Origin of the sequence: Actinacidiphila rubida (genome assembly GCF_900110255.1) — a bacterium.
GTDB lineage: Bacteria > Actinomycetota > Actinomycetes > Streptomycetales > Streptomycetaceae > Actinacidiphila > Actinacidiphila rubida.
Map to the genome: position 1 here is coordinate 227,765 of NZ_FODD01000006.1, position 56,491 is coordinate 284,255.

The 56,491-nt window shown below is 73.6% G+C and carries 52 protein-coding genes and 1 pseudogene (2 of these 53 cut by a window edge); 19 read left to right on the forward strand and 34 right to left on the reverse strand.

The genetic code is table 11. The features are described from left to right. Together BMW99_RS08355 and BMW99_RS08360 are read left to right on the forward strand one after the other, a co-directional pair. Window positions 1-764, forward strand: the 3' portion of a protein-coding gene (locus tag BMW99_RS08355; protein ID WP_069463487.1) for an oxidoreductase. The gene continues 67 nt to the left of window position 1, outside the view; only the last 764 of its 831 coding nucleotides appear in the window; its start codon lies off the left edge, out of view; the stop codon is at window positions 762-764. A 100-nt stretch (window positions 765-864) separates the two neighbouring features. After that, window positions 865-1,725 (forward strand): alpha/beta fold hydrolase, encoded by an 861-nt coding sequence (locus BMW99_RS08360; RefSeq protein WP_075016518.1) that lies wholly within the window; start codon window positions 865-867, stop codon window positions 1,723-1,725. Between the two features lie 145 nt (window positions 1,726-1,870). Here the strand turns inward: BMW99_RS08360 and BMW99_RS08365 are convergent, their stop codons facing one another. Then, window positions 1,871-2,722 (reverse strand): LysR family substrate-binding domain-containing protein, encoded by an 852-nt coding sequence (locus tag BMW99_RS08365; protein ID WP_075016519.1) that lies wholly within the window; start codon window positions 2,720-2,722, stop codon window positions 1,871-1,873. Window positions 2,723-2,780: 58 nt separating this feature from the next. Between BMW99_RS08365 and BMW99_RS08370 the strand changes: the two genes are divergently transcribed. Then, complete coding sequence (locus BMW99_RS08370) at window positions 2,781-3,188, forward strand: DUF5997 family protein (protein WP_069464156.1); 408 nt, start codon at window positions 2,781-2,783, stop codon at window positions 3,186-3,188. 98 nt (window positions 3,189-3,286) lie between these two features. On the opposite strand, the gene BMW99_RS08375 is transcribed toward BMW99_RS08370, so the two are convergent. From BMW99_RS08375 to BMW99_RS08400, 6 genes and pseudogenes are all read right to left on the reverse strand, one after another. Next, on the reverse strand, window positions 3,287-6,040 hold the full coding sequence (locus BMW99_RS08375) for a bifunctional YncE family protein/alkaline phosphatase family protein (RefSeq protein WP_069464155.1): 2,754 nt from the start codon (window positions 6,038-6,040) through the stop codon (window positions 3,287-3,289). Between the two features lie 11 nt (window positions 6,041-6,051). After that, window positions 6,052-7,407 (reverse strand): ABC transporter permease, encoded by a 1,356-nt coding sequence (locus BMW99_RS08380; RefSeq protein ID WP_069464157.1) that lies wholly within the window; start codon window positions 7,405-7,407, stop codon window positions 6,052-6,054. Window positions 7,408-7,895: 488 nt separating this feature from the next. Further along, window positions 7,896-8,840 (reverse strand): annotated as a pseudogene (locus tag BMW99_RS08385) (ABC transporter ATP-binding protein); the annotation flags it as partial. Between the two features lie 393 nt (window positions 8,841-9,233). After that, window positions 9,234-10,175: a class I SAM-dependent methyltransferase gene (locus BMW99_RS08390; RefSeq protein ID WP_075016520.1), complete on the reverse strand. Its 942-nt coding sequence runs from the start codon at window positions 10,173-10,175 to the stop codon at window positions 9,234-9,236. Between the two features lie 80 nt (window positions 10,176-10,255). Beyond that, a complete protein-coding gene (locus BMW99_RS08395) occupies window positions 10,256-10,663 on the reverse strand; it encodes a DUF4259 domain-containing protein (protein ID WP_069462304.1) in 408 nt (135 codons plus the stop codon). An 86-nt stretch (window positions 10,664-10,749) separates the two neighbouring features. After that, on the reverse strand, window positions 10,750-11,655 hold the full coding sequence (locus tag BMW99_RS08400) for a bifunctional helix-turn-helix transcriptional regulator/GNAT family N-acetyltransferase (RefSeq protein ID WP_069462305.1): 906 nt from the start codon (window positions 11,653-11,655) through the stop codon (window positions 10,750-10,752). Window positions 11,656-11,737: 82 nt separating this feature from the next. On the opposite strand from BMW99_RS08400, the gene BMW99_RS08405 reads away from it, so the two are divergent. Continuing rightward, window positions 11,738-12,334 carry a hypothetical protein gene (locus tag BMW99_RS08405; RefSeq protein ID WP_143080521.1) on the forward strand — a complete coding sequence of 199 codons (597 nt, stop codon included), beginning with the start codon at window positions 11,738-11,740 and terminating at the stop codon, window positions 12,332-12,334. Between the two features lie 268 nt (window positions 12,335-12,602). Here BMW99_RS08405 and BMW99_RS08410 read toward each other — a convergent pair whose 3' ends face one another. From BMW99_RS08410 to ychF, 5 genes are all read right to left on the reverse strand, one after another. Then, the gene (locus tag BMW99_RS08410) at window positions 12,603-14,762 is read right to left on the reverse strand and encodes a DEAD/DEAH box helicase (protein ID WP_177226064.1); all 2,160 of its coding nucleotides are present in this window, start codon (window positions 14,760-14,762) and stop codon (window positions 12,603-12,605) included. Between the two features lie 126 nt (window positions 14,763-14,888). Continuing rightward, a complete protein-coding gene (locus tag BMW99_RS08415; RefSeq protein ID WP_069463543.1) occupies window positions 14,889-15,356 on the reverse strand; it encodes a hypothetical protein in 468 nt (155 codons plus the stop codon). Beyond that, on the reverse strand, window positions 15,353-15,943 hold the full coding sequence (locus tag BMW99_RS08420) for an ArsR family transcriptional regulator (RefSeq protein WP_069463544.1): 591 nt from the start codon (window positions 15,941-15,943) through the stop codon (window positions 15,353-15,355). The genes BMW99_RS08415 and BMW99_RS08420 overlap by 4 nt, the downstream gene beginning before the upstream one ends. Before the next feature lie 88 nt (window positions 15,944-16,031). Beyond that, window positions 16,032-17,450 (reverse strand): ATP-binding protein, encoded by a 1,419-nt coding sequence (locus BMW99_RS08425; RefSeq protein ID WP_075016522.1) that lies wholly within the window; start codon window positions 17,448-17,450, stop codon window positions 16,032-16,034. A gap of 351 nt (window positions 17,451-17,801) precedes the next feature. After that, the gene (gene ychF / locus BMW99_RS08430; RefSeq protein WP_069465274.1) at window positions 17,802-18,890 is read right to left on the reverse strand and encodes a redox-regulated ATPase YchF; all 1,089 of its coding nucleotides are present in this window, start codon (window positions 18,888-18,890) and stop codon (window positions 17,802-17,804) included. A 170-nt stretch (window positions 18,891-19,060) separates the two neighbouring features. On the opposite strand from ychF, the gene BMW99_RS08435 reads away from it, so the two are divergent. Beyond that, window positions 19,061-19,612 carry a DUF6542 domain-containing protein gene (locus BMW99_RS08435; protein ID WP_075016523.1) on the forward strand — a complete coding sequence of 184 codons (552 nt, stop codon included), beginning with the start codon at window positions 19,061-19,063 and terminating at the stop codon, window positions 19,610-19,612. On the opposite strand, the gene ppgK is transcribed toward BMW99_RS08435, so the two are convergent. Beyond that, window positions 19,533-20,270, reverse strand: a complete 738-nt coding sequence (ppgK, locus tag BMW99_RS08440; RefSeq protein ID WP_069467608.1) for a polyphosphate--glucose phosphotransferase — start codon at window positions 20,268-20,270, stop codon at window positions 19,533-19,535. The genes BMW99_RS08435 and ppgK overlap by 80 nt on opposite strands. 143 nt (window positions 20,271-20,413) lie before the next feature. Continuing rightward, window positions 20,414-21,406: a 4-hydroxy-3-methylbut-2-enyl diphosphate reductase gene (locus BMW99_RS08445; protein ID WP_075016524.1), complete on the reverse strand. Its 993-nt coding sequence runs from the start codon at window positions 21,404-21,406 to the stop codon at window positions 20,414-20,416. 67 nt (window positions 21,407-21,473) lie between these two features. On the opposite strand from BMW99_RS08445, the gene xseA reads away from it, so the two are divergent. From xseA to BMW99_RS08460, 3 genes are all read left to right on the forward strand, one after another. Next, window positions 21,474-22,709, forward strand: coding sequence for an exodeoxyribonuclease VII large subunit (gene xseA / locus BMW99_RS08450; protein WP_069465195.1), 1,236 nt, complete (start codon window positions 21,474-21,476; stop codon window positions 22,707-22,709). A 78-nt stretch (window positions 22,710-22,787) separates the two neighbouring features. Beyond that, entirely contained in the window at window positions 22,788-23,087 is a 300-nt protein-coding gene (locus BMW99_RS08455) for an exodeoxyribonuclease VII small subunit (RefSeq protein WP_069465196.1), read from the forward strand. Between the two features lie 154 nt (window positions 23,088-23,241). Then, complete coding sequence (locus tag BMW99_RS08460; protein ID WP_069465197.1) at window positions 23,242-23,835, forward strand: malonic semialdehyde reductase; 594 nt, start codon at window positions 23,242-23,244, stop codon at window positions 23,833-23,835. Window positions 23,836-23,865: 30 nt separating this feature from the next. Here the strand turns inward: BMW99_RS08460 and BMW99_RS08465 are convergent, their stop codons facing one another. Next, window positions 23,866-24,405 carry a DUF4245 domain-containing protein gene (locus BMW99_RS08465; protein ID WP_322899721.1) on the reverse strand — a complete coding sequence of 180 codons (540 nt, stop codon included), beginning with the start codon at window positions 24,403-24,405 and terminating at the stop codon, window positions 23,866-23,868. Window positions 24,406-24,576: 171 nt separating this feature from the next. Here BMW99_RS08465 and glpX point away from each other — a divergent pair, with 171 nt between their 5' ends. Continuing rightward, entirely contained in the window at window positions 24,577-25,611 is a 1,035-nt protein-coding gene (gene glpX, locus BMW99_RS08470) for a class II fructose-bisphosphatase (RefSeq protein WP_075016526.1), read from the forward strand. 96 nt (window positions 25,612-25,707) lie between these two features. Here the strand turns inward: glpX and BMW99_RS08475 are convergent, their stop codons facing one another. Both BMW99_RS08475 and BMW99_RS08480 read right to left on the reverse strand, forming a co-directional pair. Continuing rightward, window positions 25,708-26,037 carry a WhiB family transcriptional regulator gene (locus BMW99_RS08475; RefSeq protein WP_407640276.1) on the reverse strand — a complete coding sequence of 110 codons (330 nt, stop codon included), beginning with the start codon at window positions 26,035-26,037 and terminating at the stop codon, window positions 25,708-25,710. A 401-nt stretch (window positions 26,038-26,438) separates the two neighbouring features. Further along, window positions 26,439-27,146, reverse strand: coding sequence for a DUF1707 SHOCT-like domain-containing protein (locus BMW99_RS08480; RefSeq protein ID WP_069466908.1), 708 nt, complete (start codon window positions 27,144-27,146; stop codon window positions 26,439-26,441). A 355-nt stretch (window positions 27,147-27,501) separates the two neighbouring features. Here BMW99_RS08480 and BMW99_RS08485 point away from each other — a divergent pair, with 355 nt between their 5' ends. The 8 genes from BMW99_RS08485 to BMW99_RS08520 all read left to right on the forward strand — a co-directional run bounded on the left by BMW99_RS08485 (window position 27,502) and on the right by BMW99_RS08520 (window position 39,270). Then, window positions 27,502-29,010 carry an MFS transporter gene (locus BMW99_RS08485; RefSeq protein ID WP_075016528.1) on the forward strand — a complete coding sequence of 503 codons (1,509 nt, stop codon included), beginning with the start codon at window positions 27,502-27,504 and terminating at the stop codon, window positions 29,008-29,010. Window positions 29,011-29,106: 96 nt separating this feature from the next. Further along, window positions 29,107-30,762, forward strand: coding sequence for a fumarate hydratase (locus BMW99_RS08490; RefSeq protein ID WP_075016529.1), 1,656 nt, complete (start codon window positions 29,107-29,109; stop codon window positions 30,760-30,762). A 113-nt stretch (window positions 30,763-30,875) separates the two neighbouring features. Beyond that, a complete protein-coding gene (gene fomD, locus BMW99_RS08495) occupies window positions 30,876-31,553 on the forward strand; it encodes a cytidylyl-2-hydroxypropylphosphonate hydrolase (RefSeq protein ID WP_075016530.1) in 678 nt (225 codons plus the stop codon). A gap of 232 nt (window positions 31,554-31,785) precedes the next feature. Further along, window positions 31,786-32,451: a class I SAM-dependent DNA methyltransferase gene (locus BMW99_RS08500; RefSeq protein WP_069467114.1), complete on the forward strand. Its 666-nt coding sequence runs from the start codon at window positions 31,786-31,788 to the stop codon at window positions 32,449-32,451. Between the two features lie 475 nt (window positions 32,452-32,926). Then, window positions 32,927-35,143, forward strand: coding sequence for an ATP-binding SpoIIE family protein phosphatase (locus BMW99_RS08505; protein ID WP_245791288.1), 2,217 nt, complete (start codon window positions 32,927-32,929; stop codon window positions 35,141-35,143). A gap of 478 nt (window positions 35,144-35,621) precedes the next feature. After that, entirely contained in the window at window positions 35,622-36,146 is a 525-nt protein-coding gene (locus BMW99_RS08510; protein WP_069462922.1) for a PadR family transcriptional regulator, read from the forward strand. Further along, window positions 36,143-36,838, forward strand: coding sequence for an ABC transporter ATP-binding protein (locus BMW99_RS08515; RefSeq protein WP_069462920.1), 696 nt, complete (start codon window positions 36,143-36,145; stop codon window positions 36,836-36,838). Before BMW99_RS08510 ends, BMW99_RS08515 begins: the two co-directional genes overlap by 4 nt. Continuing rightward, a complete protein-coding gene (locus BMW99_RS08520; protein ID WP_079175981.1) occupies window positions 36,835-39,270 on the forward strand; it encodes an FtsX-like permease family protein in 2,436 nt (811 codons plus the stop codon). Before BMW99_RS08515 ends, BMW99_RS08520 begins: the two co-directional genes overlap by 4 nt. A 336-nt stretch (window positions 39,271-39,606) precedes the next feature. On the opposite strand, the gene BMW99_RS08525 is transcribed toward BMW99_RS08520, so the two are convergent. From BMW99_RS08525 to BMW99_RS08540, 4 genes are all read right to left on the reverse strand, one after another. Then, window positions 39,607-41,160, reverse strand: a complete 1,554-nt coding sequence (locus tag BMW99_RS08525) for an AI-2E family transporter (protein ID WP_075016531.1) — start codon at window positions 41,158-41,160, stop codon at window positions 39,607-39,609. 143 nt (window positions 41,161-41,303) lie between these two features. Continuing rightward, complete coding sequence (locus tag BMW99_RS08530) at window positions 41,304-41,975, reverse strand: aggregation-promoting factor C-terminal-like domain-containing protein (RefSeq protein ID WP_069464449.1); 672 nt, start codon at window positions 41,973-41,975, stop codon at window positions 41,304-41,306. Between the two features lie 415 nt (window positions 41,976-42,390). After that, window positions 42,391-43,710 carry a PhoH family protein gene (locus BMW99_RS08535; RefSeq protein WP_069464450.1) on the reverse strand — a complete coding sequence of 440 codons (1,320 nt, stop codon included), beginning with the start codon at window positions 43,708-43,710 and terminating at the stop codon, window positions 42,391-42,393. Window positions 43,711-44,011: 301 nt separating this feature from the next. Next, the gene (locus BMW99_RS08540; protein WP_069464451.1) at window positions 44,012-44,773 is read right to left on the reverse strand and encodes an isoprenyl transferase; all 762 of its coding nucleotides are present in this window, start codon (window positions 44,771-44,773) and stop codon (window positions 44,012-44,014) included. 133 nt (window positions 44,774-44,906) lie between these two features. On the opposite strand from BMW99_RS08540, the gene mgrA reads away from it, so the two are divergent. After that, the gene (gene mgrA, locus BMW99_RS08545; protein ID WP_075016532.1) at window positions 44,907-45,950 is read left to right on the forward strand and encodes an L-glyceraldehyde 3-phosphate reductase; all 1,044 of its coding nucleotides are present in this window, start codon (window positions 44,907-44,909) and stop codon (window positions 45,948-45,950) included. A 105-nt stretch (window positions 45,951-46,055) separates the two neighbouring features. On the opposite strand, the gene BMW99_RS08550 is transcribed toward mgrA, so the two are convergent. After that, the gene (locus BMW99_RS08550; protein WP_079138561.1) at window positions 46,056-46,769 is read right to left on the reverse strand and encodes a prepilin peptidase; all 714 of its coding nucleotides are present in this window, start codon (window positions 46,767-46,769) and stop codon (window positions 46,056-46,058) included. Between the two features lie 44 nt (window positions 46,770-46,813). Between BMW99_RS08550 and BMW99_RS08555 the strand changes: the two genes are divergently transcribed. Beyond that, entirely contained in the window at window positions 46,814-47,188 is a 375-nt protein-coding gene (locus BMW99_RS08555; protein WP_069464453.1) for a DUF192 domain-containing protein, read from the forward strand. A 56-nt stretch (window positions 47,189-47,244) separates the two neighbouring features. On the opposite strand, the gene BMW99_RS08560 is transcribed toward BMW99_RS08555, so the two are convergent. The 12 genes from BMW99_RS08560 to BMW99_RS08615 all read right to left on the reverse strand — a co-directional run. Next, entirely contained in the window at window positions 47,245-47,772 is a 528-nt protein-coding gene (locus BMW99_RS08560; RefSeq protein ID WP_143080522.1) for a valine--tRNA ligase, read from the reverse strand. A 166-nt stretch (window positions 47,773-47,938) separates the two neighbouring features. Then, the gene (locus tag BMW99_RS08565) at window positions 47,939-48,580 is read right to left on the reverse strand and encodes an OmpA family protein (protein WP_069464347.1); all 642 of its coding nucleotides are present in this window, start codon (window positions 48,578-48,580) and stop codon (window positions 47,939-47,941) included. A gap of 7 nt (window positions 48,581-48,587) precedes the next feature. Then, window positions 48,588-49,178 (reverse strand): hypothetical protein, encoded by a 591-nt coding sequence (locus tag BMW99_RS08570; RefSeq protein WP_322899694.1) that lies wholly within the window; start codon window positions 49,176-49,178, stop codon window positions 48,588-48,590. 66 nt (window positions 49,179-49,244) lie between these two features. Continuing rightward, on the reverse strand, window positions 49,245-49,823 hold the full coding sequence (locus BMW99_RS08575; protein ID WP_079138543.1) for a pilus assembly protein TadG-related protein: 579 nt from the start codon (window positions 49,821-49,823) through the stop codon (window positions 49,245-49,247). A gap of 8 nt (window positions 49,824-49,831) precedes the next feature. Next, complete coding sequence (locus tag BMW99_RS41240; protein ID WP_245791304.1) at window positions 49,832-49,999, reverse strand: hypothetical protein; 168 nt, start codon at window positions 49,997-49,999, stop codon at window positions 49,832-49,834. A 162-nt stretch (window positions 50,000-50,161) separates the two neighbouring features. After that, window positions 50,162-51,061, reverse strand: coding sequence for a DUF5936 domain-containing protein (locus BMW99_RS08585; RefSeq protein ID WP_069464349.1), 900 nt, complete (start codon window positions 51,059-51,061; stop codon window positions 50,162-50,164). 130 nt (window positions 51,062-51,191) lie between these two features. Continuing rightward, window positions 51,192-52,181: a type II secretion system F family protein gene (locus BMW99_RS08590; protein ID WP_079138544.1), complete on the reverse strand. Its 990-nt coding sequence runs from the start codon at window positions 52,179-52,181 to the stop codon at window positions 51,192-51,194. After that, window positions 52,178-53,512, reverse strand: a complete 1,335-nt coding sequence (locus BMW99_RS08595) for a CpaF family protein (RefSeq protein ID WP_069464350.1) — start codon at window positions 53,510-53,512, stop codon at window positions 52,178-52,180. Before BMW99_RS08595 ends, BMW99_RS08590 begins: the two co-directional genes overlap by 4 nt. Beyond that, the gene (locus BMW99_RS08600; RefSeq protein WP_245791290.1) at window positions 53,509-53,853 is read right to left on the reverse strand and encodes a TadE/TadG family type IV pilus assembly protein; all 345 of its coding nucleotides are present in this window, start codon (window positions 53,851-53,853) and stop codon (window positions 53,509-53,511) included. Before BMW99_RS08600 ends, BMW99_RS08595 begins: the two co-directional genes overlap by 4 nt. Window positions 53,854-53,972: 119 nt before the next feature. Beyond that, entirely contained in the window at window positions 53,973-55,538 is a 1,566-nt protein-coding gene (locus BMW99_RS08605; protein ID WP_075016535.1) for an AAA family ATPase, read from the reverse strand. Beyond that, on the reverse strand, window positions 55,535-56,251 hold the full coding sequence (gene cpaB, locus BMW99_RS08610) for a Flp pilus assembly protein CpaB (protein ID WP_069463044.1): 717 nt from the start codon (window positions 56,249-56,251) through the stop codon (window positions 55,535-55,537). The genes BMW99_RS08605 and cpaB overlap by 4 nt, the downstream gene beginning before the upstream one ends. Before the next feature lie 12 nt (window positions 56,252-56,263). Continuing rightward, window positions 56,264-56,491 carry the final stretch of a hypothetical protein gene (locus BMW99_RS08615; RefSeq protein ID WP_245791292.1) on the reverse strand. 672 nt of this gene lie beyond the right edge of the window, so 228 of the gene's 900 nt are visible here — the last part of the coding sequence; its start codon lies off the right edge, out of view — the gene reads right to left on this strand; it ends in the stop codon at window positions 56,264-56,266.

The following is a 56,491-nucleotide window of genomic DNA, read 5'->3' on the forward strand; positions in this document are numbered from 1 at the left end:
TGGCCGCGGGCGACATCGTGGTCGCGGCCGCCCGCCGGGCCGGCACGCTCGACGACCTGGTGGCCGCGCACCCCGACCAGGTGGAGGCACTGCGGCTGGACGTCACCGACGCGGCCCGCATCGACGAGGCGGTGAGCGACGTCGTCGCCCGCCACGGGCGGATCGACGTGCTGGTCAACAACGCGGGCCGCAGCCACGTCGGGGCGTTCGAGGAGACCACCGACGAGGAGCTGCGGGCGCTGTTCGACGTGCACGTCTTCGGGCCCGCGGCCCTGGTGCGGGCGGTGCTGCCGCACATGCGGGAGCGCAGGTCCGGCGCGATCGTGCAGATGAGCAGCATGGGCGGGCGGATGTCCTTCGCCGGGTTCTCGGCGTACTCCGGCACCAAGTTCGCCCTGGAGGGCATGACCGAGGCGCTGGCGGACGAGGTGGGGCCGCTGGGCATCAGGACGCTGATCGTCGAGCCGGGCGCGTTCCGGACGTCGCTGATGGACAACGTCACCACCAGCCCCGGCGAGCTGCCGGACTACGCGGACACGGTCGGCGCCACCCGGAAGATGGCGGCCGCGGGCAGCGGGGCCGTCGCCGGCGACCCGGCCAGGGCCGCGGCCGTCATCCTCGCCGCACTCGACGCGGAGGACGCCCCACTGCACCTCCCCCTCGGCCCCGACGGCGTCGCGGCGGTCTCCACCGCGCTGACCCGGGTCCAGGACGGCATCGAGGCCTGGCGCGACCGGGCCACCGCCACGTCCTTCCCCGCCTAGCGCGACCGACGGCGGCGGCAGGTCCGCGGTGGGCGCGCGGGAACGGGCGCCCACCGCAACCGGCTTGTCCCGGCCGGACGCCCCCGTGGATCATCGACCCATGCCCACCTTCAGCGCGCCCGACGGCACCGTCCTCTCCTACCGCACCGCGGGAGGAGAAGGCGGCGCCCCGCTCGTCTGCCTGCCCGGGGGGCCGATGCGCGCGTCGGCCTACCTGGGCGACCTCGGCGGCCTGGCCGCGCACCGCCGGCTCGTCCTGCTGGACCTGCGCGGCACCGGCGGCTCCGCGGTCCCCGAGGACAGGGCGACGTACCGCGTCGACCGGCAGGTGCCGGACGTCGAGGCGCTGCGCGTCCACCTGGGCCTGGACCGCATGGACCTGCTCGCCCACTCGGCGGCGGGCGACCTGGCCCTCGGATACGCGGCCGCGCACCCCGGGCGCGTCCGCTCGCTGACCCTGGTGACCGCCCGCGGCCGTGTCCTGGGCGTCGAGTTCACCCCGGACCACCGCCGGGAGGCCGCCTCCCTGCGGGCGGGCGAGCCCTGGTACCCGGCCGCCGCGAACGCCTTCGAGAAGGTGCTGGCCGGCACCGCGACCGACGCCGACTGGGACGCGGTGGCACCGCTCTTCTACGGCCGCTGGGACGCCGCCGCGCAGGCGCACAGCGCCGCCGACGTCGAGCAGTCCAACGAGGAGGCCGGCGAACGGTACGCCGCGGCCGGCGCGTTCGACCCGTCGGCCGCCCGTGCGGCGATCTCCGCCCTGACCGCGCCGGTGCTGCTCTACGCGGGCGAACTCGACGGCGGGCCGCGCCCGCGGGTGGCCGCGGCGATGGCCGCGATGATCCCGGGCGCCCGCCTCGTCGTCCAGCCCGGCGGCGGCCACTTCCCCTGGCTCGACGACCCGGCCCACTTCACCCGGACCGTCGCGGCCTTCCTCGACGAGGCGGAACCGGCCTGACCAGCCCGGTTACGGCCCCGGGGGCCCTGAGGACCTGCCCGCCGCACCCCGCCTGTCCCGCGGGGCCCGGCACGCCCCCGGCGCGAGCACGAGACACCGCGGGCCCCGCCCGCGAGGGGCGGACGGCGGCATGTGCCGGGCGGGCCTAGCCGCGGCCGCGGGGCTTTCCGCGGCGGGGGGAGCGGGCGGAGGGCGCGGCGGCGCGCTTGGCCGGTTTCGCGCCGGACTTCCCGGACCCGCCCGCCTTCGCCGAACCGGCGGACTTCGCGGACTTCGCGGACTTCGCGGACTTCGCCCCCTTGGCAGGCTTGGCGGGCTTGGCGGGCGTGCCCGCCTTGGCGTCGCCCGCCGGGCCGGGCCTGCCCTGGGCCTGCTGGGCGGCGCGGCCGCGGGTGCTGTTGGGGGTGCGGCCGCGGACGATGCCGATGAAGTCGTCGACGAGGTCGGTGGTGGCGTCCTCCGGCCAGGACAGGGCGACGCCGGACTGCGGCGCGTCCGACACCGTCCGGTACGTCAGGTCCCTGCGGTGGTGGAGGCGGGCCAGCGACTGCGGGACGAACAGCAGGCCGACACCGGCCGCGACCAGCTCGATCGCGTCCGCGGTCGTGGCCGGGCGCTCGAACGCCGGCCGGCCGGGCGGCGCCGCGCCGCCCCAGTCGAGGGCGTCGTCCAGCGGGTGCTGCACGATCTCGTCGGCGAGGTCGGCGAGCGTCACGTCCTCCGCGGCCGCCACGTAGTGGTCCTTCGGGACCACCACCACGGTCGTCTCGGTGTAGAGCGGGATCGCGCTGAGCTCGGTGCGGTCGACGGGCAGCCGGACCAGGCCGGCGTCGGCGCCGCGTTCCCGCAGCACGTCCTCCGCCTCCCCGGCGGTCACCGCGACGAGGGCGAGCGGCACGTCGGGCCGCCGCTCGTTCCAGATCCGCACCCACTTGCCCGGCGTCACGCCGGGGACGTAGGCGAGCCGGAACGCTGGGGTCTTAGCCGGGCCTGTCACCCCGCAAGGCTATCGGTGCCGGTCAGCAGGGGCACGCGCGCGCTTTACCCTTGACGGCATGACGTCGCAGAAGACCGCCCAGACGATGAAGCCCGCGACCGCGGCCAAGAAGCTGGGTGTGTACCTCCAGGCCACCCCCGCCGAGTTCCAGGAGGGCACGGTCTCACGCGCCGAGCTGAACGCCCTGCAGGCCGACCCTCCGCAGTGGCTGCAGGACCTGCGGCGCGACGGCCCGCACCCGCGGCCGGTCGTCGCCTCGCGGCTCGGCGTGTCCATCGCGGGGCTGGCCCGCGGCGGGGTGACCGAGGCGCTCACCACCCGGCAGATCGAGGACCTCCGGCAGGAGAACCCCGACTGGCTGGAGCGCGAGCGCGCCACCCAGGCCGAGGTCCGCAAGGAGACCGCCCGCATCAAGCAGAAGCACGCGGAGCGCAGCGGCGACGACGCCGACGGCACCGGGCGCTGACCCCCCGGCGCCCCGGCCCGCGCGGCCCTCACACGAAGGGCAGGGCCCCCGCCCGGCGTCGCCGCCGGGCGGGGGCCCTCGTCGTGCGAGCGGTGTGATCAGCCGTCGTTCTCGGACGACGGGACGTACGCGCCGGGAACGTCGTTCGGCGCGAGGATCTTGCTGTCACCCGGGTACGGGGTGGACCAGTTGTGGCTGTCGTACCAGGTGTAGCGGTTCATCTGCTCGGGGTTGGCGAAGTCGGGCACGGCCTTGTCGCCGGTCAGCCGCTGGTGCGACTTCCAGGCGGTCCACTGGGCCGCGACGGACTTCTCGGCCGCCGGGACGACCGCCGAGGTCGGCGCGGGAGCCGCGGCCGGGTCCTGCGCCGCCGGGGTGTCGACACCGCAGGTCGGCGCCGGGGAGACACCCAGCGTCAGCGAGGTCTTGTTCGGCACCGCGGTGAACGGCGTGTAGTCCGGCTTGCTCTGGAACGCGCCGTACATGGGCGTCGCCGCGCTGTCGCGCTGGTTCATCGGCTGGATGCCGAGAATCTGCTCGATGGTGCGCATCATCGTGATCTGCGAGTAGTAGTGGCTGTCGACCGTGCCGTGCTGCGCGTACGGGCTGATGATCTGGATCGGCGCACGGTGGCCGTCGACGTGGTCGAGGCCCGCCTGGGAATCGTCCTCGACGACGAAGATCGCCGAGTCCTTCCAGTACTTGCTGTGCGTGATCGTGTCGATCGTCCGGCCGACCGCGAGGTCGTTGTCCGCGACCTGGGCGGCCGAGTTGGCCGGACCGCCGGTGTGGTCGTTGGAGTACCAGAACATGTTCAGGTTGGCAGGACCGTTCTTCTCGAAGTCCTGCTGCCAGACCTGCTCCTTGTACACGTCCGGCACGCTGGTGTCGAACAGCGGGAAGCCGGGCACCGAGACCTTGTTCAGCGACGGGATCGCCGAACCGGTCTGGATCGGGTACTGGGTCTGCGAGCCGGTGGTCTGCATGGTCTTGGCGTCGCAGTACAGGTTCTGCCACGTCGCGCCGGCCGGCTTGGTCTCCAGCGACTGGAACTCGCCGTAGTCCTTGACGGACTGGCCGGCCGCCTCGGCACCGGTCCAGATGAAGCCGGTCTTCTGGTGGCCGAGGACGTCGTTCTCGGTGTCGTAGCTGCGGGTGTACTCACCCGCGGAGGACTCGGTGTACTCCGGGTTGTCCGACTGGGTCAGCCAGTTGTGGCCCTCGGCGGAGTTCGTGCCGACGTCGTAGAAGTTGTCGTACAGGCCGAACTGCGAGGCCAGCGCGTGCTGGTTCGGCGTCACGTTCGCGCCGAACTGCGTCACGGACGGGTCGCCGTTGCCCTGCGGCATGTCACCGAAGACCTGGTCGTAGGTCCGGTTCTCCTTGACCAGCAGGAAGACGTGCTTGATCGTCGACGGGTCGCCGATCCGCTTCGGGACCGGCACGGCCTTGGCCTTGCTGCCGTGGGCCACCTTGACGTCGTTGTTGGTCCAGCCGTTCTGCTGGAACACCTTGGACGTGTAGGAGCGGATCACCTTGTCGCTGGGCAGCGTGAACTGCGTCAGGCTCGACGTGGTGTCGTGGGTGCCGTGACCGGCCGCGGTGGTGGGCCGGCGGGCGTCGATGCCACGGGTGTTGGAGACGACGACCTGCTTGCCGACCGTGGTGATCTCGGCCGGGAAGTAGTCGGTCGGCAGCAGGCCGACGTACGACGCCGGCTCGTGCGCGTCGGTGTACTTGTACACCGCGACCGCGTTGGCGCGGCCCAGCGTCACCAGCAGGTGGCCGTCGTCGGTGAGCGTCACGGCGTTCGGCTCGTAGCCGACCGACGCCTCGGGCCACGGCTGGGTGGCGATGGTCTGCACGACCTTGTCGCGGTCGGTGCTGATCACCGAGACGTTGTTGTCCGCGGTGTTGGTGACGAACACCGTGCCGTTCTTGGCGTACACGGCCGTCGGGTGCAGGCCGACGTCGATGGTGCCGACGGCGGCGGACGCGTCCGCGGTGTTGATGACGCTGACCGTGCCGGTGGTGGAGGCACCGGTCTCCGGGTTGGCCGGCACGTTGGTGCCGTAGGAGTTGATGGTGGTCTCGCCCGGCTTCGCCGGACGGCCGCCCTCGTTGCTGACGTAGAGCTTGCTGCCGACCAGGACGATGCCGCGCGGCGCGGTGCCGGTGGTCCAGGTCTGCTTGACGGTGCCGGTCGCCGCGTCGATGGCCACGACCTTGTTCTGGCCGTTGACCGCCGCGTACACGGTCGAGCCGTCGGCGGAGAACACCGCGGCGCCGACCAGGGCGTGCGCGGCACCCACCGCGGGGATGGAGACGGCGACCGGGTTGGCGAGGGTGCCGTCCGCGTTCACGGTGAACTTGGTGTAGCCGTCGCTCTGGCCCAGCCACAGCTGCTTGCCGTCGGGCGAGTACGTCGGGCCTTCCTGGCCGACCGACGCGCTCGAGATCCTCAGCGTGTCCGCGGCGTTGGTGCCGACCTTCTGCTTCACCTGGCCGGTCTTGAGGTCCATGATGACCAGCGCGGCGTCACCGTCGGTGACCGCGGCCGCCAGGGTGCTGCCGTCCGGGCTCACGGTCGACGACATGATCTTGCCGTCGTTGATGACCGTGCGGGCGCCGTACGGGTCGATGTACTGGTCGTCCGCGACGACCTGACCCTTGGACGTGACCTGCCCGACCTGCTGGGTGCCGAACTGCTGCGTGGAGGCGACGGCGGTGCCCGTGACGCCGAGGGCGACCGTGATGCACGCCGTGACCAGAGCCGTCCGGCGGCCGACACGTCGACCGAGAAGGGTGATCTGCTCCTTCTCAGTGCTGCGACGCTGCCGTATTACCTGCATTGTTATTCCCTTCAGGTGGTGGACAGCAGCTCGACGTTGCCGTCGAACTGCCACAACGGGTTCGGTGCGTCGCCCTGTTGGGTGCGCACCAGGAAGTAGCCGTTTACTTCCTTCGGTCCGTCGCCGTCGGCGACGTACCGCCCGTCCGCAGTGATGTCGAGCTGGTAGATGGCCTGGCCGGTGACCTGCACACCGGGCACGTGCCAGGACACGACGCAGCGCCAGTCGTTGCCGGCGCCCTCGTCGGGCACGTCGTCGTCGCCCTTGTTGCACGCCGCCGAGACCCGCAGCTGGGCCTCCGTCACGGCGGGGCGGTGGAGTTCGGCGGTCTGCATGCGGTACAGGTGCGCGAACTCGACGGCCAGTGATCTCTGCACCTTCGCCTGGCTGATCCCCGACCCCATGGACGGGGTGGAGACGCCGACGAGGGCGATCGTGACGCCGACCAGAGCGGCCAGCGGGAGGAACCCGACGGCGAACGCGCGCCGTCCGGAGGTGTCGGTGGTCAGGTTGGTGAAGTCCCGCCGCAGGAACAGCAGATACGCCAGGGCCGTGGCGAGTACCGCCCACACCAGGCTGATGGCGATGCCGATGAGCAGCGGGGTGACCTGCTGCGGGCTGGTGAAGAGGCCGTTCCAGGCGATGAACGCGTAGCCGGGCAGCGCGACCCGGACCGCCACCGGCAGCGGCAGCATCTGTGCGAGCTGCATGGCGAGCGCGGCCAGTGCCGGCAGCAGCAGCCCCATCGGCGAACGGCCCAGCGCGACCGAGCCGATCAGGCCGATCCCGGCGAGCGCGAGCGTGGGCGCGATGACGCAGGCCCAGGCGAGGAAGACCTGCCCGGCCGCGTCGGAGGGCGCCAGCAGGTGCCCGTCGAGCCCGACCAGCGGGTGGTCGCCCACTGCCAGCAGGCCGCCGACCACACCGGAGACGGCGATCCCGGCCACCATCAGCAGGATCACCGTGAGGCTGGCGAGCGCCTTGGAGGCGAAGATCCGGCGCGGCGAGCGCACCGCCACCAGCAGGTGGCGCCACGTCCCCAGGCGGTCCTCCGACGCGAACACGTCGCCGGCCACGACCGAGGTCAGCAGCGGCAGCGCCCACGTCCCGGCGAAGCCGAGGATCACCAGCGGCCCGGCCCACCCGGTGGCGTGCATCCAGCGGCCGAAGAGGGTGTCGCTGGGCAGCGTGCTCTGCTGGCTGACGCCGGCGACGAACAGCGCCGGCGCGACCCAGCAGGCCAGCAGCAGCAGGCGGATCCGCCACTGCGAGACCAGCTTGACCAGTTCGAAACGGTAGCCGCGGGCCACCGAGACGGGGTGGACGCGGCGGACTCCCCCGTTGACAACGTTGTCTTCCTCCGGCATCGCGGTTGCGGTGGCGGTCATCGCACGGCCTCCTGCTTGTCGCCTTCCGCGGGATCGCCCGCATTCCGTTCCGCGTGCGCGGGGCGTTCCGCGTGCGCGGGGCGTTCCGCATGCGCGAGGCTTTCCGCGTGCGCGGGTTCGCCCGAGTGGGCGGGCGCATTCGCGTGCGCGGGGCTTTCCGCGTCCGCGGGGTCGCGGTCGGCCGCGGGCTCGGAGGTAGCCGCGAACTCGACGTCGGACGTTGAGGTTTCGGGTGCACCCGTGGTGTCGGGTGCGCCCGTGGTCGCGGGGTTGTGACCGGCCGACGCCGCGGACTCCTCCGCGGGCGCGGGCTCACGGTCGGCCGACACTGCGGGCTCGGCCGCAGCCGCGGACTCCTCCGCGGGCGCGGTGTTGGCCGCAGCCGCAGGCTCACGGTCCGCCGACACCGCGGGCTCGGCCGGCGCCGCGGGGTCGCGGTCGGGTTCCGCGTGCGCGGGGGCGTCGGGTTGCTCGGCCGGGGGGTCGGTGAGGGCGAGGAACGCGGCCTCCAGCGGCGAGACGACGGGCGCGAGTTCACGCACCGCGATGCCGTCGCGGACCAGCCGGGAGACGAGTGCGTCGAGCGACGGCACCAGCGCGCGGACGACGACCGCTTCGGAGCCGCGCCACTCGACGGACTCCTCGACGATCCGGACCCCGTCCGCCGCCCGGGCCAGCGCCAGCGCCGCCTTCGGGTCGGAGGTGAGCAGCCGGTACTCCAGCTCGCGGTTCTCGGCGGCCAGCTTGCTCAGCGGGCCGGAGAACACGATCCGCCCGGTGGACAGGATGGTGACCTCGGAGCACAGCGCCTCCAGGTCGTCCATCCGGTGGCTGGAGAGCACCACGCCGGTGCCCTCGGAGGCGAGCCGGGTGAGGACGCCGTGCACGTGCTTCTTGCCCGCCGGGTCCAGGCCGTTGGCCGGCTCGTCCAGCACCAGCAGGCGCGGCCGGGTGATCAGGGCCGCGGCCAGGCCGAGGCGCTGCCGCATGCCCAGCGAGAAGCCGCGGGCGCGGTCGTCGGCGACATCGGTGAGGCCGACCTCGGCCAGCGCCGCGTCGATGCCGGCGTCCTTGCGGTCGCGGCCGCGCAGCGCGGCGAGCGCGGCGAGGTTCTGCCGTGCGGTGAGCGAGGGGTAGAGACCCGGCCCGTCCACGAACCCGGCCACCCCGTCCGGTGCGGCCAGTGCGCGGCCGACCGGCGCGCCCAGGATCTCCAGCGTGCCGCCGTCGGCCACCGCGAGCCCCAGCAGCAGCCCGAGCAGGGTGGTCTTCCCCGCTCCGTTCGGCCCGACCAGCCCGTGGATCTGGCCCTGCGCCACGTCCAGGTCGATCCCGTCGAGCGCCACGACCTCCCCGAAGCACTTGGTGATCCCTCGCGCCCGGACGGCCGGGACGGCCTTCTTGGTGTCCATCGGTCCCTCCCTTCACAACCTCAAGGGACACTAGGCAGGTCAGAAAGCGGCTGCCCGGACCATGGGTTGAACGGTTGGCGAACGACAGGCGACGGAGCTGCCGCACTCAAGTCCCCATTTGGCAACGGAAGTTGCGCGGAGAGTCGCGACGTGGTCACATCCCGCTAGGGTCGCGGCGGCGTGTTGGGATGCTTCTTCCGATGCGCACCCGGGTGCCCGTTGTGCGGTCGTTCGGGCCCCCTCATCCGGTCCGGCCGGACGGTTCGGTGAGGGTTCGGTGCGGGCTTCGGGTGCCCCTCCGCGGGACCCGCCGCGGCCGTCCGGCGGTGTGCGACCAGGCGCTCGCCCGACCGGGGATCCGGGTAGATCCCTCCTCGGGCGGGCGGGGGATCGTCAGGACAGCTGGAAGTGCCAGATGATCTCCACCGGGATGCCGGAGTTGGCCACTCGGGCGGCCTCGGGAACGAGGTCGCCCAGCGACCACGGCCACACCTCCCACGGGCCCGGGTCGGCCGGCCGCGGCGTCGGAACGCCGGCCCGCACCTCGGGGCCGCCCCGCCCGTCCGGCTCGCCCTCGGCACGCGGCGCGGGCGGCGGTGCCGCCGGCGGCTCCTCGCAGCGTCGCACCTGGAGCCCGACGGCGAGCGCGGCCCGCAGGTAGTCGCCGGTCGGGTGGGCGTAGCTGGCGATCCGCCCGGGCGTGCCGTCCGGCAGCCGCAGCCTCGGCAGCGATCCGCGCATGACGGCCTCGGCGTGCAGGTCGGAGGTGACCAGGTGCCCGCCGGGTCGCAGGACGCGCGCGAACTCCGCGAACACCGGCCGCAGATCCGGCAGGTGCGACAGCGCGAGCGCGCAGACCACCACGTCCACCGCGTCGTCCGCCAGGGGCAGCCGCGTCAGCTCGCCGAGGCGGAACTCCCCCTCGGGCACGCGCTCCTGGGCCCTGGCGAGCATGTCGGCCGAGCCGTCGACGCCGGTCACGCGGTGGCCGCGGTCCGCCAGCAGGGCGGCCATGCGGCCGGTGCCGCACGCCGCGTCCAGGGCCGGGCCGGGTGGCAGGCCGTCGAGGATCTCGCAGATCAGCGGCGTGTCCGCGTCGAACGCCGTGTTCGGCCCGTCGTACGTCTCCGACCAGACGCGGTAACCGTCCACGGGACTCAGCGACTCGACGTCGATCCCGTCGGCCAGCCGCGCGTACTCCGCGCCACCCACGAGCGAGCGGATCTCGTCGAGCCGCGCGTCGACGTAGGCGCGGTCGTAGGTCCCGGTGAACGACCGGATGAGCGCGAGCCCTTCGAGGCCCAGGACGTACGCCAGCGGATTCTCGTAAGCCACGGCCCGCGAGGCTAGCCACCGCCGGGCCCGGACGCGATCGAATTACCGTCCCGGGCGCGGTGTTCGGCGACGTCCGGGCGTCAGCGTCCCGCGTTCAGGACGGTCCGGAGCCGGGCGATGCCCGCGCGCCAGGCAGGGCCGTCCGGGCTGTCGTCCCACAGGTCGGCCGGCTCGGACTCCTCGGCCACCACCCGGTCGAGCGCGCGGACGGCCAGGACCCGCAGGTCGGCGGCGAGGAGCGGAAGCGGCTCGTCCGGGCCGTAGGCGGGGCTGACCGGTTCTCCGCCGGGGCACTGGGCGGCGAGGAGCGCCGCCGCGGCGACCGCCTCGTCGCCGTCCGGGCCCTCGAGGTAGTCCAGGGTCAGGACGGCCCGGGTGAGGGCGGCCCGGACGAGCGCCTCGCGTGCGTGCTCGGGTGCGTCGTCCAGATCGTTGGCGAAGTCCGCGGCCGCGTCGTTCTCGAAGGGACCGGTGTCCCAGGTGCCCATGGCGCCCTCCTCGGGCTTCGACTCGCCCGTGATCCTGGCACGGGCCTCTGACAACGACCCCTGGCGGCCCGTGGGTTGGGGGCGGGCTACGCGCCGGGGGCCGCGGCCGGCGCGATGCGCTTCTCGAACCAGTGGTGGGCGTAGGGCTCGTCGTTGAAGGGCGGGACCTCCTGGAAGCCGGAGGAGTGGTAAAGGCCGATCGCCGGGCTGAGTGCCTTGTTGGTGTCCAGGCGCAGGAGGTCGCGGCCCTCCTCGGCGGCCCTGGCCTCCAGTTCGGCCAGGAAGCGGCGGCCCAGGCCGAGCCGTCGGGCTCCGGGCGCGACCCACATGCGCTTGATCTCGGCGGGGGCGCCGGCCGGAAGCTTCAGCCCGGCGCAGCCGACGGCCTCGCCGTGCAGCCGTGCGACGAGGAACAGGCCGCGGGGCGGCCGGAGTTCACCCGCGTCGGGCAGCAGGCTCAGCGCCGGGTCGAAGCCGGTGTCGAACCGCTCCTGGAGCTCGGTGAAGTAGGACCGCAGGCACCACTGGGCGTCTGGGTGGTCGGGGTCGACGGGGTCCAGCACCACCATCGCCGCGGTCAGCAGCCGGTCCACCTCGGCCATCGCCGCGACCAGCCGGGTGCGCTGCGCGGGGTTGAGCGGTGCGAGCAGGGACCCGGCCAGCTCGTCGCTGCGAAGGTCGAGCAGTTCGCGCTCGGCCGCGCCGTCCGGTGTGAGCCGTACCGTCCGCACCCGCCGGTCCTGCGGCCGCGGTTCGACGGTCACGAGCCCGTCCGCCTCCAGCGCGCGCAGCAGCCGGCTGACGTACCCGGAGTCGAGCCCGAGTCGCTCGCGCAGCCGCCGGACGTCCTGACCCTCGGCGCTGATCTCCCAGAGCAGCCGCGCCTCCCCGATCGGCCGCTCGCGGCCCAGGTAGTGGTCGTGGAGCACGCCCACGCGGGCGGTGACGGTGCGGTTGAACCGCCGGACCTGGTCGATCTGCGCAGCATCCATTCTCTGACTCTAGTCAGAGAATGGTCTCGGAGGCCAGCTCGGGCCCCCGGAAACTGTCGGAGCGGCCTGCTAGCTTCCGCCCATGAACGCATCGCCCATGAACGCATCGGACGCGCTGCTGCACCGCATCGAGCAGGACCCGTCACTGGCCGCCGCGCTCGCCTGGCCGGGCGATTTCGACATCGAGCGGCGGGACCCCGTCGAGGACGTCGTGCTCCCCACGGGGATATCCCTGCACCCCATCGCCGGCTGTGGCGCCGGCGGCACCTACTTCCTGTGCGGGGACGCGGCGGACGCGGCGGACGGCCGGAGCGGAGTGGAGGGCGGGGGCGGCGCGCGCCCCGTGCTCTACGCGGACTCGGAGGGCCAGGCGACGCTCATCGGCGCGGACCTCGTGGAAGCCGTCACGCTCATCGTGGTGCTGCCCTTCTGGCGGGACCTGGCGAGCGGCTTCACGCCCGAGCAGGCGGGGGCCGAAGTCCGCGAGGACCACCCGGAGTTCGACGCCGAGCGCGACGCCCTGCTGGCGGCGCTCGGACTCGCGCCCGTCTCCGACGAGGTGGCCGCGGAGCGCCTCATGGCCGTCGCGGCGCGTACGTCGCCGGAGTACCTGCCCCGGGTGCCGGACGACGAGCACATGCCGTACGACCCGCTGTTCGGTGACGGCCCGGAGGGGTAGCCCGCCGCCCCGCCGGCTCCCCCAGGCCCGCACCCCGTCCCGCGCCCCCGCAGCCTGGCGGCCCCGCGCCCCCGAAGCCGTGCGGCCGAGCCGCGCTCTGCTCGCGCCCGCCCGTGCCGCCCCCGCGCGATCCTGCCGGTCCTCGCGGGAGGTCGCGGGAAGTTGCCGGAAGTCGCGGGGAACCCGTCGCCAACACGTCGGCCTGCAAGTAAGGTTAGGCTCAGTTATCCCTTCGATGGCCGGGGGCGTAGCCGTTCGCTCCCGGCCATCACTCCGCCACGCCCAGGCGCGCCTGCTCCTCCTCCACGATCCGGCGCGCCAGTTCGACGTCCGAGACGTCGACCGCGTCCGGGGTGGCCTCGGCCATGGCGCTGCGGCGCGCGTAGGCGTCGAACAGCCGGGTCTTGGCCTCCAGCATCGTCACCAGGCGTTCGTCCACGCCCCCGGTCGCCAGGAGGCGGTACACCCGCACCGGCCTGACCTGGCCCATGCGATGGGCCCGGGCCACCGCCTGGTGCTCGATCGTCGGTTTGATCTGGGGCTCGCAGAGGACGACGACGGACGCGGCCTGCAGGTTGAGGCCCACCCCCGCGGCCTGGATCTGCGCCAGGAGCACGGCGGGGCCCGCGACGCCGGCGAAGTCGTCGACGACCGCCTGCCGGCGGGCGGGCGGCACGCCACCGGTGAGCGGGCCGAACGTCGGCGCGCCCTCCGCCGCGCCCGCGGCGAGCGCGTCCCGCACCACGCCCAGCACGTCCTTGAAGTAGGAGAAGACCACGGTCTTCTGGCCGTTCTCGCCGGCCTCCCGGACGATCTCGCGGAGGCGGTCCAGCTTGGCCGACTCCGCGGGCCGCAGATACGCGGCCCTCCGCATGGCCATGAAGTTGCCCGCGCGGACCGCCTCGCGGTACGCCTGCTCATCGGACGCGCTCAACTCCTCCCATTCGTCGGTCCGCTGGAGGCTGGGGAGTTCGGTCAGCACGTCCACCTGGTTGCGTCGCAGGTAGACCGGGGCGACGGCGGCGCGGAAGGCCACGGAGCCGGCCAGGGCGTCGCCCTCCTCCAGGGCGTCCGCGATGTCGGGGTCCAGCATCCCGACGAGGTTGCGGAACTCCGCGACCCTGTTCTCCATCGGCGTTCCGGTCATGAACAGCGCGCGCTCGCAGTGCCCGGCCCACAGCGCCACCGCCTGCGACCGCTTGGCCTTCGGGTTCTTCACCGAGTGCGCCTCGTCGACGACGAGCAGCCCGACCTCTCCGCCGCCCGGCTCGGGGAATCCGCGCAACGCCTCGAAGGTCGTCACCGCGACCCCGCCGCGACCCTTCCAGTCGGCGAACGCGTCGTGCCGGTCGGGACCGTGGAGCACCATCACGCGCAGCGCGCTGCGGGCCTCGATCTCCCGGGTCCAGTTGACGAGGACGCTCGCGGGGCAGACCACCATGAAGTGGCTCTGGCCCTCGGCGGCCAGGTGGGCCAGCACGGCGATGGCCTCGACGGTCTTGCCGAGCCCCATCTCGTCGCCGAGTATCACCTTGCGCTGGGCGAGGACGAAGCGCGCGCCGAACGCCTGGTAGCCGCGCAGGGAGACCCGCAGGTGCGTGTCGTCGAGCTGCTGGGTCCGCACCCGCTCGGTGACGTCGTCCGGCAGGAAGCCCTCGGCGGCGGCCGTGTCGGGCTGCCGCCCGGAGATCTCGGCGAGCAGGCCGTAGTACTCGGTGGAGCGGCTCTCGAAGTCCACCCAGGCGGCGACGTCGGAGGCGGGGCCGCGCAACAGGTTCACCGAGGTCTGCGCGAGCAGTTCGGGCAGGCCCGCGCGGTCCGCCTCGTCCGCGAGCGCGCGGATCCCGGCGACCGCCGCGAGGGCGCGTGCCCGCTTGTGCCGGCCCGACAGGAGCATCCGGATCCGTCCGGCGGCGGGCCCGGCCTCGGCCAGCAGGGGGCCGAGCCCGTCCGACACCTCCGCGGCCCGGTCCACCGCGCGCCGGGCGTCCGGGCCGGCCTCCACCAGGAGGTGCAGGGCGATGACGAGCGCGGTGGAGCGCGGTTCGGGCCGGTCCACGTCGAGGTGGACGGCCGCCGTCTCGTGCACGGCCTCGGCCAGCCGGCGGGCCGCGGCGAGCATCTGGTCGACGGTGCGCTGCCCGACGCCGGGGATCTGCCGCAGCCGGTAGGGGCCCGCTTCGAGCACCCGGCCCACGGTGTCCAGCCCGCTCTTCTCGACGTTGCCCAACCGCAGGCGTCCCTCGGTGACGTCCTGCAGTCGCGCGACGGGGATGGCGTCGAGTGCCCGCCCGACCTCCGCGTCGTGCATCGGCTTCAGCGCCGCCCGCACCGCCTCGACCGCCGCGGCGTGGTCCCCGCGGACCGCCTGCGCCGCCGCGTGGAGCCGTCGCCCGCGCGCGATCGCCTGCCGCTCCGCCTGCCCCACGTTCTCCGCCCCTCTCGCCCGGACCCTCTCGCCCGGGCACGCTCGCCCGGACCTTCCCGCCCGGGCACGCTCGCCCGGACCTTCCCGCCCGGACACGCTCGCCCGGATCCCCTTGCCCGGACCCGCTCAGTAGCCTGGCATCGTCGGGATCGCCTTCTCCGCGAGTTCGACGAGCGCCTCGACCTTGGACACGTCGGCCGCGACCTCCTCGGCGGTGACCGCGGGCGTCTCGGACGAGCGGTACTCGACCTCGTTGCGCCGGGCGCGCATGCGGTTGAAGGGGCGCAGGACGGAGCCCAGAGGCGGGTCGAGTTGCGCCCGGACCGCCTCGTAGACGGCCACGTGCCCGCCCCGGCTCGTGGCCCGCAGGCCCTGGTTCTGCAGCACGGCCGCCAGCGCCCGGCGTGCGGCATCGTACGCGAGCGTGTACGCGCCCTCCGGGTCCGTGGCCATCAGCTGCCGCGCGGAGCCGACGTGGGTGCGCGACCGGACCAGCTCGCTCTCCGCGGCCTGCCGGGAGGCGGGGACGCGCTCGAGCCGGCCGCTGCCGAGCAGCGCGTCGATCGTCGTCCGCCCCTGATGCCACTGCGTCACTGCGCCTCCTGGCTCAACTCCAGCCGGACCAGCGGGCGTTCACGCACGCTGGTGAGGAACGGATCGTCCGTGGGCGCGGCCCACGCCTCAGCCGACACCCGATGGACCGTGACCTCGCGGTGCAGCTGCCGGGAGGCGTGCTCGGCGAGGTCGAAGAGCACGTCGGGATCGGACGCGCCCACCACCAGGACGTCGACGTCGGCCGGGGGCGGCCCCGCCTCGCCGTGGTATCGGGCGGCCCAGGAACCGTAGATGTACGCCTCCCGCACCCCGGCCAGGCCGGACAGCGCCTCCGTGAGCACGGGCACGGGCCCGAAGGACACGGACATGAGCTCGCTCAGCGGCCCGTACAGCGGGGTGTCCGTGCGCGCCGTCACGAGCCGGCTCCGCCCCACCCTCCGGTCGGCCAGGATCCCGGCGCCCACCAGCCGCTCGACCTCGCGCAGCACCGCCGTCGGCGTCACACCGAGATCACCCGCGAGCTCGGTGATGCCGTACTCCCGCTCCGGATGCAGGAGCACGAGCGCGAGCAGTTCACCCTGCGTGCGGGACCGCAGGATGGGCAGCAGACTCGGCGATACTTTCATTGGGCGCAGGATATCCTGCGCCCAATGAAAGTCACCATCGGTGCCGCTCCCCACACGAACAGCGACCCCCCTCCTGATGCGCCGCCCCTCACAACGACCAGGCGGCCAGCAGATCGCTTGGCCGGTAGACGGCGTCGAGCCCCGCGCAGTCGGCTCCGCTGCGCGAGACCGCCAGGACCGGGACGGGATCATCGGTGAGGGCGGCCCGGTGGCGATGGAGGGACGCGAGGTCGTGACGGTCGAAGGGTGAGCGCTCCAGCCACTTGACGGAGCCGACGAAGAGCAGCTCCCTGGCGACGGGCGCGCGGTCCGCCCCGACGATGTCGATCTCGACGTCATTGGTGCGGGTCCAGTAGCCGCCCACCGCGGGGGCCGCGGGGAGCCGGTCGTCGGGCAGCAGGCGGGCGAGTGCCTCGCGGACGAGCGGCTCGACCGCCCGGCCACGCCAACTGGTCCACTTCTCCCGGATCCGCGCCAGCGTCAGGTCGCCCCGCCCGCGCTCGATCTCCTCCATCGACGGGCCGAGCAGGTACAGCCAGAACCGCAGGTAGGGATCGGTCACGCGGTAGCGGCGGTCCTTCGAGGGGCGCAGCGACACGGGCAGCTCCGCGGCGACGATCCGCTTGTCCGCCAGCAGTTCCAGCGCCCGCTGCAGCGGCGTGGCACCGATTCCGCCGGCCGCACGCGCGATGTTGGTGAAGGTCCGCTCGCCGCTGCCGATGGCCGCGAGGACCGTACGCGCCTGGGCCTGCGGGGGGAACTCGGCGGCCAGCGAGCGTTCCGCCGACACCAGCAGGGCCGAGACCGGATCGCTCAGCGCCTCGCCGAGGAAATCCCACAGCCCCGCGCCGCGCGGCCACTCCGCGCAGATCAACGGCAGCCCACCGGTGACCAGCGCGGCGTCGAACGCCTCCGCCGGATCGAGCCCGAGCATCCGCCCCACCTCGGCGGGGTTCAGCGGGCCCAGCACCATCTCCCGGCCGCGCTGGTGGAAGGGGCGTCCGTAGCTGTTCAGTGCCTCCATCATCGACAGGTCGGAGCCGATCAGCACGAGCAGCACCGGCTTGGTCTCCAGCACCCGGTCCCAGGCTCGCTGCAGCATCCCCTCGAAAGCCCCGCCGGCATCCATCAGGTAGGGCACCTCGTCGATGACCAGCACGCTCGCCCGGTCGGCGGGCAGCGCAGCGGCCAGCACGTCGAACGCGGCGTCCCAGCTCTCCGGACGCGCGGCGGCCACCAGACCCGCCAGCGGCAGCGTCGACACCTGGGCGTCCCGGGCCAGCCGCGCCAGATCGTCCCCGGGGGACGCGCCGGTCGCCGCATAGAACAGGAACGGGGCCCCGGAGCGCTCCGCGAACCGCTCGACCAGCCGCGACTTACCCACCCGGCGCCGCCCGCGCAGCATCACGCAGCGACCGGGCCGCTCTCCCCCGACCCCCGCGGCCACCTTCCCCAGCTCCCGCTCCAGCGTCGCCAGCTCCTGCCGGCGCCCCACGAAGTCCGCCACGTCCGCCGACCTCCACCCATGAAACTAACGTCGATGTTAGTAACATCGACGTTAGCACCCATGACGGCCCGAGAACCCGCCACCGCACCGACCCACCACCACGCGGGGGCCCGACCCGGAGGGACTGCCTGCGCACCGCTCGACCCCGCCTGGCGCCCCATCGACCCGAAGAGCGACTCTTTCGAGGACTGGGACGCCGCCGTTTCGCGCGTGCTTGGAGACGATCTCGACGGCCTCATGGTTCGCGTGCCCCATCCAGCACGCGATGGGGCGGAGGCCCGCCTCCGGAGAAGTGGGCCCCTTCTGACCTGCATGTTTGCCACGTCAGCGACACGGCGTTGATCCATCCGCTCACACGTTGAAGCGGAACTCCACCACGTCGCCGTCCTGCATGACGTACTCCTTGCCCTCCATGCGGGCCTTGCCCTTGGCGCGGGCCTCGGCGACGGAGCCGGTGGCGACGAGGTCGGCGAAGGAGATGACCTCGGCCTTGATGAAGCCCTTCTGGAAGTCCGTGTGGATGACGCCGGCCGCCTCGGGGGCGGTGGCGCCGCGCTTGATGGTCCAGGCGCGGGATTCCTTGGGGCCGGCGGTGAGGTACGTCTGGAGGCCGAGGGTCTCGAAGCCGACGCGGGCGAGCGTGGCCAGGCCCGGCTCGGTCGCACCGACGGACTCCAGGAGCTCCATGGCGTCGTCCTCGTCGAGCTCGGCGAGGTCCGCCTCCAGCTTGGCGTTGAGGAAGATCGCCTCGGCCGGGGCGACCAGCGCGCGCTGCTCGGCCTTGAAGGCGTCGTCGGTCAGCTCGTCCTCGTCGACGTTGAAGACGTAGAGGAACGGCTTGGTGGTGAGCAGGTGGAGGTCGTGGAGGAGGGCGGCGCGCTCGCTGCCCTGCAGGACGCCCTGGGAGAAGAGGGTGTCGCCGCGCTCCAGGATCGCCTGGGCCTCCTCGACGGCCGCGACCTTCGGGGCGACGTCCTTCTTGATGCGCGACTCCTTCTGGAGCCGGGGCAGCACCTTCTCGATGGTCTGCAGGTCGGCGAGGATCAGCTCGGTGTTGATCGTCTCGATGTCATCCTTGGGCGACACCTTGCCGTCGACGTGCACCACGTTCTCGTCCTTGAACGCCCGGATGACCTGGCAGATCGCGTCGGACTCGCGGATGTTCGCCAGGAACTTGTTGCCCAGGCCCTCGCCCTCGGAGGCGCCCCGGACGATGCCCGCGATGTCCACGAAGTCGACGGTGGCCGGCAGCACCCGCGCGGAGGAGAACAGCTCGGCGAGCTTGGCCAGCCGCGGGTCGGGAACGCCCACGACGCCCACGTTGGGCTCGATCGTGGCGAACGGGTAGTTGGCCGCCAGGACGTCGTTCTTGGTCAGGGCGTTGAAGAGCGTCGACTTGCCGACGTTCGGCAGGCCGACGATTCCGATGGTGAGCGACACGTTGGCGACTTCCGTTAAGGCCGAGAACAGCGAGCAGGCGCGAGAGGGACGGCGTCCAGTCTACGGTCCGTGCCCCGCTCCCCCGGCCGCCCGTCGAACACCGCCCCCACGCGGGGGAAAACGCGTGTCCCGCCATGCGATCATCCCGCGAGCGTGCCTACTGTACGTAGGTGGATCAACACACTGCGCGCACGGGCACCGGGCCTGCGCCCAGCGGAGAAGCCGCCGCCGGGGTCTACCACCCCCCACCGCCCCCCACCCGTCCGATCCCCGCCGCGCTGCGCAGGCTGCGCGCGATCCAGCGTCCGCGCCCACGGCTCACCGGCCTGGGCACGGGGCTGCTCACCACCCTGGTCACGGTGCTCGGCGGGGCCGTCGACTCGTTCCTGTTCGACGGCCCCGGCGTGCTGTTCGGGCTGGTGTTCCTCGCCGCGAGCGTCGCCGGCGCGCTGTGCGTGCGGCCCTACGACCTGGTGGCCGGGCCGGTGGCCGCGCCGATCGCCTTCGCGGTGGGCATCACGCTCACCGGCGACAGCGGCGGCGGCGGCCTGGCCGGGCACCTGATCGGCGTGTTCACCGGGCTGGCCACGATGACCGGCTGGCTGTACGCCGGGACCGCCCTGGCCGCCCTGATCGCCGGGGTCAGAGCTTTGCGGCTGCCATCGCGGCGCCGACGATCCCCGCGGAGTTCTGCAGCTCGGCGGGAACGATCTCGGCGGTGATCCCCTCGATCAGCGGCAGGAACTTGTCGGCCTTGCGGCTGATCCCGCCGCCGATCACGAACAGGCCTGGAGAGAAGAGCATCTCGACGTGCGCGAGGTACTTCTGCAGCCGGTGCGCCCAGTGCTCCCAGCTCAGGTCGTGGTCCTCGCGCGCCTTCACCGAGGCGCGCGTCTCCGCGTCGTGGCCGTGCAGCTCCAGGTGGCCGAGCTCGGTGTTGGGCACCAGGCGGCCGTCGACGAACAGGGCACTGCCGATGCCGGTGCCGAGGGTGAGCATGATGACCACGCCGCCACGGCCGCGGCCCGCGCCGAACGTCACCTCGGCGACACCGGCCGCGTCCGCGTCGTTGAGGACGACCACGGGCTGGCCGAGCCGCTCGCTGATCAGCTTGCGCGCGTCGATGCCGATCCAGCCGCTGTCCACGTTCGCCGCGGTCCGGGTGGTGCCCTCGACGACCACCCCGGGGAACGTCACGCCCAGCGGCCCGGTGTGGCCGAAGTGCCGGACGACCTCGTGGACGCCCTCGATCACGGCGTCCGGTGTCGCCGGATGCGGGGTCGCGACCTTGAACCGCTCGTCTGAGAGTTCGCCCCGGTCGAGGTCGACCGGTGCGCCCTTGATGCCGGTACCGCCGATGTCCACACCGAACACGTTCATGGCCTCCACGTTAGGGGTGTACGGAAAACGTCACCTCTTGGCCGATACCCGCCGACCCGCGTCCCACCACCACTTCCCGGCGGCGGATGTGCCGCCCGTCCCCGGCGGGTGTGCCGCCGCGTCCGGGACGTGCCGTCCGCGTCCTACTCGGACGCGGCGTGCGCGGCCTTCTCCGCGGCCTCCGCGCGCAGGTCGCGGCGCAGCTCCTTCGGCAGCGAGAACTGGATCGACTCCTGTGCGGAGGTGACGACCTGGACGTCCGCGAAGCCGCGGGCGGCCAGCCACTCCAGCACGCCGTCGACGAGGATCTCGGGGACGGAGGCGCCGGAGGTGACGCCGACGGTGCCGACGCCGTCCAGCCACGCGTCCTCGCACTCCTCGGCGAAGTCCACCAGGTACGACGCGCCGGCGCCGGCCTGCAGGGCCACCTCGACCAGGCGGATCGAGTTGGAGGAGTTGCGGGAGCCCACCACGATGACCAGGTCGGCCTCGGCGGCGATCTGCTTGACGGCCACCTGGCGGTTCTGGGTGGCGTAGCAGATGTCGTCGCTCGGCGGCGAGAGCAGCTGCGGGAAGCGCTCCTTGAGCGCGTCCACCGTCTCCATCGTCTCGTCGACGGACAGCGTGGTCTGGGACAGCCAGACGACCTTGGACTCGTCGCGCACGTGCACGTGCGCGGCGTCCGCGGGGCCGTCGACGAGGTGCATCCGCTCCGGGGCCTCGCCCATGGTGCCGATGACCTCCTCGTGGCCCTCGTGGCCGATGAGGAGGATGTCGTAGTCGGAGTCGGCGAACCGGCGGGCTTCCTTGTGGACCTTGGTGACCAGCGGGCAGGTCGCGTCGATGGAGGCGAGGCTGCGCTGCGCGGCCTCCTCGTGGACGACGGGCGCGACGCCGTGCGCGGAGAAGATCACGATCGCGTTCTCCGGCACCTCCTCCGTCTCGTCGACGAAGATCGCGCCCTTCTTCTCCAGGGTCTGGACGACGTACTTGTTGTGCACGATCTGCTTGCGCACGTAGACCGGGGCGCCGTACTGCTCGAGCGCCTTCTCGACGGTGATGACGGCGCGGTCCACGCCCGCGCAGTACCCGCGGGGGGCGGCGAGCAGGACGCGGCGGCTGGAGTCAGAGGTCATGGGCCCATCGTACGGGGGCGGGCGCGGGCGCCGTCGGGGTGTCGGCGGGGCGCACTAGGGTGCGGTCATGGCTCTCAACACCACGGCGGAGGCGCCGATCCCGGTCGGCGAGGTGTCGCGGCTCATCGGCGGCTGGATCGAGCGGCTCGGCGCGGTGTGGGTGGAGGGCCAGATCACCCAGCTGTCGCGGCGGCCGGGCGCGGGCGTGGTGTTCCTGACGCTGCGCGACCCCTCGCACGACATCTCGATCCCGGTGACGTGCTTCCGCGGCGTCTTCGAGAAGGTCGCCGACGTGGTCGGGGAGGGCGCGCGCGTCGTGCTGTACGCCAAGCCCGAGTGGTACGGGCCGCGCGGCACGCTGTCCCTGCGGGCGACGGAGATCCGGCCGGTGGGCATGGGCGAGCTGCTGGCCCGGCTGGAGCAGCTGAAGCGGACGCTGGCGGCGGAGGGGCTGTTCGCGCTGGACCGCAAGCGCCCGGTGCCGTTCCTGCCGCAGCTGATCGGGCTGGTGACCGGCCGCGCGTCGGCCGCCGAGCGGGACGTGCGGGAGAACGCCAGGCTTCGCTGGCCGGCGGTGCGGTTCGAGGTGCGCAACGTGCCGGTGCAGGGCGCGAGCGCGGTGCCGCGGATCATCGAGGCGGTGCGGGCACTGGACGCGCACCCCGAGGTGGACGTGATCATCGTGGCGCGTGGCGGCGGCAGCGTCGAGGACCTGCTGCCGTTCTCCGACGAGCGGCTGGTGCGCACGGTCGCGGAGTGCGGCACACCGGTGGTGTCCGCGATCGGGCACGAGCCCGACACGCCGCTGCTGGACCTGGTCGCCGACCTGCGCGCGTCGACGCCGACGGACGCGGCGAAGCGGGTGGTGCCCGACGTGCGGGAGGAGCTGGCCCGGGTCCAGCAGGTGCGGGACCGGGCCCTGCGGGTGATCCGCGGGCTGCTGGACCGGGAGGAGCGGGGGCTGACCGCGGCCCTGAGCCGTCCGTCGATGGCCGCGCCGTACCGGATGGTCGACGAGCGGGCCGCGGAGGTCGCGGACCGGGCCGACCGGGGGCGGCGGGCGCTGCGGCACGCGCTGGAGCGCGCGGACGCGGATCTGGCGCACACCCTGGCCCGGGTGGTGGCACTGTCCCCGGCGGCGACGCTGCGCCGCGGGTACGCGGTGCTCCAGCACCAGGACGGCGGCGTGGTCCGGGCCGCGGACGACGTCAGCCCGGGCGAGGAGCTGCGCGCGCGGGTGGCCGAGGGCGGCTTCACCGTCCGCGTCGCCGACCGACCCGCCGGACGGCCCGTCGCCGACTGACCCGAAGGGCGCCTCGTCGGCACGGTGATCCGCCCGGGCGGCCCTGCGCCGTCGTAGGCAGGTCATAGGGTGGCAGCCATGGCGGATGGGACGTTGGGGTACGAGCAGGCGCGCGACGAGCTGGTGGAGGTCGTGCGCAAGCTGGAGGCGGGCGGCGCCACGCTGGAGGAGTCGCTCGCGCTGTGGGAGCGCGGCGAGGAGCTCGCGAAGGTCTGCCGCCGCTGGCTGGAGGGCGCGCGGGCCCGGCTGGACGCCGCGCTGGCCGCCGAGGAGGCGGACGAGCTGGCCGCGGGCGCCGCCGAGCAGGCCGCGGTGGACGCCGAGGAGGCGGGCGAGCCGGCCGCGGGCTCCGGCCCGGAGGACACCCCGAGGCGCTGACCGGTGCCGATCCGGCGGCGGCTACGCTCGCCCATATAGATGTGCCATACATGAGTGCAGTGCGTCACAGTTGAAAGCGGAATGATTGAATCCTCATCCATGTTGGGGGAGGGTGTCAGCAACTGATCCACCCCCGAAAGGCCAGGGACCCCCCATGACCCTCGCGCTGGACTCCGCCGCGCAGGACCTCCTCTTCCGTGAAGCCCGCACGGCGAACACGTTCACCGACGAAGCGGTGACCGACGAGCAGGTGCAGGCGATCTACGACCTGGTGAAGTACGCCCCCACCGCCTTCAACCAGCAGCCGCTGCGCGTGGTGCTGGTCCGCTCCCCCGAGGGGCGCGAGCGGCTGCTGCAGCACATGGCCGAGGGCAACCGGCCCAAGACCGCGAGCGCCCCGCTGGTCGCGATCCTGGCCGCCGACAACGAGTTCCACGAGGAGCTGCCCACCCAGCTCCCGCACTTCCCGCAGGCCAAGGACGTCTTCTTCAGCGAGCGCACGGTGCGTGAGCGCTCCGCCGCGCTGAACGCCGCACTCCAGGTCGGCTACTTCATCATCGGCGTGCGGGCCGCCGGCCTGGCCGCCGGCCCGATGACGGGCTTCGACGCCGCGGGCATCGACAAGGAGTTCTTCTCCGACGGCGAGCACTCGGTGCTGGCCGTGGTGAACATCGGCAAGCCGGGCGAGGACGCCTGGTTCCCGCGCTCCCCGCGCCTGGACTACGGCCAGGTCGTCACGACCGTCTGACCCTTCCGCCTGGTCCTTCCCAGGCCGCGCCTAGTGGCCGCCGCGCTCCTGCAGCGCGGCGGCCATCTGCGTGAGCTGGCTCTGCGGCGCGGTGCCGAGCACGACCGTGGTGACCTTGGGCTCCTTGCGGACCAGGGCGGTGTAGCGGCCGCCGGTGTAGCGCTCCCAGGTGTGGCCGCCGGCGGTCACCGTGCCGCCGCCGGCGGGGTGCGAGCCCAGCGTGACCGAGGCGACGAACGGGTCCGCGGCGCCGTTGCTCTGCTCGATCGCCACGTACTGCTCGTCGGGGTCGACGAAGCCGACGTGCCAGGTCACGTTCTTCGGGTCGCCGGCGTTGTAGGTGACAGAGGTGGAGCGCCACTCCGCGCTCAGGCCCTCGGGGCCGGCCACCGGGTAGGGCGCGTCGCGCCGGGCCTGCCCGAGTTCCACCGAGAACGGGACCACCTTGACGGGGTCGGCATGCGAGTCGTGCGGGATGAAGAGGTAGATCACGAAGACGACGAAGCCCAGGACCACCAGGGAGAGCAGGAGGTCCCGCACCGTCTTGTTGCCACGCTTGTCTGCTGCCACGCCCCTATCGTCCCCCATGTCCCCAGGGGCCCCGACCGCCGGGTGGCGGCATCGCGCGGCCCGAGTCACCATGGCGCTCATGTGACATGCCCCCTGCTCATATTGGCGGGCACCCGATAGGGTCACAGCACCCTCATTTCCGGCCGTCCTCGTACAGAAAGGTGCGCTGTGATGACCGAGCAGCATTTGCCCCCGCAACTCGAAGTGAGCCCGGAGGCCCCCGACCGCAACCTCGCCCTGGAGCTGGTCAGGGTGACCGAGGCCGCCGCGATGGCGGCCGGGCGGTGGGTCGGCCGCGGCGACAAGAACGGCGCGGACGGCGCCGCCGTCAAGGCGATGCGAACCCTGGTGCACACCGTCTCGATGAACGGTGTCGTGGTGATCGGCGAAGGCGAGAAGGACGAAGCGCCGATGCTCTTCAACGGCGAGCGGATCGGCGACGGGACCGGCGCCGAGTGCGACGTCGCCGTCGACCCGGTGGACGGCACCACGCTCACCGCCAAGGGCATGCCGAACGCGGTGTCCGTGCTGGCGGTCGCCGACCGCGGCACGATGTACGACCCGTCGGCCGTCTTCTACATGGACAAGCTCGTGGTCGGACCCGAGGCCGCGGAGTTCGTCGACATCACCGCGCCCACCGAGGTCAACATCCGCCGCGTCGCCAAGGCCAAGGGCAGCGCTCCGGAGGACGTGACCGTCGTGGTGCTGGACCGGCCGCGGCACGACCGGCTGGTGCAGGAGATCCGCGAGACCGGCGCCCGGATCAAGTTCATCTCCGACGGCGACGTGGCCGGCGCGATCATGGCGGTCCGCGACGGGACCGGCGTCGACATGCTGATGGGCATCGGCGGCACGCCCGAGGGCATCATCTCGGCCTGCGCGATCGCCTGCCTGGGCGGCACGATCCAGGGCCGCCTGTGGCCCAAGGACGACGCCGAGAAGCGCAAGGCGCTGGACGCCGGGCACGACCTGGACCGGGTGCTGCACACCACGGACCTGGTCAGCGGCGACAACGTGTTCTTCGTCGCCACCGGCATCACGGACGGTGAACTGCTGCGCGGCGTGCGCTACCGCGCGGAGACGGCCACCACCTCGTCCCTGGTGATGCGCTCCAAGTCCGGCACGATCCGGCAGATCGACTCGGTGCACCAGCTGTCGAAGCTGCGCGCGTACAGCGCCGTCGACTTCGACCGCGCCGCCCACTGAGACCGGCTCCACCAGGCCGGCTCCAGCAGGACCGACCCCGCCCCTGCCGCCCCGCCCGGGCCCCGTATTCCCGAACGCGGCGGTGGGGGCGGGAGGTCAGCCCGCGGCGGCTATCTGCGGGGCGGGGCGCTGGAGTTCGACCTCGCGGCGCCTGCGCCTGGCCAGCACCACGCGGCGCTCGGCGGCGGTCATGCCGCCCCACACGCCGTACGGTTCGGGCTGCAGCAAGGCGTGTTCACGGCATTCCAGCATCACCGGGCAGCGGGCGCAGACGCGCTTGGCCGCTTCCTCGCGGGACAGCCGGGCCGCCGTGGGCTCCTTGGACGGGGCGAAGAACAGCCCCGCCTCGTCACTGCGGCAGGCGGCCTCCGAGTGCCATGGGCCGCCGAGATCCCGCGGGTGGCCTGGCGGGAAGGACGCGTCCATGACGGGCTCGATCGGTTGAAGCACGGGAAACTCCTGACGACGGCTCGGCGAGTGCCACGCTTCTGCCCGTCGCCGGCCGGCGCCCGGTGGGGGCGCGCCGGGGGCAGCGGCGCGGCGGCGTGCTCCATCCCCTACCCGCTGTGCGCGACTTCATGCGCACCGTGTTCGCCGCGGGCACACCGGGGCAACGCCCGCAGTTCAGCGCGAGGGTGCCGCCGCCGGCGTCCGGGCGGGGCGGGAGAGCGGTCGCGGGACGGCCGCGCGAGGTGGGGTGCTTGAGAGCGCCGGTTCGGAAGAGGCCGTTCGGCACGGCCCGTTGAGAGGCTCCGCACGCAAGGGGGCCCTGCGGGAAGGCCTATCGGGGATCGCCCGCGCCGAACACGGTGTGCAAGGAGGCCGGTTCAGTCGCTGAGGCGCCGCTGGGCCTTCTTCGTCCAGTCGGCCAGCTTCTTGCCGCGCTTGGCCTTCGCCTCGACACCGCCCCAGAACGCGAACCCGTCCACCCGGACCACCGGCGCGCCCGGGTCGGGCGCCTCGAACGCCTTGACGTCGGAGCCGCCCATGATGCCGACGACACCGCCGCCGCGCAGCGTCACGTTCTCCGGCAGCCTGATGCTGACGCCGCCCATGATGGCGGTGCAGTGGATGACGAGTTCGGGCGAGGTGAACGTGGCCTCGGTCAGGTCGATCTCGACGCCGCCCAGGATCGCCACCGCGGTGATCCTGTTGCCCACCCGCCAGCGCCCCTTGCGCTCGGACCCGCCCAGGATGGCGACCAGGTTGGGGTTCTCGCCGCCCGCGTCGGGCGCGAACTGCCGTGGCGCGGGGACCGGTTCGGGCCGCGCGGCCGCGCCGGCCGGCAGGTCCCTGATGAGCGGCTCCAGTTCACCCACGGTCTTGGCCGCGTAGACGCGGTCCAGACGCTCGGAGTGCTCGGCCGCGTCGAGCCGCCCCTCGGCGAGCGCGTCCCGCAGGATGTCGGCGACCCGGTCCCGGTCGGCGTCCGAGGCGCGCAGGTCGGGCGCCCCGCCGACGGCGGCCGGAACGCTGGTGCGGGCCGGCGGGTCCGCCGGCTGCTGCGGGCGCTTCTGGAGCTGCGATTCATCCACCCGGCCACCGTACACAGACGCGATAGATCGCGACTACCCCGAGGCACGCCGGACCCCACCCGGAACCGCCCCCTAGGGGGCGCCCCTCCCCGTCCCCGAACAGGCCAAGGGTCCGCCGGAGTCCCCGGCCCACAGCCGGGCGCCGCCCCGGGACTCCCGTCACGACGTCCGCTTCGGGCCCCGGGCCGGCCCACGCCCGGCTCCCGGCCCGGCTCACGGTCCGCGTCCGGCTCCGCTTCCAACGCTGCTCCCGGCTCCGCTTCCAGCGCTGGTCCCGGTTCCGCTTCCGGCACCGCGCCGGTGCGGCCGCGAACCGACTCGTGACAGGCGCCGCGCGGGTGCCCACAATGCTCGGATGATGCTCGTCAACCGGGACTACCGCCTGCTGTGGACCGGCCAACTCATCTCCCAGACGGGCGACTTCGTCTTCGACACGACGCTCGCGCTCTGGATCGGCACCGTGGTCCTGGCCGGCCGCTCCTACGCCCCCGTCGCGGTCTCCGGGCTGATCGTCGCCGTCGCGCTCGCCACGTTGCTGGTCGGCCCGCCCGCCGGGGTGTTCGTCGACCGGTGGGACCGGCGGCGGACGATGATGGCGGCCGACCTGACACGCGCCGCCCTGACCGGCGCGCTGACCGTGGTGGCCTTCCTGCCCGCCGGAACGCTGCCGGACGGCGCGGTGCTCGTCGCCGCCTACGCGACGGTGTTCCTGGCCACCTGCGCCGCGCAGTTCTTCAACCCCGCCAGGTTCGCGCTCGTCGGCAAGGTGGTCGAGCCGGGCGACCGGGCGCGGGCCGCCGGGATCGGCCAGGCCACCCAGGCCATCGCCTCCATCGCGGGACCGCCGCTGGCGGCCCCGCTGCTGTTCGCGGTCGGAGTCCGCTGGGCGCTGCTGCTCAACGCGCTGTCGTTCCTGGTGTCGTTCGCGGTCGTGCGCAGGATGCGGATCGGCGGGGTGCGGAGCCGGGACGCCAAGGCCGCGGATCCCGGGCGGGGCGCCGCGGACGCGCACACCGGCGGCGCACTCCGCGGCTCGTGGCGCGCGGAGTTCGTCGCGGGCCTGGGGCTGGTGGCCGGCAGCCGCGTCGTCACCGCGCTGCTCGTCAGCGCCGCGCTGGCCACCGTCGGCACCGGCGCGCTCAACTCGCTCGACGTCTTCTTCGTGACCGACAACCTGGGCGCGGCCGCCCGCTGGTACGGCACGCTGGAGATGGCGCTGGGCTTCGGGCTGGTGGCAGGCGCGCTGGTGGCGGCCGCGGTGACCGTGCGGCTGGGCGCCCACCGGGTGTTCGCCGCCGGGCTTGCGCTGACCGGCCTGGGCCTGGTGGTGTACTCGCGGCTGACCGGCCTCGGGCCGGCCCTGGTGACGCTGGCCCTGATCGGCCTGCCGCTGGCCGCACTGAACACGGCGGTGACGCCCGTGCTGCTCTCCGCGGTGCCGCAGTCGCACCTGGGCCGGGTCATCGCCGTGATCAACCCCGTGCAGCAGCTCGCCTCGCTCGTCGGCGTGGCCGCGTCCGGCTGGCTGGCGAGCACCGGGCTGCACGGCCTGGACGCGGAGGTGGCCGGGGTGCACCTCGGTCCCATCGACACGATCTTCTCCGTCGCGGGTCTGCTGGTGATGGCGGGCGGGGCGTACGCGGCGGTGGCGATGCGCGGCGCGGGTGCCGCCCCTCCGGCCGCCGTGCCGTCCCCGCGGGCGGAGGGGGTGCCCGGCTCCCCGCGGGCCGAGGCAGATGCCGGGCCCTCGGCGGCCGAGGGCCGGCCCTCCTCGGCCGCGCCCGGGACCCCGGCCGGGGACGGGCCCTCGGCGGCCGACGGCCGGCCCGGGGAACCCGACGTCACACCGCCCGCTTCGGCCTGACCGCGGGTGAGCGCTACCTCACAGATTCACGGCCGCGTGGAGGTTCTACGCTGGATGCGCTTCAGCGTCGACGCAGCCGAGTGAGGAATGCCCCCTATGCCCGAGTTCGCCTATACGGATCTGCTCCCCCTCGGCGAGGACACGACCCCGTACCGCCTGATCACCTCCGAAGGGGTCAGCACCTTCGAAGCCGACGGGCGGACGTTCCTGAAGGTCGAGCCCGAGGCGCTGCGCCGGCTGGCCGCCGAGGCCATGCACGACATCTCGCACTACCTGCGGCCGGCCCACCTGGCGCAGCTGCAGCGGATCCTGGACGACCCCGCGGCCAGCCCCAACGACCGCTTCGTGGCGCTGGACCTGCTGAAGAACGCCAACATCGCGGCCGCCGGCGTGCTGCCGATGTGCCAGGACACCGGCACCGCGATCGTCATGGGCAAGCGCGGCCAGAACGTGCTGACCTCGGGCGGTGACGAGGAGGCGCTGTCGCGCGGCATCTACGACGCGTACACCAAGCTGAACCTGCGCTACTCCCAGATGGCCCCGCTGACCATGTGGGACGAGAAGAACACCGGCTCCAACCTGCCCGCGCAGATCGAGCTCTACGCGACCGACGGCGGCGCCTACAAGTTCCTGTTCATGGCCAAGGGCGGCGGCAGCGCCAACAAGTCGTTCCTGTACCAGGAGACGAAGGCGGTCCTCAACGAGGCGTCGATGATGCGGTTCCTGGAGGAGAAGATCCGCTCGCTGGGCACCGCGGCGTGCCCGCCGTACCACCTGGCGATCGTGGTCGGCGGCACCAGCGCGGAGTTCGCGCTGAAGACCGCCAAGTACGCGTCCGCGCACTACCTGGACGAGCTGCCGGCCGAGGGCTCGCCGACCGGGCACGGCTTCCGCGACAAGGAGCTGGAGCAGCAGGTCTTCGAGCTCACCCAGAGGATCGGCATCGGCGCGCAGTTCGGCGGCAAGTACTTCTGCCACGACGTGCGCGTGGTGCGGCTGCCGCGGCACGGCGCGTCCTGCCCCGTCGCGATCGCCGTCTCCTGCTCCGCCGACCGCCAGGCGCTGGCCAAGATCACGCCCGAGGGCGTGTTCCTGGAGCAGCTGGAGACGGACCCGGCGCGCTTCCTGCCGGAGACCACCGACGAGCACCTCGACGAGGACGTGGTCCGCGTCGACCTCAACCGGCCGATGGACGAGATCCGCGCGGAGCTGACCAAGTACCCGGTCAAGACCCGCCTGTCGCTGTCCGGCCCGCTGGTCGTGGCCCGCGACATCGCGCACGCCAAGATCAAGGAGAGGCTGGACGCGGGCGAGGGGATGCCGCAGTACCTGCGGGACCACGCGGTCTACTACGCCGGTCCGGCCAAGACCCCCGAGGGCTACGCGTCCGGCTCGTTCGGCCCGACCACCGCGGGCCGGATGGACGCGTACGTCGAGCAGTTCCAGGCGGCCGGCGGCTCGATGGTGATGCTCGCCAAGGGCAACAGGTCCCGCCAGGTCACCGACGCGTGCGCCGCGCACGGCGGCTTCTACCTCGGCTCGATCGGCGGCCCCGCCGCGCGCCTGGCCCAGGACTGCATCAAGAAGGTCGACGTCCTGGAGTACGCCGAGCTCGGCATGGAGGCCGTCTGGAAGATCGAGGTCGAGGACTTCCCCGCCTTCGTCGTCGTCGACGACAAGGGCAACGACTTCTTCACCGACCCCGCCCCCTCCCCCACCTTCACCTCCATCCCCCTCCGCCCGGGCGCCTGATCCCCGGCCGGCACACGGGATCCGCACGCGGGGCAGCCGGATTCCGGCGCCCCGCGTGTTGCGTGGGTGTTGCGTGCGACGCGGGAGGGGGGAAAGATCCGTAGGCTCTGTGCATGACAGCCGACGTCGACAGTTCGCCGCGCAACGGGCGGCAGCGCCACTTCTGGGCACCGGGTGACCAGGTGCTGTGGCGGTATCGCGGGAACGGCACGGGCGCGGTGCACATCTGCCGGCCGGTGACGGTGGTGCGGGACGACGCGGAACTGCTCGCGGTGTGGATGGCGCCGGACACGCCGGTGGTGCGGCCGATGATGGCCGACGGCCGGCCGGTGCACCAGGAGCCGCTGGCCACGCGGTACCGCAAGCCGCACGTGCCGAGCGTGGAGCGCTGGTGGGGCGCCGGGGTGCTGAAGCTGGCGCGTCCGGACGAGGCGTGGTCGGTGTGGCTGTTCTGGGATCCGGACTGGCGGTTCCGCAGCTGGTACGTGAACCTCGAGGAGCCGCTGCGGCGCTGGTCCAGCGGGGTGGACTCGGAGGACCACTTCCTGGACATCTCGGTGCACCCGGACCGCAGCTGGCACTGGCGGGACGAGGACGAGTTCGCCCAGGCGCAGGCGGACGGCCTGATGTCGGCGTCGGTCGCGGCGGGCGTGCGCGCGGCCGGACGGCGGGCGATCCGCGTGATCAGGGCCTGGGGAGCGCCGTTCCGCGACGGCTGGGAGGACTGGCGCCCCGACCCGCGCTGGCCGGTGCCGGCGCTCCCGGCGGACTGGGCCAGACCCGCGGAGTGAGCCGCCGGCCGCGCGGCGAAACCGCGGAGCCCCTTGTTGCGTCCCGGTCGGTCGACCGTAGGATCGGCTCCGGAACACTGCACAATTGCCCAGCGGGAGACGGAGTCTGACGCCACGTCACGACCGTGGCACGTCCGAGGTCCGACCCGCGCGTGGCAGCACAGCCAGCACACCGGATGGCGCCTCTGCCAGGCGTCCACGGACGGATGAGCAGTCAGGGAGGCCCTGAGCAGTGGGTACCGGCGGCAACGAGCAGGTGCGGCGCGACCGGACCGGGCAGGTCGAGGCGTTCGACGCCATCGGCGACCGGTACGACGAGGCCTTCCCCCACAAGGAGGGCCAGATCGAGGCGGGCGGCTGGCTGACCGCCTCCCTGCCGGAAGGCGCCCGGGTGCTCGACCTCGGCTGCGGTACCGGACTGCCGACGGCCCGTCAGCTCGCCGACGCCGGCCTGCGGGTCACCGGCGTCGACCTCTCGCCCGGCATGCTGGACCTGGCCCGGCGCAACGTGCCCGGCGGCGAGTTCGTCCGCGCGGACATCGGCGATCTGGCCGACGGCGGGGCGCTCGCCGAGAAGGGCTTCGCCGGGGTCACCGCCTTCTTCGCGCTGCTCATGCTGCCGCGCGCCGAGATCCCCCAGGCGCTGCAGGCGATCCACCGGCTGCTGGAGCCCGGCGGGTTGCTGGCACTGTCCATGGTCGAGGCGGACGTGGACGACATGCAGATTCCGTTCCTGGGCCACACGATCCGGGTATCGGGTTACCTACGGGACGAATTGCGCCATGTGGTGACGGACGCGGGTTTCGAGGTGGTCAAGGAGGAGTCGTACGCCTACGCGCCGGCGAGTTCCGACGTACCGCCGGAGCTGCAGCTCTTCCTGTACTGCCGACGTGCCTGATCTGACCGGGCCCGAGCCCCGCCGCGCGGTGGTCGCGGCGGCGCACCGACGGATGGAACGACTCGCGTGACCACGGACCAGCCCCGCCCACCCCGCACCCCCGCAGCGCCGCCGGACCCGCGCGGCGGCTTCGGCCTGGACGCGCCGCCCTCCCCGCCGGAGGCGGACCCGGTGCCGGCGCCCCCGCCGGCGCCGGCCGTCGCGCCCGGCCCACCCTGCCCCCCCGGGGAAGGACCCGCACACCCGCGGCGCCGACCGCGCCGCGCCCGGCGAACCGGCTGCCGAACACGGCAAGCAGGACGGTCCGGGCACGCCCGGCGAACAGGTCGCACCGGGCGAACCGGTTGAGTACGGTGATCACCCAGGGTCCGCGGACGGATCCGTTCCGCAGTCTTCCGGCGCGGAGGGCCATTCCTCCGAGGCCGACCCCGGACGACCGGGCACGCGGGGTGCGGCTGGGTCGTATGGTGAGCGCGTGGCCGGACAAGAAGCGGCAGGACCGCAGGGCGCGACGGGCCCGTACCGCGACGCATCGACCGCGCCGACCGCGCCTTCCCCGGCGGCGGCGCCGTCCGCGACCGGGTCAGTTCCGAACGAGGGCGGGCCCAACGGGCCGCACACCCCGCAGAGTTCGCACGGCACCAACGGCACCGGAGGTCCCCGGACCGTCCACAGCGCCCACGGTTCCGACGGCAGGGACGGCGAGCGGGACCGCCGCACACCCGAGGACGGCCTTCCGCAGGTTCCCCCGGCCCCGCAGCTTCCTCCGGCCCCGCAGGCTCCCCCGGCCCCGCAGATTCCTCCGGCTCCGTCGGCTCCCCCGCTCCCGCCGATCCCGGCCCACGGCAGCGGCTGGGTGCCGGGCGGGCCGGACGGTGGCGAGACGCTCGGGTCGTTCGTCAGCACGCCGGCGCGCGGCACGCCCCTGGACCCGGCCGGACACCCCGGCGGCGACGAGGACTCGGTCGGCATGCGCATCCCGATGCCCGCGCAGACCGGCCCCGAGGCCGACCGCCTGCGCTACGTCGGCGCGGCCACCCGCCGGATCGCCCGCGGCCTGGACCTCGACGAGATCCTCCTGGGCCTGTGCCGTTCCGCGGTGCCGGCGTTCGCCGACGCCATCCTCGTCTACCTGCGCGACCCGCTCCCCGTCGGCGACGAACGGCCGTCCGGCCCGCTGCGGTTGCGGCTGCGCCGCGCGGACGGCGGGCTCGACGGCCCCGACCCGGCGGGTGACGCGCCCGTCGGCGCGGTCCCGCTGCTGCCCACCCTGGAACCGGCGTACAGCTCCGAGACGATCGGCGTGCTGCTCGACGGGCCGCTGGCCGAGGTGCTGCGCGGCGTCCGTCCGGTGTTCGCGGACTCGCCGCGGGCCGCGGACGCGCTCGCCGAACTCCTCGGCAACCCCGTCAGCCTGCTGCCGACCGGGCGCCGCGCCCTGCTCGCGCCGCTGCGTGGCCGCCGCCGGGTGATCGGCGCGGCGGTGCTGCTGCGCCGCAACGACCGGCCCGCCTTCGAGGCCGACGACCTGCTGGTGGCCGCCCAACTGGCCACCCACACCGCGCTCGGCGTCGACAAGGCGGTGCTGTACGGCCGCGAGGCGTACATCGCCGACGCGCTGCAGCGCGAGATGCTGCCGGACTCGCTGCCGCAGCCCACCGGTGTCCAGCTGGCCAGCCGCTACCTGCCCGCGGCGGAGTCCGCACGGGTCGGCGGCGACTGGTACGACGCGATCCCGCTGCCCGGCAGCCGGGTGGCGCTGGTGGTCGGCGACGTGATGGGGCACTCCATGACGTCCGCGGCGATCATGGGCCAGTTGCGGACCACCGTGCAGACCCTGGCCGGGCTGGACCTGGCCCCGCAGGAGGTGCTCTACCACCTCGACGAGCAGGCGCAGCGGCTCGGCCAGGACCGCATGGCGACGTGCGTCTACGCGGTGTACGACCCGATCGCGCACCGCCTGGTCGTGGCCAACGCGGGCCACCCGCCGCCGGTGCTGCTGCACGCGGACGGCCTCGCCGAGGTGCTGCGCGTGCCGCCGGGGGCGCCGATCGGCGTGGGCGGAGTGCCGTTCGAGGCGGTGGAGCTGCCGGCCCCGGCCGGGGCGACGCTGCTGCTCTACACGGACGGCCTCGTGGAGTCCCGCAGCCGGGACGTGTGGGGCGGCATCGAGTTGCTGCGCGAGCGGCTGCACGACGCGGCGACGGTCGTCTCACCGCCGCCGCTGGAGCCGCTGTGCGACGAGGTGCTGGAGATCCTGGGGCCCGGTGACCGGGACGACGACATCGCGCTGCTGGCCGCGCGGTTCGCCGGGATCGCGCCGAGCGACGTGGCGTACTGGTTCCTGGAACCGCAGGCCCAGACCGCGGGCCGGGCCCGGCGCCTGGTCCGGCAGGCACTGCGCCGCTGGGACCTGGACGACCAGCTCGACGCGGCGGAGCTGCTGGTCAGCGAGATCGTCACCAACGCGGTGCGGTACGCGGAACGACCCATCACGCTGCGGCTGCTGCGGACCGACGTGCTGAGGTGCGAGGTCGGGGACGACGCGCCGCTGCTGCCGCGGATGCGGCACGCCGCGCCGGAGGAGGAGGGCGGCCGCGGGCTGTACCTCGTCAACCGGATGGCGCAGCGGTGGGGAGCCACTCGCTTGGGCGCAGGCAAGGTCGTGTGGTTCGAGCTGCCCATCATCTGACGAGGGGTCGCCCGCGGCGCGCGTGATCGCCGGGGGGCGGCCCCGCGGTGTGCGGTGCCCCGCGCGCCGGGCGGGGCCCTCGCGGGCCGGGCACAGTGAGGGCAGCCGCGGAGCCTTTCCGGAAGGCGACGTTGGGGCTCGCGCAGCTCTTGTACGCAGCCCCGGGCCATGTGCCGATTCCCATGCCCCGGGGCTGCAACCTCCCCCCTCCCGGGGGTCCCGCCCTCTCGGACCCTCGCCCGTCCCCGGGCCCGGGTTCGCCCGGGCAAGGCAGAGGGGTCCGCCCGTCCCGGGTGGGGTTCGCCTCACCCCGGCGGAGGCTCGCCCCGCGGACAGGGGCGACCATCGGGGGCGCGAGGTCCCCCAGGGTTCGCCCGGGAGGTGCCCCCCACCCGAGCAAGCCACCACCAGGCACCCGGCCAGGCGTATGCGCTGCGGGTATACATGAGGTGTATACGCATCGTGTAGTGTGGGCGTCATGTCAATCGGGCACACCCTTTTGGGACTTCTGGAGTCCGGACCACGCCACGGCTACGACCTGAAGCGCGCGTTCGACGAGCGGTTCGGGCACGACCGGCCGCTGGCCTACGGGCAGGTCTACTCGACGATGGCGCGGCTGCTGAAGAACGGGCTGGTCGAGGTCGAGGGGATCGAGCCGGGCGGCGGGCCGGAGCGCAAGCGGTACGCCATCACGGACGCCGGCGTCACGGACGTGGAGACCTGGCTGGCCCGGCCCGAGAAGCCGGAGCCGTACCTCCAGACGACGCTGTACGCGAAGGTCGTGCTGGCCCTGCTCACCGGCCGCCCCGCGGCCGACCTGCTGGACTCGCAGCGCGCCGAGCACCTGCGGCTGATGCGCGAGCTGACCCGCCGCAAGTCCTCCGGCGACCTCGCGGACCAACTGATCTGCGACCACGCCCTGTTCCACCTGGAAGCGGACCTGCGGTGGCTGGAGCTCACCGCGGCCCGCCTGGACCAGCTCGCCGCGGAGGTGACCCGATGAGCGCCGAAACGCTCACCGAACCGCTGCTCCAGGCGACGGACGTCCACAAGTCGTACGGCCGCACCGCGGCCCTGGACGGCGCCGCGCTGACCGTGCGTGCCGGCGAGGTCGTCGCGGTGATGGGCCCGTCCGGCTCGGGCAAGTCCACGCTGCTGCACTGCCTGGCCGGCATCGTGCGGGCCGACTCCGGCCAGGTCCGGTACCGCGGCCGGGACCTGACCACGATGTCGGACCGCGAGCGCAGCGCCCTGCGCCGTACCGACTTCGGCTTCGTCTTCCAGTTCGGCCAGCTCGTACCGGAGCTGACCTGCCTGGAGAACGTGGCGATACCGCTGCGGCTGGCCGGTACGCGGCGCCGGGACGCCGAGGCGCGGGCCGGCGCGTGGCTGGAGCGCCTGGAGGTCGGGGACGTCGCGGGGCAGAGGCCCGGCGAGGTGTCCGGCGGGCAGGGCCAGCGCGTCGCGGTGGCCCGCGCCCTGGTGGCCGGCCCCCGGGTCGTCTTCGCCGACGAGCCGACCGGCGCGCTGGACTCCCTCAACGGGGAGCGGGTGATGCGGCTGCTGACCGAGGCCGCGCACGACACCGGTGCCGCCGTCGTCCTGGTGACCCACGAGGCGCGGGTGGCCGCCTACTCCGACCGGGAGATCGTCGTGCGGGACGGGAAGTCGCGCGACACGGAACGGGTGTCATGAGCGCACCGCACGAGCCCTTCGCCGGCTTCGACGAGGTGGCGCGCGGGGGCGCGCCGCGCGGCGTGGAGCCCGCCGGCGGCGCGGCCGCCTGGGCCCGCGACCTCGCGTTCGGCGCGCGTCTGGCGGCCGGCGGCGGCCGTGAGGGCTGGATCCGCACGCTGCTGACCGCGGTCGGCGTCGGCCTGGGCGTCGCCCTGCTGCTGCTGGCCGCCGCGGTGCCGCCGATGATGACGGTGCGCGACCACAAGCGGGTGGCCCGCGACTCCATGTCCGCCGGCTACCTCGCGAAGCCCACCGACAGCACGCTGCTGGTCGCGGACGCCGGGACGACGTTCCGCGGCGCGGACATCACCGGCGAACTGCTGCGGCCCGAGGGCGCGAAGGCGGCGGCGCCGCCCGGCGTCGCGCACCTGCCCGCGCCCGGCCACATGGTGGTCTCGCCCGCGCTGCGCCGCCTGCTGGCGGCCCAGCCGCTGCTGCGCGAGCGCCTCCCGTACACGATCGACGGCCCCATCGGGCACGCCGGGCTGATGGGCCCGGCCGAGCTCTACTACTACGCGGGCAGTGACCGGCTGACCGCCCGGGACGCGAACTACGAGCACGGCAACGCCGACCGGATCGCCGGGTTCGGGCACCACAGCAACTCCGCCGTGATGGGCCCGACCTTCGACCTGCTGCTGGTCGTCATGCTCGTGGTGCTGCTGCTGCCGGTCGCGGTGTTCGTCGCGACCGCGGTCAGACTCGGCGGGGAACGGCGCGACCGGCGGCTCGCCGCGCTGCGCCTGGTCGGCGCGGACAACCGCATGACGCGCCGGATCGCCGCGGGCGAGGCCCTGTTCGGCTCGCTGCTGGGGCTGCTGGTGGGCGGCGGGCTGTTCTTCGCCGGCCGGCAGCTCGCGACCCACGTCACCATCCGCGGCATCTCCGCGTACCCCGCGGACATGACGCCGGACGCGGCCCTGGCCGTGATCGTCGCGGTGGCGGTGCCGCTCGCCGCGGTCGGCGTGACGATGCTGAGCCTGCGCGGCACGGCGATCGAACCGCTCGGCGTCGTCCGGCAGAGCGTGGGCCGCGGGCGCCGGGTGTGGTGGCGGCTGGTGATCCCGGCCGTCGGACTGCTGCTGGCCCCGCTGTTCGGCAAGGTCCAGGGCGACGGCAAGCTCAACATGTACCAGGTGGCGACCGGCGCCGTGCTCATGCTCGTCGGCGTCACCGCCGTCCTGCCGTGGGTGGTGGAGCAGGTCGTCAGGCGGCTGGGCGGCGGCCCGGTGGCCTGGCAACTGGCCACCCGCCGACTCCAGTTGAACAGCAACGCCGCCGCGCGCCTGGTCAGCGGCGTCACCGTCGCGGTGGCCGGGGCCATCGCGCTGCAGATGCTGTTCGCGGGCGTCGACGACGAGTTCGTGTTCAGCACGGGCGCGGACCCGGCCAGGGCGCAGGCCGTGGTGAGCGCCGAGGTGGACAGCGGCGCGCAGGCGCGGGACTTCACCCACCGGATCGCGGCGACCAAGGGCGTCCAGCACGCGTACGGCTACGTCGACTCGGCGGTCACCCAGCCCGACGCGGCCTCCGTGCGGGACGGCGACTTCGCCTATCTGCCGGTGGCGGTCGGCGACTGCGCGACGCTGGGGCAGATGGCGTCCCTCCACGGCTGCGCACCCGGCAGCGTCTTCCTCGTGCCGCCGGCCGACGGCGCGGGCGACACGCAGGCGGCCCGCACCTATCTGAGGCCCGGCGGGCGGCTGGACCTCAACGGGCCGCCGCGCGAGGCGTACACGGGCACTCCGCGGCTGTGGACGATCCCCCGGGACGCGCGGACGGCGCAGAGCCGGCCGGACCCGTCCGGCTCGCTCGGGTGGGGCCTGTTCGCCACCCCCGAGGCGCTGGACACCTCGCGGCTGACGTCGGAGACGGCGACCGTCATGGTCGCCCTGGATCCGCACGACCCGGACGCGGCGGAGTACGTGCGCAACACCGCGGCGAAGCTCGGCATCGGCGTGGACGTGCTGCACGTGGGCACGACCACGACCAAGTCCGGCTACGCGCAGTTGCGGCGCGGCCTCTTCGCGGGTGCCGCGCTCACCATGGCGCTGATCGGCGCGAGCCTGCTGGTGATGATGCTGGAGCAGCTGCGGGACCGGAAGAAGCTGCTCGCGGTGCTGGTGGCGTTCGGCACCCGGCGCGGCGCGCTGGCCTGGTCGGTGCTGTGGCAGACCGCGATCCCGGTGGTGCTGGGCCTGGTCCTGGCGTGCGCCGGCGGCCTGGCTCTCGGCGCGGCGCTGCTGGGGATGGTCGGCCGGCCGTTCCACCCGGACTGGGGTGCGATGGCCGGAATGGCGGCGATCGGCGCGGGGGTGGTCTTCGCGGTGACGCTGCTGAGCCTGCCGCCGCTGTGGCGTCTGATGCGCGCGGACGGGCTCCGCACCGAGTAGCGCGCGGGCCGACGCCCTGCCGCACCGGGCAGCACACCCACGCCGGGCCCGGCCGTCCCCAGACGGCCGGGCCCGGCGCCGTCATGCCGCCGCAGGGTTCCCGCGGGCCACAGGGCGTAAGGGTCCCGCGCATACCGCATCCCGACCGGCGGGCCGCTGCCGCGCCAAGCGGACCCGGTGCCGTCCGGCCGCCGACGGCCACCGCGCCTGACGTTCAGACCTCCCGCGGGCCGGGGCCCGCCCGGCACGAAAGCGCCGCCGTGACGCGCGGACCGTGCCGTCCGGTGGGCGGAGGGTTCCGCGTCGGGGCCGCCGGCGCTCGGTGCGGACGAGCCGTCAGGCGGTCGGCGCGTCCGGGACCGAGACGGGCGGGGAGTCGGACGGGGAAGCGGCGGCGTCCGGCGGGGCCGGGGCGTCGGCGGTGTCAGTGGTCGCGGCGGCGTCCGCCGTGGTCCCGGCGGACGCGGGCGCCGGCTGCGCGGAGTGCGCGGGAACGGCGGGCTGGGCGGGGACGCCGGCGGCCGCGGCCGCCACTTCCTTGGCGTGGGCCCGCAGGTAGCCGACGACGGTGTTGCCGACCGCGACCAGCGGCACAGCGACGACCGCGCCGCCGATCCCGCCGATCATCGAGCCGGCGGCCACCGACAGCACGACGGCCAGCGGGTGCACCCGCACCGCGCGGCCGAGGATGAACGGCTGCAGGATGTGGCCCTCGATCTGCTGCACGGCCAGCACGACCGCGAGCACCAGCACCGCGTGGAACGGGCCTTCGGTGACCAGCGCCACGACGACGGCGATCGCGCCCGAGGCGACCGCGCCGACCAGCGGCACGAACGACGACAGGAAGATGACGACGGCCAGCGGCACCGCCATCGGCACGCCGAGGAAGAAGATGCCGATGCCGATGCAGATCGCGTCGATCAGGGCGACGATCACCGTGCCGCGCACGTAGTGCGTGAGGGTCGTCCAGGCGCGCGGGCCGGCGCCGGCCAGGCCGTCGCGGGCCGGCTCGGGGAACAGCTTCAGCACCCAGTTCCAGATGTTCCGGCCGTCGTAGAGCAGGAAGATCGTGCTGAACATCGCCAGCAGCATGCCGGTGAGCAGGTCGACGACGAAGGTGACGCCCTGCAGACCGGCGTCGGTCAGCTGCGAGGTGTTGTGCTTCAGGGCGTTGCTGAGGTTGTTGGCGACCTGGTTGATCTGGCCGTCCGTCACGTGGAAGGGGCTGTTGAGCAGCCACTTCTTGCCCTCGGAGATACCGTCCTGGAGGCTGTTCGACAGCTGGTCGACGTTGTCCATCACCTGCCAGACGACGAACCAGCCGACCAGCCCTATGACGATGAAGCCGCCGACGCAGACCATCGCGGTGGCCAGCCCGCGGGGCACGCCCATCCGCCGCAGCCGGGCCACGAAGGGCTGCAGCAGGGCGGTGATGAGCAGGGCCGCGGCGAACGCCAGCACGAGCAGCTGGACCGCGTCGATGACGCGCATCAGTACGTAGACGGTGCCCGCGAGGATCAGCAGCCGCCAGCCGATCTCGGCGGCCACCCGCATGCTCCACGGCACGACCGCGGCCGGGCTCACCGGCTCGGGCGCGCGCTGCGCGGGGACGGCGGCCCGCACCGGCTCGGGGGCGGTACTGGGGGTCGCGGCCGCGGGGGTGCTGCCCTCCGGCCACGTCGGGGCGGAGGCGGGGGCCGGACGGGGCGCCGGCTCCGCGGTGGCGGAGCCGGCGGTGACCCCGGAAGCGGTGATCCCGGAAGCGGTGGTCGCCGACCCGTCCTTGGCCACGTCCCGCGCGCTGATCTCGGCCTGCCGCTGCTCGATGCGCCGGGCCGCGTTCGCCAGCCCTGAGGCCAGCGTGGCGCTCCAGTGGCGCTTGTCCGGCATGCTGTTCTCCCCTGCCCCTTCGGCCGCCCGCGGCACCGCTGTGCCACCGCACTGCTGTGGGAGACGACGTTACCCGGCGTCCGGGTTGCCCGGGCCGCGGGGCGGCACGAGCAACCGGAACGGGGAGGGCGGGCCGGGCCGGCCTAGTACGAGCTGTGCGCCTGCCAGAACTGCCAGGCGCCGCAAGGGCTGCCGTAGCGCACGTTCATGTAGTTCAGGCCCCACTTTATCTGCGTGGCCGGGTTGGTCCGCCAGTCGGAGGCGACCGAGGCCATCTTGGTGCCCGGGTTGGCCTGCACGAGACCGTAGGCGCCGGACGAGGGGTTGACCGCCGTGTAGCGCCACCCGCTCTCCCGCGTCACGATGTTCGAGAAGCAGGCGAACTGGTTGCTGCCGACGATCTGCTTGGCCATGGCCTGGACTTCGGCGATGGTGTACGAGGCCTGGGTGGGGAACGACGCCCGCGAGTCTCCTCGGCTGGCGGCCTGCTCCCGCGCCTTCGCCGCGGCGTCCGCGGCCTTCTTCTTGGCCGCTGCGTCCTTGGCTGCCTGCATGCGGGCGGCCTGCTCGGCGCTCTGGCGCGCTGCCGTGTCAGCGGCGTCCGACTGAGCCTGGACCTGCTCCGTCAGTGATGCCTGCTGAACCTGGTTTCCCGCGGGGATGTCCGCGAGAAGGGTCGTCGTGCCTGCTGCTTCGACGGGCTCGGTGGTGCTCCCGCCGTTCTCCGCACCCGACGCGACGCCGACGACGGCGCCCACAGTGGTGACTGCCGTGGCCGAAGCCACTGCCAGCCCCCGAACCGAGATCCGGCTCACACGGTTTCCTTCCGGAATCGCCCGCTCGGTGACCGCACGGACGCAATCGTGCCCCTGGCGCTGTCCCTCTGACCGGTCCGCCGGACGGGCCGGTCGGTCACGGGGGCACGGGCCCGGTGCGAAGTCCCTTGCGGATTCCGCGTGTTGCTCGGGCGGCTCATGGCGGTCGCTGTGATGTTGTGGTGGTACTGGATCCCGCACCCGAGGGCGCAGGGGTGCCATGAGCGGGGCCTGACAGCCTCACACCCTGCCGTACGGGGACGCGTCGCGGCAATTTCCGGTTGAGTGGCAAAGCTCACACGCTGCGGACGGCCGTAATTCCCTGCATGTTCCGCGGGCAAACGCTAGGCTGCTGCGCCCTCCAGGGGGCGCAGCAGCCTCAACTCGTACTCTTTGTCGTACTATTTGCAGCCTTTCAGCCGACTCCGTCCTCCAGCATCTCGGTGACGAGCGCGGCGATCGGCGAACGCTCGGAACGCGAGAGCGTCACGTGGGCGAACAGCGGATGGCCCTTCAGCTTCTCGACCACCGCGACCACGCCGTCGTACCGGCCGACCCGCAGGTTGTCGCGCTGGGCCACGTCGTGGGTGAGCACCACCCGCGACCCGGCGCCGATCCGCGACAGCACGGTCAGCAGCACGTTGCGCTCCAGCGACTGCGCCTCGTCGACGATCACGAAGGCGTCGTGCAGCGAGCGGCCCCGGATGTGGGTCAGCGGCAGGACCTCCAGCATGCCGCGCGCCACGACCTCCTCGACGACCTCCTTGGTGGTCACCGCCGACAGCGTGTCGAACACGGCCTGGGCCCACGGGCTCATCTTCTCGGCCTCGGTGCCGGGCAGGTAGCCCAGCTCCTGGCCGCCCACCGCGTACAGCGGCCGGAACACCATCACCTTGCGGTGCTGGCGGCGTTCCAGGACCGCCTCCAGGCCGGCGCACAGCGCCAGCGCCGACTTGCCGGTGCCGGCCCGGCCGCCCATCGAGACGATGCCGACCTCGGGGTCGAGCAACAGGTCGAGGGCGATGCGCTGTTCGGCGCTCCGGCCGTGGATGCCGAACGCCTCGCGGTCGCCGCGCACCAGCCTGACCCGGCCGTCCGGGGTGACCCGGCCCAGCGCCTTGCCGCGCTCGGACTGCAGCACCAGGCCGGTGTGCACCGGGAGTCCGGCGGCCTCGGGCAGGTCGACGCTCTCCTGGGCGAACAGCGCGTCCACGTCGTCCGCCGCGACCAGCAGCTCCTCCATTCCCGTCCAGCCCGAGGTGATGGCGAGCTCGGCGCGGTACTCCTCGGCCAGCAGGCCGACCGAGGACGCCTTCACCCGCAGCGGCAGGTCCTTGGAGACGACGGTGACGTCGTACCCCTCGGCCTGCAGGTTGCGGGCGACGGCCAGGATGCGCGAGTCGTTGTCACCGAGCCGGAACCCCGCGGGCAGCACCCCGGGGTCCGAGTGGTTGAGTTCGACACGCAGGGTGCCGCCGATGTCGCCGATCGGGATCGGCGCGTCGAGCCTGCCGAACCTGATGCGGAACTCGTCGAGCCGGCGCAGCGCCTGGCGGGCGAAGTAGCCGAGTTCCGGATGGTGGCGCTTGGCCTCCAACTCCGTCACCACGACGACCGGAAGCACTACCTCGTGCTCGTCGAACCTGGCGAAGGCGTTGGGGTCGGCGAGCAGCACGCTGGTGTCGAGTACGTACGTGCGCCGGTCGTGATCACGGCGGTTCTTGCTGGTCACCACGTGTGGACGAACCCCCTCGGGAGAGGTGAGTCTGCGGTCCGGCAGCCAAGGCCCGGATGCCGGTCTGCCAGTGATATGCCCGCGAAAACGCGTACCCATGCGAATGCATATGACAGTCATCCGACGGTCATCGACCGGTCACCGGCCGCTCACCGGCTCGTCCACGCGCCGGGGGTGAACAGCGGCGGCGCCGGAGGCCGCTGCGGCGGCTGCTCCGGGGGCCGCTTCGCGGCGGCACGGAGGCCGCCGGCAACTGCTCCGAGGGGCGCCCGCGTACCGCCCGCGGGGCCCGGTGCGGCGGCTACGCCCCGTAGCGCCGGTGGCGTGCCGCGTAGTCGCGCAGCGCGCGCAGGAAGTCGACCTTCCGGAACGCGGGCCAGAAGACCTCGCAGAAGTAGTACTCCGAATGCGCGCTCTGCCACAGCATGAATCCGGACAACCGCTGCTCGCCCGAGGTGCGGATCACCAGGTCAGGGTCGGGCTGGCCGCGGGTGTAGAGGTGCTCGGCGATGTGCTCGACGTCCAGGATCTCGGCCAGGTCCTCGATGGACGTGCCGCGCCCGGCGTGCTCGTGCAGCAGCGAGCGCACGGCGTCCGCGATCTCCTGCCGGCCGCCGTAGCCGACCGCGACGTTGACCAGCAACCCGGTGCTGGCGTGGGTGGCCTGCTCGGCCTCCTTGAGCACGTGCTGGGTGTGGGAGGGCAGCAGGTCCATGGTGCCGACGTGGTTCACGCGCCAGCGGCCGGCGTCGGCCAGTCCGGTGACGGCGTCCTCGATGATCCCCAGCAGCGGGACGAGTTCGTCGGCCGGGCGGTCCAGGTTGTCGGTCGACAGCAGCCACAGCGTGACGACCTCGACGCCGGTCTCCTCGCACCAGCCGAGCATCTCGGCGATCTTGTCCGCACCCGCCCGGTGGCCCTGCACGGTGGTCGCGCCACCGGCCTTCGCCCAGCGCCGGTTGCCGTCGAGGATGACGCCGATGTGCTTGGGGCCCTGTGACACGTCGAGCCGGTGCTCCACCCTGCGGGAGTACAACTCGTACACCAGCTCGCGCAGATTCATTGCGTACCAGCCCCTCCTGCGCATCGACGCCCGGCCGCCACACTACTGCGCACACGCCCTGGCAGACGAACCGGGGCGCGGGCCCCCGGCGGGGGTAGTAAGCGGTTCAACCGCCCGTGATAAGGAAGAGGACGTGAACATCCGCACCCTGTACCGCGCCGCCGACGAGCGCTACGACTCCATGGAGTACCGCCGCACCGGCCGCAGCGGGCTCAAGCTCCCCGCCATCTCCCTGGGGCTCTGGCACAACTTCGGCGACGACCGCACCCTGGACTCCCAGCGGGCCATCCTGCGCCGCGCCTTCGACCTGGGGGTCACGCACTTCGACCTGGCCAACAACTACGGCCCGCCCTACGGCGCGGCCGAGGCCAACTTCGGCACCCTGTTCGCGCAGGACTTCCGCCCCTACCGCGACGAGCTGGTGATCTCCACCAAGGCCGGCTACGACATGTGGCCCGGCCCGTACGGCGAGTGGGGCTCGCGCAAGTACCTGCTGTCCTCGCTCGACCAGTCGCTGGGCCGGATGGGCCTGGACTACGTCGACATCTTCTACTCGCACCGCTACGACCCCGAGACCCCGCTCGAGGAGACCATGGGCGCGCTCGCGTCCGCGGTCCAGCAGGGCAAGGCGCTGTACGTGGGCATCTCCTCGTACGGCGCCGAGCGCACCCGCGAGGCCGCGCGCCTGCTGCGTGAGATGGGGGTGCCGGCGCTGATCCACCAGCCGTCGTACTCCATGATCAACCGCTGGATCGAGGACGAGGGCCTGCTCGACGTCCTGGCCGAGGAGGGCATGGGCTGCATCGGCTTCGTGCCGCTCGCCCAGGGCCTGCTGACCGACCGCTACCTCGGCGGCATCCCCGAGGGCTCGCGCGCCGCGCAGGGCAAGTCGCTCGACCCGTCGCTGGTCAACGAGGAGACGGTGACCCGCCTGCGGGCGCTCAACGACGTGGCCGCCGGCCGCGGGCAGTCCCTGGCCCAGCTCGCGCTGAGCTGGGTGCTGCGCGACCAGCGGGTGACGTCGGCGCTGATCGGCGCGTCCTCGGTCGCCCAGCTGGAGGCGAACGTGGCCGCGGTGGGCGCCGCGCCGCTGACCGCCGAGGAGCTGGCCGAGATCGACCGGCACGCGGTGGAGCCGGAGGGCGTCAACCTCTGGTCCGTCAGCAGCGACGCGTGACACCGCCGCCGCGGGGCGGCCGGGCCGCGGCCCGGCCGCCCCGCGGCGTTTCCGCGCCGTCCGGATTCCCGGCCGGCGCGGGCGGCGCGGCCGGAGCGCGTGGCGTCAGGTCAGCAGGAGCGCGGCCAGGGCGCCGCCAAGGATGAAGGGGCCGAACGGGATCGGGGTCTTGCGGTCGGCGCGCCGCGTCGCGATCAGCGCGAGGCCGAGGACCGCGCCGAGGCCGAACCCGAGCATGGTGCCCAGGAAGAGCGTCCCCCAGCCGTACCAGCCGAGTGCGAGGCCCATGGTGGGCGCGAGCTTGACGTCCCCGAAGCCCAGGCCGGCCGGGTTGACGAAGAACAGCACGAAGTACAGCGCGCCCAGCACGCCGGCGGCCACCAGCGCCCGGGTCCACGAGCCGTCGTGCGCGTGCAGCAGGGACGCCAGGCCCAGCAGCGCCACCGCGGCGCCGAGCGCCGGCAGGGTGAGGACGTCCGGCAGCCGGAAGACCTTCAGGTCCACCCAGGCCAGCAGGACGCCGACCGGCACCAGCAGCAGCCAGACCGCCAGTTCGGGATGCGCTCCGACCACGGCCGCCAGTGCCGCGCAGGCCACCGCGGCGGCCGCCGCGGCCCCGTACCCGGGACCGTAGGCGCGGCCGTTCGCGCACGCGGAGCAGCGCGCCTGTCCCAGCCAGCCGCGCACCGGGTGCCCGGCGGGGCACCGGGAGGCCCACGGCTGGTCCGCCTCGACCGCCAGCCGGTACGCCGCGCGCGGCAGCAGCAGCCCGCCCGCGGTTCCCCAGACGGCCGCCCCCGCTATCAGATAGACATGCACCGGGCTGACCGTACAGCAGCGTGCGGGCCCGTACAGGAGGGTGCATGGGCCGGCGGTGGCAGGACGGCGAGGCGACGCTGCGGACCGGATCCGCGGAGGTGCCGCTGCGGGTCGCCGCGTCGTACCGGGCCCGCACGCGCGGCCTGCTGGGCGCCACCGGCATCCGGGGGGCGCTGCTGCTCACCCCCGCGTCGAGCGTCCACACCGTGCGGATGCGGTTCGCGATCGACGTGGCGTACCTGGACCGGCGGCTGCGGGTGCTCGCGGTGCGGACGATGCCGCCCGGCCGGATCGGGCGGCCGCGGCTGCGGGCCCGGCACGTCCTGGAGGCGGAGGCCGGAGCGATGGCGGCGTGGGGCGTGACGCGCGGGGCGGTCCTCGCCGTGGCGGCGCCGCCGGACGGGCGGCCCGCGGATTGAGCGTGGGCCGGCGCCGGCCGGGGCGGACGGGGCGCGTCAGCGGGGAGCGGTGCTCGTCACTGCTGCCGGGCCGGGAACTCGACGCTGTTGACGATCTCCTGGAGCAGCGCCGGGTCGTGGGCGGTGCCGTCGACGGCCCAGGCGCGGATGGTGACCGGGTGTCCCGCCGGGTCCCGCAACCGGACCTCGACGTGCCCGGCCGGGCGGCCGTCGGGCGTCGCCTGGGCGTAGCTGAGGACCTGGGCGCGGCTGCCGTCGATGGTCAGCGTCTCGCGGCGGGCGTCGGACGGCAGCCGGCCGGCGCGCGCGGGCACGGCGCCGGCGACGGTCAGGGCCGCGTCGGTCCTGCCGAGGGTGCCGGGCAGCTCGGCGCCGCCGGCCCGCACCCGCCAGGTCTTGGGGAGCGCGACCGCGACCGAGCCCGTGCGCAGGTAGCGCCAGCCGTCCGGCGAGCCCTGGCCGACGGAGCAGCCGGTGGCGGCCAGCGCGAGCACGACTCCCCCGGCGGCGCCGGCCCGCGCGGGGCGATGCCCCCACGCGGCAGCTTTCACCTCGTTCGGCCGGTTCGTCCGTACTGCACGCATCGCCCGCATTGCCCGCATGGGCGCCAATCTACGGCGCGCCCCCGGTCCGGCCCGCGGGAACACCCCCGCCGGAAAAAAGAAACGGGCCGGTTCGCAGGGGGGGGAGAGCGAACCGGCCCGAGGGGGGGAGTTACACCGTACCGCGTCCGGGGGCTCCTTCAGGACGTTACGCGGCAGGTGGCGTGAAAGTGATCTCGACGCGGCGGTTCTGGCGGCGGCTGGTTTCGGTGGAATTGTCCGCTATGGGGTAGTCCTCGCCGTACCCGCGGACCTGGAATGTGTGGGAACCGTCACCGAGTGCGCCCAGTTCCCTTGCCAGGACTTTGTACACCGCATCAGCTCTTTGCTTGGACAGCACCTGGCCATGGGCACTGCTGCCCAGATTGTCGGTGAACCCGAAGACACGGATGGGTGAGGTGACGTGTCGCGCCTTGATGTCGGCCGCGATCGCCTGCAGCCGGGACGTGGCGTCCGGCGACAGCGTCGCGCTGTCGCGGGGGAACAGCACCTCCGCCTGGAGGGCGTAGGTGACGGTGGAGTTGGAGGTCTCCTGCCGCTGTTCGGGCTGGCTGGCCGCGACCGAGGACCGGTCGCTGACCGACACGATGTCCAGCACCTTGGGCGGGGCGAGCGTGGCACCCTCCGGAAGGCGCAGGTCCGGCGACCTGGGATCGATCGGCACCGGCGCCGACGGCGACGGCTCCCCCGCGCTCGGCGGGGGGTTGGAGTCCGCGAGGGCGGCGGGTGCCGCGAGCGTGGCGGCGCCGGTCGTCAGCAGGACGACCAGCACGGCGGCGGCGGGCCTCATCGCGGCCTCACCCCTTCCCGTCCGAGATCGTGATCTTGGCCGGCGGCATCGTCGGCAGGTCGAACTCCACCTCGGTGGTGGCCGCGGGCGGCGACGGGAACTGGGCGAAGAAGGGGCGGGTCTCCTTGGGCTGGATGCCGATCAGGCCCATGGTGCACAGGCACCGCCCGTCGGTGTCCCGCAGCACGTAGTACCGCTTCTTGCCGGCCTCGTCGACGAGGACCGCGCCGGCGACGGAGGGGCCGGAGCGGACCAGCGCGGTCTCCTGGCCGCGCCAGGCCACCGCGTCGAAGCTCGACGAGCCGTTGTTGGTGATCGAGCCCTGGACGGTGACGAAGCCGCCCTGGTCGCGCTCCGCCGAACTGATCGTCACCATCACGTCGCCCGCGCCCTTGAGCTGGGCCAGCACCTGGGTCGGCGTGTCCGAGGGCGACGGCGTGCCCGAGCCGGCGCTCTGCGTCCGCTGCCCGGTGGCGGACGCGGACGGCTTCGCGTCGTCCTTCGCACCCCCTCCGCCGCCGCCTCCGCACCCCGCGACCGCCAGCGCGACCCCGGCGGTGAACGCCAGGCCGGCCGCGGCCCTTCTCGTGCGTCCCATCCCCATGCCTCCCCGTTCCCTCGCCACTCGTACCGTTCTCACTGCCTGCTCACCGGCTCCCCGTCCTCACCGGCTCAGATGGACGGAGTAGAACGAGGACAGGTCGAGCACGAAGTCCGGCGCGGTGGGGTCCACCGCCAACGGCCCGTTGTCGCAGGTGAAGTTGACGGTCCTGCCACTCACGTCCCCGACACCGCACCGGGCCTGGACCACCGCGGTGGCCGTCGCCCGCGCATGGATGTCCTCCGTGCCCTTGACCACGCTCTTCCCCACCGAGCGGTCGCTGACGACCCCGACGGTGTAGCCGGGCGGGTCCTGCACCGCGGTGCAACCCCCTTGCACCGTGGCGTCGTTCCGCGCGGCGTAGTCGGCCGCCGCGCCGCACGGGTCACCGGGACCCGCGGGATGTGCCAGCAGGTCACGCAGCGCCGTGTCGTCCCCGGCCAGCAGCGCGGCCAGGAACGCGTCGTGCACGCCGTCGCGTTCCGCCCGGGCGGCCGCCAGGGCGGCGGAGTCCGCCGCGGTCTGCGCGCTCGCCCGCGCCACCGACGCCTGCCCCACCGCGAAGTAGGCGAACGCCAGGAAGAACAGCGCCGCCATCACGACGACGTAGATCCCGATCGTCTGCCCGCGGTCGTCCCGCACGGCCGCGATCAGCCCCCGGCGATGGCCTTGATCTTGTCCAGGATCGCGCTCAGGATCGTGTCGCCGATGCTCGTCGTCCCGGCGAGAACGCCGATGATCACCACGATCACCACGGCGATCCCGAGGTACTCGATCGACGTCTGTCCCGCGTCGCGGCGGCGCGTCGCCATCGCCACGTGGAGACGAAGTGCCCACCTTTTCATCACTGTTCGCCCCATCCCTGGTTCTCCTGAGGTCAGCATGACGGTTGATCACGATCTGTGGCACCCCCGTCACGGATTCACCTCCCCCACCGTGACGGGTCTCACCCGTCGAAGCGGAAGCGGTCGGCGGGGGCATCAGCCGCCCCCGAAGAGGTCGCCGAAGTGGATCTGGCTGCCGATCACCGTGCCGGCGATCAGCAGGATCATGGTCGCGGGCACCAGCAGGACGGTGACGACGACGGTCGCCCGGGGGACCATGCGGGCCGCGCGGCGGCGGGCGTTCTGGGCCTCGGTGCGGCGCATGTCCGCGGCGATCTGCAGCAGGGTGCGGGCGATCGGGGTGCCGAGTTCCTCGCCCTGCTGGAGGGCGGTGACGAACTGGCTCACCTGTTCGCTGCGGTTGCGCCGGCGCAGCTGGTCGAAGGCGTCGCGGCGGCTGACGCCGACGTCGAGCTGACGCAGCGCGATCCTGATCTCGTCCGACCAGGGGCCCTGGTACACGGAGTTGACGCGTTCCAGGGCCTGGCGGAAGCCGAGGCCCGCGCTGACCACGACGGCCAGCACGTCGAGGAAGTCCGGCAGGGTGCGCTCGATGTCGTCGCGGCGGCGCCGCACCGCCAGCCAGATGCCGAGGTCGGCCCACCACCAGGCGTAGCCGACCAGCAGCAGCGCCAGCAGCCACTGGGAGCGGGTGACCAGCAGCAGCGCGGCGAATCCGCCGAGCGCGCCGTAGACGGCGCGGCGCGCCGCGTAGCGCTCGACGGTCAGGCCGTAGGGGTGGCCGGCGTGCTCGATCCTGGCGCGCATCCTCGCCACCCGGGCCGGGCCCATCATCCGCAGCACCGCGGGCGACCAGCGCATGCCGAGCCGGTCGACGGCGTTGCCGGTGCGGGTGGTCCTGGTGCTGCCGACCTCCAGCGCGAGCCGCAGGTCGTCCGGCAGCTCGGCCTCGGAGCGCATCATGCCGACCGCCTGGACCACGCCGGCGACGCACAGCGCCACGGCCAGCGCGAGGCCGATCCCGACCACGGCCATCAGATCCGCCTTCCCCGCGTCGTCCCCGCGGCGGCTCTCCGCGCCGCCGCGGCCGTGACGGCCACCGCCGCCGTCCTCGTCATCGCCGTCGTCGCCATCGCCGTCGTCGCCGTCGTCATCCGCGGCGCCCTCACACGTCGATCCGGGACATGCGGCGGATCAGCGCGAAGCCGATGACGTACAGCACCAGCGAGATCAGCACGCAGACGCGGCCGACGTTCGAGCCGGTCATGGCGCTGAGCGAGCCGGGCATGATGCGGTCGATCAGCAGCAGCGAGCCCAGGCCGATCACCGGCACGGCGTAGGCGGTGACGGTGATCTGGGACATCTGGGTGCGGACCTCGCGGCGGGTCTCCTTGCGCTCCTCCAGGGTGACGGTGAGGTTGCGCAGCGACTCCACGACCGAGCCGCCGGCCCGGCTGGACAGCACGAGGGTGGACACCAGCACGATCAACTCGCGGCTGGGCAGGCGCTGCTGGAGTTCGGCGAGGGCGTCCTCGACGGAGTGGCCGAGGGCCATCGCGTCGGACACCTGCTTCAGTTCCTCGCCCGCGGGGGCGTCCAGTTCGTCGGCGGCCAGCGAGACGGCGGTGCGCAGCGCCAGACCGGCCTGGGTGGCGTTGGCCAGCACGCGGGCGAGGTCCGGGAGCTGGGCGATGAAGCGTTCGGTGCGGATCCGGCGCCGCCACTCCAGGAACGAGTAGCCGGCCCAGGCGGCCATCAGCGCGGCGAACGGCCCGAAGAACGGGGCGAGGACGAGCGCGGCGGCCAGCCAGGCACCGGCCACCAGGCCGGCCACCGCCGCGGTGAACTGCCCGGGGGTCATGGTCGTGCCGGTCGCGGCGAGCCGGCCGGCCAGCCGCCGGCCCCACGCGTACCCGCGCACCCTGCGGTCGAGTGCGGCGAACGACGGCTGGTGGCCGCCGCTCCCCTGCCCGTCGGCACCGGCCAGCCGCTCGACGAGCGCCGCCCGGTCCGCCCTGCCACCGCGCCAGGCGTGCAGCCCCCACACGCCGAGCACCAGCGCGACGGTGCTCAGCAGCACGACGAGCAGCGGGTACGGGCCGGAGGCGAACGCCGGCGCGGCCAGCGGCACGCCGGGGGTGTCTGGCGGGATCATGTGGCCTCCCGGCTGTCGAGTTCGAGTTCGGTGGCGCCGACGCCGAACGCGGCGGGCACGTGCTCACCCGCCAGGTAGAGGCGTTCGCCGATCTCCCGCGGCACCGGCCGGTGTTCGTACCAGCCGCGGACGATGCGGTCGACGCCGAGCGGTTCGGCGCGGAAGCGGGTGGCGGTGGTGAGCCGGAACACGTCCCGGCCGCGGGAGGAGAGCACCGCGATCTCGGCGATCCTGCGGGTGCCGTCGAGGTGCCGGTGGAGCTGGACGATCACGTCCACCGCGGAGTTGATCTGGTCGCGCAGCGCCTCGAAGGGGACCTTGACCTCGCTCATCGAGGCGAGGGTCTGGAGCCGGAGCACCGCGTCCTCCGCGGAGTTGGCGTGCACGGTGGCCAGCGACCCGTCGTGGCCGGTGGACATCGCCTGCAGCATGTCGAGGGTCTCGCCGCCGCGGACCTCGCCGACGATGATCCGGTCGGGTCGCATCCGCAGCGAGTTGCGGACCAGGTCGCGGATGGTGATCCGGCCCTCGCCCTCGACGTTCGGCGGGCGGGACTCCAGGCGGATCACGTGCTCCTGCTGGAGCTGGAGTTCGGCGGCGTCCTCGACGGTGATGATCCGCTCGCCGCCGGGGATCAGCCCGGACAGCGCGTTGAGCAGTGTGGTCTTGCCCGAGCCGGTGCCCCCGCTGACGATGATGTTGCACTTGGCGCGGACGAACGAGGACAGCAGCATGAGCATGTGCTCGTCGAGCGTGCCGAGTCCGATGAGCTCCTGCAGCGTGTAGGTGCGCGGGAAGCGGCGGATGGTCAGGGTGGGGCCGGTCAGGGACAGCGGCGGGATGATCACGTTGACGCGCTCGCCGGACGGCAGGCGGGCGTCGACCATCGGATTCGACTCGTCCACGCGGCGGTTGACGGTGGAGACGATGCGCTCGATGGTCTGCAGCAGTTGCTCGGCGGAGGAGAAGCGGGCCGCGACGGGCTCGACCCGGCCGCCGCGCTCGACGTAGATGCGGTCGGGCCCGTTGACCATGATCTCGGTGATCGACGGGTCCTCCAGGAGCGGTTCGAGGATGCCCAGGCCGAGTGCCTCGTCGACCACCCGGCGGATCAGGCCGGCGCGTTCGGTGGTGGAGAGCACCGGGCCCTCGCGGCTGATGATGTGGCCGAGGACGCGTTCCAGCCGGGCGCGGCGCTCGGCCGCGGCCAGCGCGGACATCTCGGCGAGGTCGATCTCCTGGAGGAGCTTGGCCCGGTAGACGCCCACGAGATGGCTCTCCTGGGTCTGCGGGGTCGCCTCCTCGGTGGTGAGGCGTGCGCGGAGACTCACGGCGTCGTGTCCTCCTTCGGCATCGTGGCGGACCGGTGGACCGGCCCGAAGATCGAGAGGCCCGGGATGACGGACGGCACATCGACGGTGGCGGTCGCCGTGACGGCGTTCGCGTCGGCGGCGCCGGGGAAGCTGATGCGCGGGTCGACCCAGCCGCTCACCGCGTTCCGCCCGGCCTGGGCGGGGTCGCCGTGCGGGGACGGCTCGGAGGCGGTCCGCGCGGCGGTGCGGGCCGCGGTGCCGGCCTGCTCGGCGCAGTAGGCGGCCAGGCCGAGCTGGATGCCGGCGAGCGCCACGAGCAGCAGGAACGGCAGCATGCCGAGGTACTCGAGCGAGGCCACGCCGCGGTCGCCGCGCGTCCGGGCGCGCGGGCGCCGGGTACGCGGGCGCCGGGTGCCCGAGGTCCCGGCGCGCGGGAGCCGGGCGCGGATCGCGCCCCGCCGCCGCGCCGCGGGCGTGGTCACGGCCGGTCCGATTCGTCGACGGTGCCGGCGTGGCCGTGGACGGGGAGGGGGAAGTCGATCGCGCCGGGGAACAGGACCGGGACGCGGATGGTGAAGTCGACCTCGACGGTGCCGTCGGCGCGGGTGACGCTGAAGTCCCGCAGGGAGCCGGCCCAGGCGGACGGGAGGTCGGAGGTCGCCGCGGCCCTCGCGTCGTTGCCGACGGCGGCGGCGCGGGCCGCCTTGTCCGCAGCATTGCCGGCGAGCGTGAAGGTGTACCCGGCCAGGACCGCCTGCCAGACCAGGATCAGGGTGACCAGGATGACCGGGGTCATGCCCAGCGTCTCCAGCGTGACCTGCCCGCGGTCCCCGCCGCGGCGCTGCCGGCGGCCGCGCGCGGGCAGCGCCGCGCCGGTGACCAGGCCGAGTTCGCCCGCCAGCGCCCAGATCCCGGTCCGCACGGTGGAGCGGGCGTCCAGGTCCTGCAGGCGCCCCGCGTCGATGACGGGCTGGAGTTCGCGGAACGCGGCGGGCACCACCGAGGTGGCGATGCGGGTGCCGGTGATGCGGCCGATGAGGGAGGGCTGGATCTCGCTGCCGCGGCTGTGCCGGTTGACCACGGTGGTGGTGTCCTGCGGCTTGCGGACCTGGAGGCGGTCCCACAGCCGCACCATGCGCTTGGCCGCGCGGACCGCGATGACGTCGGGGGTGGTGACGAGCACGGCCGTGTCCGCCGTCTCCACGGCGACCGCGTTGGCGCTGGTCACCTGCGTGCCGCAGTCGACGACGACGACCTCGTAGCGCTGCCGCAGCGCGGTCAGCACCAGGCGGGCGGCGCGGTCGGTGACCTCCTCGCCGCGCTCGCCGTCGGCTGGGGCGAGCAGCAGCGCGGGCCCGGACTCGTGGACGTACATCGCGTCGTTGAGCACCCGCGAGGAGACGTCGCCGATGTCGGCGAGGTCGGCGACCGAGCGGCGGAACTGCACGTCGAGGTAGGAGGCGATGTCGCCGCCCTGCAGGTCGAGGTCGACCAGGGCGGTGGAGCGGCCCGACGCGTGGGCGGCGAGCGCCAGGTGGACGGCGGTGACGGTGGTGCCGACGCCGCCCTTGGCCCCGGCGACCGCGACCAGGGTGCCGCCGGCGACCGCGGGCAGCGCCGGGCGGCCCGGGCTCAGGTGGCGCCGCACGCCCGTCGCCCACGTCGCGGCGTCCTCCACGCGGGCGCCCAGCTCGTCGTAGGAGAGGGGCAGTCCGATGACGCCGCGCGCGCCGGAGTTCATCGCGGAGGAGAGCAGGGCGGGGCCCGCGTCGGCGGTCATCAGCACGACGCCGGTCGCGGGGAAGCGCAGCGCGATGTCCCGGACGAGTTCCAGGGCCGGCATCGGGCCGATCACGTCGTGGACGACGACGACTTCGGGCAGGTCCTCCGGGCCGGCCTCGGCGGCCCGGGCGAGCGCGTCGAGCAGCGCGGTGGAGTCGGCGAGCGGGGTCGCGGGCTCGGCGCCGGGCAGCTGCCCGAGCAGTCCGGTCAGGGCGCGGGCGGCGTCCGGGTCGCCGGTCGCGGCCAGGATGCGGACGGTCACCGCGTCACCCCCGAGTCGCCGGCCAGGGTGTAGCTGCGGGCGCTCGACGGGGGCGCGGAGGTGTCGCCGGGCGCGACCAGGGCGAGCCGTACGTGCCGGGCGAACGACTCGGCGTAGGCGACGCGCTGGGCGTCCTCCGCGCCGAGCGCGAAGGTGATGGGGACGCCCTGGTCGGACAGCCGCTGCGTGGCGTCGGTCTTGTCGAACGCCTTGATCTCGCCGACGTCGATGACCTGGGCGCCGGCCACGATGATCTTCGAGACGTCGGGGTCGGTGTCCTTGCGCCCGGCGAAGGTGGCGAAGATGTTGACCCGCGCGCCGGGGGTGATCTTCCCGGCCACGCCGGTCTCGGCGTCGATCATGATGGCGATCTCCATCTGCCCCGGCTGGAGTTCGGGCCGGGAGGCCACCATGTCGGACTGCAGCAGCGAGCCCTTGGTCAGCGGTATGGCGGCGATCTTGCCCTGGAAATCGCCGGGGTTGCGTATCGCGGAGCCGGGCAGCCAGCGCTTGGGCATGGTGACCCGGTGCACCTGCGAGGAGGTGAGCGGGGTGTACGCCGGGACGTCCTTGGTGAGTTCGTACGCGGTGACCTTCTGGCCCACCTGCGACCGCGCGTCGCCGACGACGGCGACGACCCCGGCGAGGGCGGCGCCGGCACACAGCACGGAGACCACCAGGAGGACGACGCCTCGGCGCTGACGTGAGTTCATGTGCGGTCGCACCTATCGCTTGTGGGGTTCGAGTTGGGGGCGGCGGGGCGGCTCCACGGCGGCGGTCCGGCCTTTCGCGGGCGCGGTCGCGGGCGCGGGCACCGCGGGCCGGGCCGGACCGGCGGCGGCCGCGTGCCGGCCCGGGGCGGAGCGCGTGCCGAGCCGGGTGTCGCAGAACAGGCACTGGTCGCCGATGACTTCGAGCCCGCACCAGGGGCAGGTGTCGCGCCGCACCGAGGT

What these genes read in the sequence shown, in the direction of transcription:
- BMW99_RS08360 (WP_075016518.1), top strand. Translation starts at nt 865, where the DNA reads ATGCCCACCTTCAGCGCGCCCGACGGCACCGTCCTCTCCTACCGCACC.
- BMW99_RS08370 (WP_069464156.1), top strand. Translation starts at nt 2,781, where the DNA reads ATGACGTCGCAGAAGACCGCCCAGACGATGAAGCCCGCGACCGCGGCC.
- BMW99_RS08375 (WP_069464155.1), bottom strand. Translation starts at nt 6,040, where the DNA reads ATGCAGGTAATACGGCAGCGTCGCAGCACTGAGAAGGAGCAGATCACC.
- BMW99_RS08380 (WP_069464157.1), bottom strand. Translation starts at nt 7,407, where the DNA reads ATGCCGGAGGAAGACAACGTTGTCAACGGGGGAGTCCGCCGCGTCCAC.
- BMW99_RS08395 (WP_069462304.1), bottom strand. Translation starts at nt 10,663, where the DNA reads ATGGGCACCTGGGACACCGGTCCCTTCGAGAACGACGCGGCCGCGGAC.
- BMW99_RS08400 (WP_069462305.1), bottom strand. Translation starts at nt 11,655, where the DNA reads ATGGATGCTGCGCAGATCGACCAGGTCCGGCGGTTCAACCGCACCGTC.
- BMW99_RS08405 (WP_143080521.1), top strand. Translation starts at nt 11,738, where the DNA reads ATGAACGCATCGCCCATGAACGCATCGGACGCGCTGCTGCACCGCATC.
- BMW99_RS08420 (WP_069463544.1), bottom strand. Translation starts at nt 15,943, where the DNA reads ATGAAAGTATCGCCGAGTCTGCTGCCCATCCTGCGGTCCCGCACGCAG.
- ppgK (WP_069467608.1), bottom strand. Translation starts at nt 20,270, where the DNA reads ATGAACGTGTTCGGTGTGGACATCGGCGGTACCGGCATCAAGGGCGCA.
- BMW99_RS08445 (WP_075016524.1), bottom strand. Translation starts at nt 21,406, where the DNA reads ATGACCTCTGACTCCAGCCGCCGCGTCCTGCTCGCCGCCCCCCGCGGG.
- xseA (WP_069465195.1), top strand. Translation starts at nt 21,474, where the DNA reads ATGGCTCTCAACACCACGGCGGAGGCGCCGATCCCGGTCGGCGAGGTG.
- BMW99_RS08455 (WP_069465196.1), top strand. Translation starts at nt 22,788, where the DNA reads ATGGCGGATGGGACGTTGGGGTACGAGCAGGCGCGCGACGAGCTGGTG.
- BMW99_RS08460 (WP_069465197.1), top strand. Translation starts at nt 23,242, where the DNA reads ATGACCCTCGCGCTGGACTCCGCCGCGCAGGACCTCCTCTTCCGTGAA.
- glpX (WP_075016526.1), top strand. Translation starts at nt 24,577, where the DNA reads ATGACCGAGCAGCATTTGCCCCCGCAACTCGAAGTGAGCCCGGAGGCC.
- BMW99_RS08475 (WP_407640276.1), bottom strand. Translation starts at nt 26,037, where the DNA reads ATGGACGCGTCCTTCCCGCCAGGCCACCCGCGGGATCTCGGCGGCCCA.
- BMW99_RS08485 (WP_075016528.1), top strand. Translation starts at nt 27,502, where the DNA reads ATGATGCTCGTCAACCGGGACTACCGCCTGCTGTGGACCGGCCAACTC.
- BMW99_RS08490 (WP_075016529.1), top strand. Translation starts at nt 29,107, where the DNA reads ATGCCCGAGTTCGCCTATACGGATCTGCTCCCCCTCGGCGAGGACACG.
- fomD (WP_075016530.1), top strand. Translation starts at nt 30,876, where the DNA reads ATGACAGCCGACGTCGACAGTTCGCCGCGCAACGGGCGGCAGCGCCAC.
- BMW99_RS08510 (WP_069462922.1), top strand. Translation starts at nt 35,622, where the DNA reads ATGTCAATCGGGCACACCCTTTTGGGACTTCTGGAGTCCGGACCACGC.
- BMW99_RS08515 (WP_069462920.1), top strand. Translation starts at nt 36,143, where the DNA reads ATGAGCGCCGAAACGCTCACCGAACCGCTGCTCCAGGCGACGGACGTC.
- BMW99_RS08520 (WP_079175981.1), top strand. Translation starts at nt 36,835, where the DNA reads ATGAGCGCACCGCACGAGCCCTTCGCCGGCTTCGACGAGGTGGCGCGC.
- BMW99_RS08525 (WP_075016531.1), bottom strand. Translation starts at nt 41,160, where the DNA reads ATGCCGGACAAGCGCCACTGGAGCGCCACGCTGGCCTCAGGGCTGGCG.
- BMW99_RS08540 (WP_069464451.1), bottom strand. Translation starts at nt 44,773, where the DNA reads ATGAATCTGCGCGAGCTGGTGTACGAGTTGTACTCCCGCAGGGTGGAG.
- BMW99_RS08555 (WP_069464453.1), top strand. Translation starts at nt 46,814, where the DNA reads ATGGGCCGGCGGTGGCAGGACGGCGAGGCGACGCTGCGGACCGGATCC.
- BMW99_RS08560 (WP_143080522.1), bottom strand. Translation starts at nt 47,772, where the DNA reads ATGCGTGCAGTACGGACGAACCGGCCGAACGAGGTGAAAGCTGCCGCG.
- BMW99_RS08565 (WP_069464347.1), bottom strand. Translation starts at nt 48,580, where the DNA reads ATGAGGCCCGCCGCCGCCGTGCTGGTCGTCCTGCTGACGACCGGCGCC.
- BMW99_RS08570 (WP_322899694.1), bottom strand. Translation starts at nt 49,178, where the DNA reads ATGGGACGCACGAGAAGGGCCGCGGCCGGCCTGGCGTTCACCGCCGGG.
- BMW99_RS08585 (WP_069464349.1), bottom strand. Translation starts at nt 51,061, where the DNA reads ATGGCCGTGGTCGGGATCGGCCTCGCGCTGGCCGTGGCGCTGTGCGTC.
- BMW99_RS08590 (WP_079138544.1), bottom strand. Translation starts at nt 52,181, where the DNA reads ATGATCCCGCCAGACACCCCCGGCGTGCCGCTGGCCGCGCCGGCGTTC.
- cpaB (WP_069463044.1), bottom strand. Translation starts at nt 56,251, where the DNA reads ATGAACTCACGTCAGCGCCGAGGCGTCGTCCTCCTGGTGGTCTCCGTG.